The sequence below is a fragment of the Winogradskyella sp. A3E31 genome (genome assembly GCF_046720935.1).
Lineage (GTDB): Bacteria > Bacteroidota > Bacteroidia > Flavobacteriales > Flavobacteriaceae > Winogradskyella.
Genome location: NZ_JBHNWH010000007.1, coordinates 115,344 through 173,014 on the forward strand (window position 1 = coordinate 115,344; position 57,671 = coordinate 173,014).

The window sequence follows — 57,671 nt, forward strand, 5'->3', positions numbered from 1 at the left end:
CTAATGAAAATTATCAATAGACCATGGTATTGGACGCTTTTGATTTTTCTTCCCATTGTCAATCTCATAATGCTACCAGCGGTATGGGTAGAAACCGCAAGAAGTTTTGGTAAAAACTCAAACAAAGATACTGCCTTGGCCATTGTTACTTTAGGGTTTTATAATTATTACCTTAATTATTTCGCTGATGTCAATTACATTGAAAACAGAGAGTTAAAGCCTAAAACAGCATCTGGAGATTGGATTAGCTCTATACTTTTTGCTATTGTCGCTGCCACCATTGTGCACACCTATTTTTTTCAACCTTTTGTGATTCCTTCATCATCTTTGGAAAAATCCTTATTAGTCGGTGACTTTTTAATTGTCAGTAAAATCCATTATGGAGCACGAGTACCAATGACAACAGTTGCGGCACCGATGGTCCACGACACCATACCTGTGTTAAAAAAGAAGTCCTACCTATACAATGATAATTTTGAAAAACGAAACACCTCATGGGTCAACAAACTTCAACTCCCCTACTTAAGGTTACCTGGTTTTGAGGATATAGAACGTAATGATTATGTCGTTTTTGGTCAGCCGGCTGATACACTTCGGGACATGAATGACTTCAATCCTGATCGTAATTACTATAAACCCATTGATAAAAAGACAAATCTTGTTAAGCGTTGTGTTGGTATTCCTGGAGATACTTTAGAGATTAGAGATGGCCGAGTGTATATCGATGGAGAGATCAATGAATTACCAGATCGGGCTGAGCTGCAATTTGCTTATGAAGTAACTTTTAATCGTGAGATACAATCAGATGCTGATGTAAACCGTATTCTGAACGTGATGGAATTAGTCGATATAGATGATGCAATTAGCAGAGGCTTAACACCAGGTTCTTTCCGTGTAAATGCAGCCTCAGATAAAGCTATTGAAAAATTACGAGTTCATCCTGAAGTAGCTTCAATAAAAAGAGTACCTCAACAAAAAGATACGTACGGAAATATTTTTCCTAGAGATCCTAATTACTCTTGGAACACAGATCAATTTGGTCCAATTTATATACCAAAGGCAGGGACTTCCATTACTCTAACTGCTGAAAATCTTCCTATCTATAAGCGTCTTATTCAAGAGTACGAAGGCCATAAAGCCTATGCAAAAGGCAATCAAGTCTTTGTTGATGGTGAAGCGGTTGACTCTTATACCTTTAAAAAAGACTATTATTGGATGATGGGTGACAACCGAAATAATTCCATTGACTCTAGATACTGGGGCTTTGTTCCCTTTGACCATGTTATTGGTAAGCCTGTCTTTATTTGGATGAGTATTGATGGTATCAATGATGGCATTTCTAATTGGAGTTTCAGATGGGATAGGATTTTCACTACAGCAAGTGGTGAGGGCGAGCGTACCTCGTATTTTATTCCTTTTGTGTTGGTCATTCTGGGAATTTCGATATTTAATCGTTGGAGAAGACGAAGAAAAGCTAAATCTCAATAGTAAAGTCATGAAGGCATTGGTACACCCAACGTACATGCCAAACATTGGTCACTTTTCGGCCATGCTACAAGCAGAGAACCTTGTGTTTGAGGTTTGTGATAATTACCAAAAGCAAACCTATAGAAATCGATGTGCAATATATGGCCCGAATGGAAAGCTTGCCTTGACCGTTCCAGTTTCATATACTCAAAAAGACAGACAACTCTATAAAGATGTAAAAATCTACAATGCTGAAGATTGGCAAGGTCAGCATTTAAAATCTTTACAAACGGCTTACAACATGTCCCCGTTTTTTGAATTCTATGAAGATGAATTAATGCCTTTGTTCACTCAAAAGTATGACTTTATCTTAGATTACAATCTAAAGTGCCTAGAAGTCCTTTGCGAATGCCTTCAGGTTAATTTAGAATTCTCATTTTCAAAAAAATTTGAATTAAGACCTGAAAACACTATTGATTTTAGAGGTCTTGCAAATCCTAAAATCAAGACGGAGCTACAATTTGAAACTTACACTCAAGTATTTACTGAAAAGCATGGCTTTATTGAAAATCTAAGCATCTTAGACTTATTATTTAATGAAGGACCTAATTCAGTATCTTATTTAGAGCGCCAAAACCTGAATCTTTGATGGAGCGCACTCTAATTCATTATGGTATTCATTTTATATTACCTTTACTAGTCGCTTTGTTCTTTTTTAAAGACCAATGGCTAAAAGCGTATTTAATTATGCTCGCTGGATTATTTATAGACTTAGACCATCTTCTAGCTAATCCTATATTTGACCCCAATCGATGTAGCATTAATTTTCATCCGTTACACAGCTATTATGCAATGCCGCTATATGGTATTCTAACTCTATTCAGAAAAACAAGATGGATTGGTATTGGCTTGGTCATTCATATCATCGCTGACTTTGCAGATTGTGGGTTGATGTGAGTTTCAATTATATTAACGTCAGTTCGAGTAATTCGCATAAGCGAATTGTATCGAGATACTAGTGGTAGTTAAAATTCTACTTCTCGATATAAATTTTATTCATTCCCAATCATAAAATTCACTCGAAGTGACGAATTTAGCTAAAGCAGAAAACAAGTAGTGAAATTAATCAAGCTTCAACGTCGCTTTTATAGGGTAATGATCGGATAGTTTTACATCATAGGTTTTAAACCCATTCACCTTAAATTCAGGGTCTGCTAAAATAAAATCAATTCGCACAGGGAAGAATTTAAAATCGTATGTACGTCCAAATCCATTGCCAGCCTTTGCAAAAGCATCCTTAGCTTCACCTTTTATTTTTTTATGAATATAAGAATACACCGTGTTGTTAAAATCACCACTAATTATGGTTTTATACTTGCATTTTGCACGGTGGGCTAAGAATAATTCAGCCTGTTCTTGTTGCATTTTAAAGGTATTCCCAACTCGTTTTATTAGATTCTCGGAAGACTCCTTTGCCAGCTCACTAACTTCTGGATTGATTTTATTAGATTGTAAATGCAGGTTGTACACCCTAATGGTATCCACTCCTTTTAAAATATCGATATAAATAGCATTATTGGAGGTGTTTGGAAAAGTCACAGAACCAGAATTCACAATAGGAAATTTTGAAAAAATGGCTTGCCCACTTTTCACCTTACTTTTAGATAAATTTTCAAATACCTGATAGCCTTCAAGGTTAAAATCATCGCTTTTATGATACTCTTGTAGACATAAAACATCTGGGTTTTCTTGCTTTACGAATTCTAAAATATCGGATTTCACTGTTTTGCTTGGCAACCACTCAAATAAATTAAAGAGCCGTACATTGTAGTTCATAACTGTAAAGTTGGCATCGTCCGCTACAGATTTAGACCCTGTAAACTTATAGAGTGATAACACATGATTAAAACCAATTAGTAACACGACCAAGGATAACAATAATTGTTTTTTAGCCTTAAGCAACCAAAACAATAAAAACAAAAGGTTAAGGATTATGAACAGTGGCACAGCAAGACTCAAAACGGATAATAATGCAAAATTCTTAGGTGATGCATAGGGCAACAAGTAAGAACATAATAAAAGCAAAGCTGCCAAAGTATTGACAGCAAAGATGATTTTTTCAAAAAATCGTAAGCCTTTCATTAATCTTTACCTGCTTTAAACAAAAATTCTTTTTCTTTTGCCGTTAAACTATCGTAGCCACTCTTGCTTATTTTATCGAGTATGGCGTCAATTTGTTTTTGCTTATCTAACGTTTTAGAATCTGATTTAGTTTGCGATGCTGAACTTCTAGATTGTGACCTTGGCTTTTTATGTACCGTTTTTAGTTTCGATTTGGGTTTAAAAAGATTGGCGAAACTATCCGCTAATCTTTCAAATCCTTTACCTATATCAGTTCCTTTTTGCAATTGAACAGCATAAACGTAACCCAACAGATATCCTCCAAAGTGAGAGACATAACCTCCTTGATTAAAGCCCATCAACATCTTAAATAAATCATACCCTATAAATACCATGGCAATATGTTTCCATTTTACGGTAAACATGTTAAAAAGCCTAATTTCAGAATTTGGCATATAGGCCGCTACAAAAAGCAAAAGTGCACTTACGCCAGCAGATGCGCCAATAAGTATTCCTCGAGTACCGAAAAAATCAGTAGGCCACAAATTAGCAACCAGCAAATACGCTAAACCACCACAAATAATCCCCAAAAAATAAATATTGAGCACCATCTTTTGTCGAAATAGATTTATTGCCAATCGAGACAAATAATATAACAGTAACATATTGAAAATGATGTGCAAAAATCCACTATGTAAAAATCCATAAGTAATGATAGACCATGGCTGTACAATAAACTCAGATAGATCCGAAGGCAATTTAAAATAGCCCATGACATTACCTAACTTAAAAAGGCTAGTGAGCAAAAGGTCTATAATAAATACAATGGCATTGATGGCAATGATTTTACCAAAAGCATCGAGATTATTGAACTTAAATTTTAAATCGTCTAATAGTGCCATTTAATTCCAACGGTATTTGTTCATGTCATTTTTCTTCCAGTACCACATAATTAAAAAGCCAATAACCGCACCACCAACGTGAGCCATGTAAGCCGTATTGCTTGGACTAAAGAAAGATTGACCTGTTAGTGCAGAAATGATATCCAATAAAATGATTCCAGGGATAAAGTACTTAGCTTTAATCGGAATTGGTAAAAATATCAACATTAATTTGGCGTCTGGGTTCATCATCCCGAATGCCGCCAAAATCCCCATAATACAACCTGAGGCTCCAACCATAGCACTTCGTGTTATGGCATTCATATTAAATAATGCCCTAAACTGTTCTTGGTTGATATTTGTAGAATACCCATATTCATTTAGGATAGGCTGTAACCCTTGTCCCAATTTCTCTCCAACCAGATAATCACCTTGCCTAGTATCTATATTTAAAATTTTATCTAACATTTCGCCACTTAAATTCAGGTCAGCTATGACTTGCATTTCAGAATAAAAATCAACATAGTAATAACCCAATTGAAAGGCTAATGCCCCAAGACCAGCAGAAAAATAAATGAATAAGAATTTTTTGGTTCCTAGTCTTTGCTCTACTGGTGTTCCGAACATCCATAACGCAAACATATTAAAGAGTATATGTGCAGGACCGCCATGCATAAACATGTGTGTGATGATTTGCCAAGGCTGAAATAAATCATTCTTTGGAAAATACAGAGTGAACAGCTTGTTGAAGAGTTGTCCATCGCCTATAGCCATAGTTCCGATGAACATAATGACATTTATAATAATTAAATGCTTTACCGCATCTGTAATTCCTAATCTCATAATTGCTTACATAAATTTTTTCTCAATAGCACCAACTTCCAAAGTTATAAAAGTGCTTTTGTTTGAAGGTGTTACCGAAGGTTCTTTACAAGCAAATAAACTATTTAGTAAATGCTCTTGTTCTTCAGCGTTTAAACTCTGCCCCGTTTTAATGGCCAAACTTTTAGCCATGGATTTTGCCATTAAATCTGAAGCTGAAAAATTTTGATCGGGTACACCGTGCTCTACATCACTTATCAGCTGCTCTAAAACGATACTAACCTCACTTTCTGGCACACCAACAGGGACGCCAGTAATCACAACAGATTCATCTTTTATTTCAGAAAACAAAAATCCTGTGCTCTCTAAATCATCTTTAATCTGATTGATAATCTTTATATCAGATTTAGAAAAATGCAGGTGTAATGGAAATAACAACTGTTGGGTTGTAGCTTCCTTGATAGTCAGGTGCTTTAATAAATCTTCATATAAAATACGCTGGTGTGCTCTATTCTGGTCGATAACCAACATTCCAGATTTTATGGTAGTGACTATATATTTTTGGCGCAACTGAAAGGTTGTCTTTTCTGAAGCCACATCATTAGAAGTAAATATCTGCTTATCTACAGCATGACTTTCGAACGTCATTTCATCAAAATCTGACTGATCGATGGTTTCTTTTGATTCTAACCCCACATATAAACTTTCCCAATGCGCTGTTGGTGCTTTAGAAAACGCTGGTTGAGATTTCTGTGGTGTATGTTGCCCCTCCACATCATCTTTAAACGGATTAAAAGAACGGTCGACTTCTATCGTTGGCATTTTACCAGACTTGTCCTTGTAATTGTATGGTGTGTTTAAGCTAGAATGACTTTCGAAATCTAACACGGGTGCAATATTAAACTGACCCAGACTGTGTTTTACCGATGCCCGTAAAATAGCATATAATGTATGCTCATCATCAAACTTTATTTCAGTCTTTGTAGGATGAATATTGATATCAATGGTTTTAGGATCTACTTCCAAGTTCAGAAAATACGAAGGGTGATACCCATCTTTTAACAGCCCGTCAAAAGCTGCATTTATGGCATGATTCAAATAAGGACTTTTAATAAATCTATGGTTTACAAAAAAGAATTGCTCAGATTTGGTCTTTTTAGAATACTCTGGTTTGCCAACAAATCCTGTAACTTTTAAAACTTCCGTTTCTTCATTTACCGGTACCAACTTTTCATTGGTTTTAGAGCCAAAAATATTAACGACACGTTGTCTATAATTGCTTTCAGGCAAATTAAAAAGCTCGCTACCATTATGGTACATGGCAAAAGCAATATTAGGATGCGCTAAAGCTACGCGATGAAATTCGTCAGTGATATGCCGTAGCTCAACAGTATCGGACTTTAAAAAGTTACGACGTGCCGGAATATTAAAAAACAAATTCTTAACCGCAACAGAGGTTCCTTTCGGTGTTACAGCTACCTCTTGGGATTTAACGGCACTCCCTTCAATAATTATAGCCGTTCCTAGTTCGCTATCTGCTTCTTTAGTTTTTAATTCTACATGCGCAATTGCGGCAATACTTGCTAATGCTTCTCCTCTAAATCCTTTGGTATTTAATTGAAATAAGTCTTCTGCAGATTTTATTTTTGAAGTGGCATGTCGTTCAAAACTCAATCGTGCATCGGTAGTGCTCATACCCTTGCCATCATCAATAACCTGAACCAAAGTTTTACCGGCATCTTTGATGATGAGTTTTACCTCATTGGCATCAGCATCGATAGCATTTTCTAATAATTCTTTAACCACTGAGGCTGGACGTTGAACAACTTCACCTGCAGCTATTTGGTTGGCTACATGGTCGGGTAGTAATTGAATGATGTCTGACATTAGCTATTGGCGAAGAATATGGAGAGATCAAAATCTATGATGAACAGAAAAATGAGAACAAAAACAGCAATTAGAATTAAAATAGTTGAATTAAAACCGCTGTTGTTTCTGTTACGGGTATCTACTCTTCGCTGATACCATTGGCCTGAGAAATCGTTGTTATTGTACGATTCTGCATAAGCATCAAATTTTGAAGCATGTCCAGACTCATCAACTTCGGTTTTGCCCTTGTAATAACGTGGTGTATAATTAAACCTTTTATTTCTCGGTAATTTCTTTATTAATGTGAATTTTATTGGTCCCATAATATCAGCGTTTACATATATCCTTCGAGGATATAAATTAAAACAAAAATTGCAATCAGCATAATTAGCAATACTGGAAGCGAGGTAAAAATGCTTTTGCGTCTTTTAGACGAACTTCGTATAGCATACCACTTTTCTTCAAAGTCAGTTTTCGACGCTTTATCATTGCTATTATTAGCATCAGAATCCTGAAAACGAGGCTTATAATTGAAAGTTCTTTTTTTTCTCTTATTAAACAAAAGGCTTCTTTTTTAAAACTGACATATTTCAAAAGTACAGAAAATACAAGGAAATAGCCATTAAGGATTCCTTAAAATTATGAACAAAAAGCGAGCCAAAATAGTATGCTTTATTAAATGAGAAGTTCTATTTCTTGCGAATAGAAATCATTTTTATAGCCGCAATAGCGGCTTCAGTACCTTTATTACCATGTTTACCGCCAGAGCGATCAAGAGATTGCTGCATGTTATCGTCAGTAAGAACACAGAAAATTACAGGAGTGTCATGTAATACGTTAAGGTCTTTAATTCCTTGGGTAACACCGTCACATACAAAATCGAAATGTTTAGTCTCCCCTTTAATGACGGATCCTATGGCGATTATGGCATCAAAATTCTGCTGTTGCATTTTTTTGCAACCATAAATCAATTCAAAACTACCAGGAACATTCCAGCGTATAATATTTTCAGTTGTTGCTCCACAATCTAGTAATGCTGCTTCTGCTCCTTGGTACAATCCTTCCGTGATTTTAGGATTCCATTCTGAAACAACAATCCCAAATCGAAAGTCTTTCGCATTTGGGATTGTTGTTTTATCGTAGTCCGATAAATTATGGTTTGTGGTTGCCATATCTATAGGCTTGCTTCTGCTTTTCCGATGAGCACATCTACTTGTGCTGCTTCAGTTGATGTAGAAAATTCTTCTTTTATACGAACCAAATACTTTAAAGCTTTTTCATTATCACCTAAATCCATTGCTGTACGAGCAGCTTTCATTAAGTACATAGGAGTTGTGAATTCATTAGCATTAGCTTTTATAGCTTTCTCGTAATATTCTAACCCTTCTTCTTTTTGGTCTAATTGCACAAAAGCATCACCAATAGCTCCCTTTGAGATTGCTGAAAGCATAATATCATCACTAGAGAAGTCACTTAGGTACGTGATTGCCTCTTGGTATTTGTTCATGTTTAAATAGGCTGTCCCTGCATAATAATTGGCAAGGTTTCCTGCTGGTGTACTACCATACTCTTCAATAATATCTAACATACCGTACTTTCCGTTAGCACCTGTTAGAGATAGATTTAAAAGCGAATCTTTTTGCGTTGTGTTTGTCATCGCTTCATCGAAAAATTCCTGAGCAGTGGTCATTTCATTCATGGCCTCTTTTGCATTAGGCTCAGCAATAAATCTATTGTAACCCATAATCCCCAATACAATCACAGCTGCAAGACCTACGATTCCGAAAATTAAATTTTGGTTCTTTACAACCCACTCTTCTGTCTTACTGGCAGATTCATCTAAGGTATTAAAAACCTCAGCTGTTGTTGAACCTTCTTCAATATTTTCCTCCTTCTCCTTTTGAGATTTTGGTTTGTAGCCTCTTTTCTTGTACGTTGCCATTTGTTGTCATTTAATGCGTCCGCAAAAATAAAATTTTTATTGGGATTTAAAAGGGTATTTTTTTCTTATTTTTCAATATTTTCTGGCTTAAATTTGCCAAATACAATGGTTGAAGATTCATCTATGTACCGCAAATAATTTATGGTATTAAACACCTTATCCTTACTGAATTACAAGAATTTTGAAAGTGAAACGTTTGAGTTCGACACTAAAATCAATTGCTTTGTTGGCGCCAACGGCATCGGAAAAACCAATGTTTTAGATGCTATTTACCATTTAGCTTTTGGGAAAAGTTACTTCAACCCAATAGCTTTACAGAACATAAAACACGGCGAGGACTTTTTTGTTGTTGATGGTCTTTTTACAAAATTAGAAAAGGACGAAAAGATTGTAGTCTCCTTAAAACGTGGACAAAAAAAAATCATAAAACGTAATGGGAAGGCCTACGAAAAATTCAGTGAGCATATCGGATTTATTCCATTAGTTATCATCTCACCTGCTGATAGAGATTTAATTAGTGAAGGAAGCGATGTACGGAGAAAGTTTATGGACAGTGTCATTTCTCAAAGTGACAAAACCTACCTAACTCAACTCATAAGTTATAACAAAGTGTTATCGCAACGCAACGCTTTGCTAAAGTATTTTGCAGCCAATAACACATTTAATGCAGATACTATTGCTGTTTATAACGAACAGCTTCAGCAGTTCGGAACTGAAATTTTTAAAAAACGTTCAGCCTTCTTAGACACTTTCATCCCTATTTTTAAGGAGCGATATAAGGCCATTAGCAAGAGTAACGAGGCTATAAATTTGACCTACAAAAGTGACTTGTTTGAATCTGATTTGTTGTCACTTTTAAATCAGAATATCAATAAAGACAGGGCCTTACAATACACAAGTGTTGGCGTTCATAAAGACGATCTTAACTTTAGTATTGAAGATTATCCCATTAAAAAATTCGGAAGTCAGGGTCAGCAAAAGTCCTTTTTAATTGCATTAAAATTTGCGCAGTTCGACTTTGTAAAACAACAAAGCGGTGTGCATCCCATTTTATTATTAGATGATATTTTCGACAAATTGGATGAAAACCGTGTGGCTCAAATTATCAGTTTAGTAGATGATGAAAATTTTGGACAGCTTTTTATCAGTGATACTCATGCCGAGCGTACCGAAAACATTATCAAACAAGTCCATCAATCCTATAAAATGTTTAAATTATGAAAAGTATAAAATACTTACTCTTAGTATTCATTTTAACAGGGTGTTCCCCAAACCCTAAAGAGTTACTTCCGCATATTGAAGGCTATTGGGAAATTGAAGAAGTCACCTTGGCAGATGGCAGTAAAAAAGTTTACGAATACAATGATACTATAGATTACATCGCTATTAATGACAGTTTAAAAGGCTTCAGAAAAAAATTAAAACCAAGCTTCAATAATAAATATACCACTTCTGAAGATGCTGAAGCATTGACAGTAAAAATTGAAAACGACAGCCTCAACCTCTACTACAAGACCCCTTTTTCTAGTTGGAAAGAAACTGTATTAGAAGCTAATGATACGCAATTAAAAATCGTGAATCAGGATAATTCCATATATCTTTACAAACGTTACGAAGGCTTAGAGCTAGATTTAGAAGATTAAATTTTTGAATCATCCCAAAATTATGGCAAAACGCAACAATGAGCATTTACCAATTGAAGACATTCTCAAGGAATTTGTAGAATCTAACAATCTACAGTCTGGCTTGGATAAAGTCAATGTTAGGGAAGCTTGGGCAAATCTTATGGGTAATGGGGTCAATAATTATACTACAGCCATAGAATTAAAGAGAGGGACACTTTATGTTCAGCTTAGTTCTAGCGTGCTTCGGGAAGAATTAAGTTACGGTAATGAGAAAATTATCAAAATGCTTAATGAAGCTATTGGTAAGGAAGTGATTTCAAAATTAGTTTTACGATAAGCTATCTCAAACTTCAAAATAAGCTTATAGTTCATAGAATTGAATAAGATTATTGTGATCTTGTCGGGTGTATCTTATTAATAACTAAATTGTTGCATTAATTAACCAACACCAACCAAACTATGATTACTCCTGAATCAGGCATACTTCAGCCTGTCCAAAAAAAAGATCGTATCAACTCTTTAGATGTTATTAGAGGTATCGCTCTTCTAGGCATTTTGCTAATGAATATCCACGGCATGGGTTTACCTTTTGCCTATGGAAATCCTACAGTAGCTGGAGGATCCGAAGGTCTTAATTTATATGTTTGGATAATGAATGAAATGCTTTTTGAAGGCACAATGCGTGGCCTTTTTACGCTTTTATTTGGTGCTGGAGTCATCCTACTAACCGAACGTTTAGAAACCCGAGGAGCCGGCATAAAAACTGCAGATATCTATTACAGACGGTTATTATGGTTGTTATTATTTGGGATTATACACGCCTATGTTTTGCTTTGGGATGGGGAAATATTATACCCTTATGCCTTATTTGGTTTGATGTTGTTTCCGTTTAGAAATACCAAACCAAAACAACTTATAATATTCGGTTTATGCTTATTAAGTATTGGTATACTATGGAGTATTGGTGATCGTGTGGAAGACCTTAAAGTCCAAAAAGAAGGGATTGAAGCCATTGCTATTGAAAAGCAAGGTGATTCGTTGACAGATGTTCAACAAACGGCATTCGATAAATGGGAAGATTTACAAAAAACCAAAACTCCTGAAGAAATTCAAGAAAGAATTGAGGACATGAATCAAGGCTACTTTGGAGTCATGAAAGCAAAGATTAGAGAAAATCAATTTATGCAAACTTGGGTGACTTATCGCTATTGGCCCTGGGATCTCATGAGTTTTATGCTTATTGGTATGGCTTTTTTTAAACTTAGAATCTTCCATGGCGAAAAGAGTTTTAAGTTTTATGCAATTTTAATGGCCATTGGATACCTCGTTGGTTTAACCCTTAATTATTTCGAAACAAAGACTATTCTAGATGGAGGTTTCAATGTCATGAGTTTTTCTGAAGCTGGGATCACTTATGAAATTGGCCGCATATTTACCACACTTGGTCATGTGGGCTTATTTATGCTTTTTATAAAATCAGGAATTTTAGGCTTTCTGCAATCTGCTCTGGCAGCTGTTGGTAAAATGGCGCTAACCAATTATTTAATGCATAGCATTATTGCTGCTTTTGTATTTTTCGGATTTGGATTTGGACTTTATGGTCAATTAGAGCGATACGAATTGTATTATGTGGTCTTTAGTATATGGATTTTCCAACTCATAGTAAGCCCAATTTGGTTGCACTATTTTAGATTTGGACCGGCAGAATGGCTCTGGAGATCATTGACCTATAAAAAGAAACAACCTTTTAAATTATAGACAGGTCGAAATATTTATGTATTCATTAATTTTGATTATTTTCAAAACCTCTAATTGTTATACATGAAATATTTCAAATTTGGACTATCCCTTGTCCTTACTGCGACCATCTTTTACGTTTTAAATACTCAAATGGGAAGTATTCCTCCATTAGGAAAATTTCTAAATCCCTATTCAGGAATTTGGCAAAATGAAACTGATGAAAATATCAAAGAAACTATTGAAATTCCTGGATTATCTGATAACGTTTCAGTGCATTATGATGATCAATTGGTACCTCATATTTTTGCTCAAAACGACTTAGACCTATACAAAGCCCAAGGCTATATTACTGCAAAACATCGACTGTGGCAGATGGAATTTCAAACCTATGCAGCTGCAGGTCGACTTTCTGAAATTATTGGCGAAGGGGCTTTAAATTATGATAGAGAGCAACGCAGAAAAGGGATGGTTTATGGTGCAGAAAATAGCTTAAAAGTCATCAGGGAAGATGAAAAATCGCTATCTCACATTCAGTCCTATGCTGATGGTGTTAATGCTTATATCAGTCAATTAAAACCAGAGGACTATCCTGTAGAATATAAATTGTTAGACTACAAACCAGAGCCGTGGACCATAGACAAAACCATGCATTTACTGATGTATATGACGGATATGCTGTGTGGAAGGGATTCAGATTTTGAATATACAAACGCCCTTAGAGAGTTTGGTGAAGACACCTTCGATTTCTTGTATCCAGATTTTTATAACTTTGATGAACCCGTCATTCCTACAGATACAGATTGGAGTTTTATTGACACTGAACAAACACCAATGCCGCAAAGTGAACTGCCTATGGACTCGTTGTCTTCGGTAATGGAGAAGCCAAATCCGCATAATGGCAGTAATAATTGGGCTGTTGGTCCTAGTAAGTCTTACTCTGGCAATGCAATTTTGGCAAATGACCCTCATTTAGGCTTAAACTTACCATCTATATGGTATGTAATGCAAATTGCCACTCCAGAACATAACTCAATGGGCGCAACCTTACCAGGCACATTAGGCATTATTTCTGGCTTTAATGAGCACATTGCATGGGGAGAGACCAATGCAACCAGAGATGTTAAAGACTGGTATAAAATTGAATTTCAAGATGAAACGCGGACCAAGTACAAACACGGTAACCAATGGAAAAACACAACAGTAAGAGTTGAAGACATAAGAATTAAAGGCAAAGAAACCTTTAAGGATTCTGTTATTTACACCCATCACGGTCCTGTTAGCTACGATCATACATTTAAAGGAGATAGTGAAATGACGGGCTACGCCATGAAATGGGCAGGACATATTGGTCATGATTTTGTAAGTCTATTCTTAAAAATGAATAGCGGAAAAAATTATGAAGACTATAAAGATGCACTTTCCAACCATGTGGCACCGGCACAAAATTTTGTGTTCGCCTCTACAGAAGGTGATATTGCGATATGGATTCAAGGTCTATTTCCAAATAAATGGGAAGGACAAGGTAAATTTTTAATGGATGGTAGCAATCCAGATCACGATTGGCAGAGTTTTATACCTCGAGAATTTAATGCGCATACAAAAAACCCAGAACGTGGCTTTGTAAGTTCTTCAAACCAGCACCCTACGGATTCTTTGTATCCTTTTTATGTATTTAATGATGGTTACGATTCGTACCGCAATAGAGTCATCAATGACTTTTTTAGGTCTAAAGAGACGTTTAATATTCAGGATTTTAAAGACTTACAGAATACTAATTTTAACAAAAAAGCATCCGAGTTATTACCCTATATGTTCGAAAATATGGATACTTCAGGTTTAACTTCTGAAGAAAATGACATCCTCAACATCATCAAAAACTGGGACTATGTGAGTAATATTGAAGAGCTAGCACCAAGCATTTGGGACTCATGGTGGACAAATCTCTATCCGTTGATATGGGATGAATATGACCAAAAAGAAGATATGGTTTTAAAAAAGCCATTCACTTATAACGCTATTTCTATGCTAAAGAATAACCCAGAGGATGAGTTTATGGATATTCTTGATACACCAGAAATAGAAACCTCTCACGATTTGTTTTTAATAGCTTTTAAAGAAACAACTAAAGAACTTATAGCTTGGAAAGCTGAAAACGGAGACTATAATTGGCAGCACTACAAAGGCACCTATGTTGCTCATTTGCTACAAGGCTTACCAGCGTTTTCAAGATTTGATTTACCTATTGGGGGAGACCGAAATACGGTTAATGCCGCTGGAAAAAATTGGGGGCCATCTTGGAGATTGATTGTAGAAATGACCTCACCGCCTACAGCACTCGGCATATATCCTGGTGGACAGTCAGGAAATCCAGGAAGCAAATATTACGACAACTATATTGACGAATGGGCTGCAGGTCAGTATAACACCTTAAATTTTTTACCATCTAATACAGCCACTGAAGCCATTATTTCTACCCAACTTTTAACTCCTAAACAATGAACAAGAATCTATTAAACTTTTTATTGACCTTGATTTTAGTTGGTGTAACAGCATTTGTTTTACCATGGTGGTCCGTGATGTTATGTGCTTTTATTACCACTATGTGTATTCCACTAAAGAAAGCTGCTGTGTTCTTTGTTCCTTTTTTAGCTGTTTTTCTATTTTGGTTCAGTTACATGTTCTTTTTAAGCTCTAGTAATGACTATATTTTGGCAAAAAAAATCGCTGTGCTTTTACCTCTTGGCGGTAATGCATTTTTACTGATCCTGGTGAGTTCAATCATTGGTAGCATTGCAGCCGGAATTGCTGCAGTGTTTGGAAAACAAACCGTATTGCTTTTCAAACAGTGATTTTATGACCACAATGACTTTAATATCTTATAGCGGACTAAAAACAATTGTATATTAAAATTGCTATGCTTACATTAGTTCTATGACTGAGGTAGATATAGAACAAGAAAATGCGGCCATCGCAAAAGCTTACAAAGAACTCCTTAAAGTAAGCTACCAAACTTTGACGGCTAAGGATAAAAAAATGATCCGTCAGGCCTTTGATGTTGCCGTAGATGCCCATAAAGAGCAACGCCGAAAGTCAGGCGAAGCTTATATCTTCCACCCTATTGCAGTCGCAAAAATTGTTGCTCAGGAAATTGGCCTTGATGCTACCAGTATTGCTGCAGCTCTACTTCATGATGTTGTTGAAGATAATCCAGATTATACCCTTGCAGATATAGAACAGCTTTTTGGTGAAACCGTAGCACGTATTGTTGATGGTCTTACTAAAATTTCGAGCTTAAAGAAGGACATGGACGTGTCTCTTCAGGCTGAGAACTTTAGAAAAATGCTCCTTACGCTTAATGATGACGTTAGGGTTATCATTATAAAAATTGCAGATCGGCTTCACAATATGCAGACCATGGACAGCATGCGTCCAGACAAGCAGGTGAAAATAGCATCAGAAACACTTTATATTTATGCTCCATTAGCGCATCGAATTGGGCTTTATAATATAAAAACTGAACTTGAAGATTTAGGTTTAAAATACACCCAGCCTAATATATATAAAGACATCTTCAATAAAATAAAAGCCAGTAAGGAAGAGCAAGACGCCTATATAAAATCATTTTCTGAAGTTATTAAGTCTTCATTGGATAAAGAGGGACTGGACTACGAAATTAAGGGACGCCCTAAATCTATTTTCAGTATTCACCGTAAAATGGTAAAACAAGGAGTGTCATTTGATGAAGTCTATGACAAGTTTGCCGTTCGGATTATCTATAAGTCCGATATTGAGAATGAAAAGTTTTTGGCCTGGAAGATATATTCTATAGTTACAGATCACTTCACCCCTAACCCAATTCGATTAAGGGATTGGATTTCATCTCCGAAATCAACAGGGTATGAGGCACTCCATATCACTGTTGTTGGCCCTAAAAGTAATTGGGTAGAAGTACAAATCCGTAGTGAACGTATGAATGAGGTTGCCGAAAAAGGCTATGCGGCACACTACAAATACAAAAATGCAGATGATAAAGACGACAGTCTAGATCTATGGATAAATCGTCTACAGGAAGCCTTAGAAAGTAATGAAGCTGATGCTGTTGATTTTGTAGAACAGTTTAAACTGAATCTGTATTCGAAAGAAATCTTTGTCTTTTCCCCTAAAGGAGATTTAAAATCCTTACCAAAAGGAGCAACTCCTTTGGACTTTGCTTTTAGTATTCATACTGAAGTCGGAATGAAAACTAGAGGAGCGAAAGTAAACGGTAAGCTAGTGCCATTAAGTAAAGAATTACAGAGTGGAGACCGCATTGAAATCCTTACCTCAGAAAATGCAAAACCCAATAGTAACTGGTTAGACTATGCTACAACAGCACGAGCTAGGAGTAAAATTAAATCCTATCTCAATGCCGATAAAAAAGAAGTTGCAGAAGAAGGTAAGGAAATATTACGCCGCAAATTAAAACAACTCAAAATTACACTTAACGAAAATTCTGTAAATGAGCTCGTTAATTATTTTAAGCTAAGCACTTCTTTGGATTTGTTTTATCGTGTAGGAATTGGGACTATAGACAACACAATGCTCAAGGCATTTGCGTCTTCGCGTAGCAACGCTTTTATGAGCTACATAAAAAGTAAAATTAGAAAACCAGAAACGCCAAAAGAAATAGATAGAGATGAGATAACTTCCAAATACGATATGTTGGTATTTGGTAAAGAAGAAGATCACTTAGCTTATACACTAGCAAACTGTTGTAATCCAATTCCAGGCGATAAAGTCTTCGGGTTTTTAACCATTAATGACGGCATTAAAGTCCATAAGAAAAACTGCCCAAATGCTCTTAGCCTTCAATCTAATTATGCATATCGCATTATGCAAGCCAAATGGATTGATTCTTCCCAACAGGAATATACGTCTCAAATCATTCTCTCAGGATTAGATAATCTTGGATTGGTTAATGATGTTACAAAGGTGATATCTGAAAACATGCATGTTAACATGAAAAGTTTAAACTTTTCTAGTGATGACGGCATCTTTTCTGGTAAAATCACAGTTGTAGTGAAGAATAAGAATATGCTCAAAAAACTGATGGATAGGCTCAAAAAAATTAATGGTATAGAGAAGGTCTCAAGAGTATAAATTTTGTGTAAATTTGCACCTTACTATGAATGCAACCACAGAGGAAAGTAATCAGGAAATTGTAAAACGTGTTTTTACACAATTCTTGGAACAAAATGGTCACCGTAAAACGCCAGAGCGTTACGCAATTCTTCAAGAAATCTATGATAGTGAAGAGCATTTTGATATAGAATCACTCTACATTAAAATGAAAAACAAAAACTATCGTGTCAGCAGAGCAACACTTTACAATACCATTGAATTACTGTTAGAATGCGCTCTAGTTCGTAAACATCAATTTGGTCAAAATCAGGCACACTACGAGAAGTCGTATTTTGACAAACAGCACGACCACGTCATTTTAACCGATACAGGAGAGGTCATCGAATTCTGTGACCCTCGCATTCAATCTATCAAAAAAACCATAGAAGAAGTCTTTGATATCGAAATTTCAAATCACTCTTTGTATTTCTATGGCAATCGTAAAAAAAACACTTCAAACTAACTTATACTAATGGCAGTAGATTTACTACTAGGTTTACAATGGGGAGATGAAGGCAAAGGAAAAATTGTCGATGTATTGACCTCAAAATATGATATTATTGCACGTTTTCAAGGTGGTCCAAACGCAGGGCACACACTTGTCTTTAATGGCAAAAAACATGTGCTACATACTATTCCTTCAGGGATTTTTCATGATAACACTATAAATTTAGTTGGTAACGGAGTGGTTATCGATCCAGTTATTTTTAAGAAAGAATTGGAAAAGCTAGACGAGCAAAATGTAGATTATAAAAAGAGTCTTTATATCTCTAGAAAAGCTCATATCATTTTACCAACCCACCGTCTGTTAGATGCTGCAAGTGAAGCCTCAAAAGGAAAGGCCAAAATTGGTTCCACCTTAAAAGGTATTGGGCCAACTTATATGGACAAAACAGGTAGAAACGGTATACGAGTAGGTGATATTGAATTGGCAGGTTGGAAAGACAAGTACAGAGCGCTTGCCGACAAGCATGAAGCTATGATATCGTTCTATAACGTTGATATTCAATACGATTTAAAAGAACTAGAAAACGAGTTTTTTAGTGCTATTGAAACTTTGAAAGACCTAAAGTTTATTGATTCTGAAGAATACATCCATCAGGCACAGGCTTCTGGAAAATCTATACTTGCAGAAGGAGCCCAAGGTTCTTTGTTAGATATTGATTTTGGAACCTATCCTTTTGTTACCTCATCTAATACAACAGCCGCAGGTGCATGTACAGGTTTAGGTGTTGCGCCAAACAGTATAGGAGATGTTTTCGGAATTTTTAAAGCCTATACAACCCGTGTTGGCTCAGGGCCCTTTCCAACGGAATTATTTGATGAAGTTGGTGAAACAATGGGACGTGTTGGACATGAGTTTGGTGCTACAACAGGGCGGTCAAGACGATGTGGGTGGCTAGACTTAGTCGCTTTACGTTACGCCTGCCAAGTTAATGGCGTTACCCAACTCATAATGATGAAAGGTGATGTACTTTCAGGTTTTAAAACTTTAAAAGTATGTACAGCTTACAACTATAAAGGCGAAGAGATTACACATCTCCCTTATAATATTGAATCAGAAAACGTGACTCCAATTTATACAGAAGTAAAAGGTTGGGCTGCTGACTTAACAGGCATGACGGAAGCTTCGCAATTACCTGATGAATTTAATGCTTATGTTGAATTCCTAGAAAAAGAATTGAATATTCCTATAACTGTAGTTTCAGTCGGGCCAGACCGTAAACAGACGATACATAGAAAATAATCTGATTGCTCCTTCTGTTAAATAAATTGTTAATTGATACTAAAGCCTATTTCAAAAGGTTATTTGGATATAAAAACTAAGACACTGAAGGATATAAAATACATACTGCTTTTATTTTCAATACTTATTGTATGTCCTACTATTGCCCAAAATTCTGAAAGGATTACCATTAAATATGCTGGTAAGGGGTCTAAAGATCCAGAAAACGAGGATGTGACTACCTTTTTAAGAGACAACACCCAACAAGTGCATTTTATACATGAAGGTGTCGAAATGTGGTGTGATAAGGCTGTGTATTACGGAAAACAAGATTTTATTGAAGCCTTTAGTAACGTCCGTGTTAAACAAGGTGATTCTGTAAACATGTCCGCAAAGTATGTAGAATACAGTGGTAAGACACAACTGGCTTTTGCTCGGGGTAATGTAGTATTAACAGAACCACAATCTACATTGACTACTGAAAAGCTGTATTTCGATCGTACCAAGCAACAAGCATACTACGATGTTACCGGAAAGGTTGTAAGAGATTCATCAGGAACGATAACAAGTCAGATCGGTCGTTACTATATGAATACTCAAAAGTATCAGTTTGTGCAAGACGTTGTTCTTGTAAATCCCGAGTATACTCTTAACACGGAACGACTCGATTTCTTTACAGAATCTGGCCATGCGTATATTTTCGGACCCTCAACTATTGTTGGTGAAACCAATAAAATTTATTGTGAACGCGGCTTCTATGATACCAATGAAGATTTTGGTTACTTTGAGCGTAACGCCAAAATAGATTACGACAACCGCAAAATTGAAGGTGACAGTATGTATTTTGATCGCAATAGAAACTTTGCCTCTGCCACAAATAATATTACAGTAACGGATACCATTAATAATTCCATTTTTAAAGGCCATTATGCTGAAGTCCATAAAGATCAAGATTCTGTTTTTATTACCAAACGTGCTTTGGCGATAACAGTACAAGAAAGAGATTCCATCTACATGCACAGTGATACTATAATGGTTACTGGGCCAGCTGAAAGTAGAATTACTAGAGCCTATTACAATGCCAGATTATTTAAAAGTGATTTAGCGGGTAAAGCAGATTCCATCCATGCAGATCATAAAACTGGGGTTACCCAAATGATAAATTTGGCAAGGTTCGATACCGGTGATGCCTTTACTGCTAAACGAAGACCTGTACTGTGGAATCTAACCAATCAGATGACTGGTGACACTATTCATTTAATTTCTAATGTGGAAACTGAGAAATTAGACTCCCTTAAAGTATTTGAAAATGCATTTCTCATTAGTCGAGATACACTTAGCCAAGATGGATACAGCCAGATAAAAGGGAAACGTCTTTTAGGAAAGTTTTTGGATAATAAGCTGAAAACGGTTGATATCATAAAAAATGCTGAAGTCATTTATTATGCACGTAACGAAAACAATGAGCTTATAGCTATCAATAAATCCAAATCAGGTAGTATCAATATCGAATTCATTGAAGATTATCGTATTCTAACCCTTATCAATCAGGTAGATGGAGAACTCATTCCTGATGATGAATTTCCTGATAACGCCCGTAAATTAAGAGGTTTTGATTGGCGAGGCAATGAGCGACCGCTATCGGTTGATGATTTATTTAAGGATGACCCTCCATTGGATTTGCCAAAAATTAAAGGCCTTGAGGATTATGTACCACAAGAAGATTTTTTTGATGAAGACTTAAACGACCGGGTTAAAAATGCTGCCCCTAAAGATCCTACCAGTAAAAATAGGGCTGCCCAGCAAATCCCTGAGAAAAAACCGGATTCAACGGCATTAAAAAAACCGAAACCCTTACCTAAAAAGCCTAAGCTTAAGGAAGAGCAAAAATCTGAGAATTAGTGTTAGAGGATTTTTTTAAATACCAAGCACAAACAACACCACATCCCTTGGCTATGAAAGTAAGTCATGCTGAAGGTTCTTACATTTATGACACTAACAACAAGGCATATCTCGATTTTGTTGCTGGTGTTTCAGCCTGTAGTTTGGGTCACCGCCATCCAAAAGTGGTATCTGCGATAAAAGAACAGCTCGATGCTTATTTACATGTCATGGTGTATGGAGAATATGCGCAATCACCAGCTGTAAAACTCACTAAACTATTAGCGAAGCATTTACCAGAGTCGCTTCAATCAACATATCTCACAAATTCGGGAACGGAAGCTATTGATGGATCATTGAAATTAGCAAGAAGAGCCACTGGACGTAGTGAAATAGTTGCTGCCCACAATGCCTATCATGGTAATACTATGGGAGCACTGAGTGTTATGGGCTTTGAAGAACGCAAAAAACCATTTCGCCCCTTAGTGCCAGACGTTCGGTTTATTCACTTTAATTCTGAAAAAGACTTAAAACAAATCACAGAAAAAACTGCTGCTGTTATTTTAGAAACCATTCAAGGAGGTGCAGGGTTTATTGAGCCTAAAAATGACTATTTAAAAAAAGTCAATGAACGATGTAAAAAAGTCGGAGCATTATTAATATTGGATGAGATTCAACCGGGTATTGGTCGCACAGGGAAATTATTTGGCTTTCAGCATTATAATTGCACGCCAGACATATTAGTAACCGGAAAAGGTTTGGGAGGCGGTATGCCGATTGGAGCGTTTACAGCAAGTAAAACCTTGATGGACAAATTATCAGACAATCCAAAATTAGGACACATCACCACTTTTGGAGGACACCCTGTTATTGCTGCTGCAGCTTATGCGACACTTAAAGAAATTACCGAATCAAATCTTATTCCTGAAACGCTTCAAAAAGAAAAGCTCATTAGAGAGCATCTTCAACATAAGCATATTTCTGAAATAAGAGGTCGTGGGTTAATGCTAGCTGCTATGACTGAAAACGCAACTATTACTAACGAAGTTATACTCCAAGCTAAAGAAGAAGGGTTGGTCTTATTTTGGCTGTTATTTGAACCTAAAGCCATAAGAATTACACCGCCACTCACCATTTCAAATGAGGATATCATAAAAGGCTGCGCAATCATAAAAGCCATTTTAGACCGTATTTAACCACCGTAAATAACTAATAACCATATTGTTAAAACACAGTAACACTAAGCTTGTTAATTACTTTGTTGAAAACAATGACATTAAAAACATCAGAATAAAAAGGATAACACTAAATTTATTTCAGTGAACACTTTAACCGCCTATGGAGTATAACCAGAACGAAGAACATAACGAGTTCTCCCTAACCCGCTTCGAATCAATGCTCAAAACCAACGATGTTTTGTTTTTTGATTCCAATGAATTCGAAAATATCATTCACCATTATCTCGAAAATGGTAAAATTGCCCTCGCTAAAAAAGCCATTAAACTAGGTCTTCAACAACACCCAAGCTCAATCAACCTTCGTTTATTTAAGATTGAAATTTTTGTGCTTGAAAATAAATTTGATCAAGCCAATGCCTTATTGGATGAACTTTACACTTTAGAGCCCGGTAATGAAGAGATTTTTATTCAGAAAGCCAACGTCTTATCAAAACAAGACTTACACCAAGAAGCCATTAATACACTCTTAGCTGCCTTAAACTTATCTAAGGATTCTAATGAGGACGGCGATATCTATGGCCTTATAGGTATGGAATATTTATTCTTGGATCAGTTTGATAATGCCTTGGATTATTTTAAAAAATGCTTGGCTTGTGACCATTCTGATTATGCGTCGTTGCATAACATTGTCTATTGCTTCGATTTTTTAGACAAAAATGAAGAAGCTATAGAGTTTTTAAATGCTTATCTAGATTCAAACCCATATTGCGAAGTGGCTTGGCATCAATTGGGAAGGCAATATTTTGCCATTAAGGATTACAAACGTGCCAGTGCCGCTTTTGATTTTGCTATTATTTCTGATGACACTTTTATTGGAGCCTATCTCGAAAAAGGTAAGGTTTTAGAAAAACAAAAGGAATACAAGGAGGCTATTGAGAATTATAAGATTACGCTAGCTTTAGATGATCCAACATCATTTGCATTGCTACGTATAGGCCACTGTTATGAAAAATTAGGACAAAGTGATTTGGCTGTTCAGTTTTTTGACCGTACTGTTGAAGAAGATCCGCTTTTAGATAAAGGTTGGATTGCCATCACAAAATATTACACTAAAAAACAAGACTACCAAAAAGCGCTATATTTTATCAATAAGGCTATAAATATTGATGGAGATAATGTATTGTATTGGAAATTGTATGCCCAAATTAACCAACGTCTTAACTTTTTAGAAGAAGCCGAACGCGGTTACAAACGCACTTTAGAGTTAGGCAATTATGAATTGGATACATGGTTGAATCGATCAGACATTCTCATTAATCTTGGAGAATATGAGGCTGCTGTTTACAATCTGCTTCAGGCTGTAGAATTTTATCCAGAAAATGCTGAAATAGAATTTAGACTTGGCGGGCTGTATTTTAAATTGTTAGAAAGTGATAAAGGGCGCTACCATCTCAAGAATGCAATGCGTTTAAACGCTGAATATGATTTTATTTTATCAGAGCTATTTCCGTCCGTGACTCAAAAGCCAATGGTGAGAGCTATTATTTCGGCAACTAAAAAATCTTCCAACTAAAAATCCATACCTTAGCATTTCTTTTTGAAACAAGTTATGCAAAACCGTTTTTTTAGTTATTTATTGATCACCTTAAAGGGTATGGCCATGGGTGCTGCAGATGTAGTTCCTGGAGTTTCTGGAGGTACTATTGCTTTTATTTCCGGCATTTATGAAGAACTGATCGAGAGCATCGATAAATTTAACCTTAATGTTCTTAAGCTATGGAGGACACAAGGCTTTTATGCGGCTTGGACATCTTTCAACGGTTCTTTTCTATTAGCACTTTTCTTAGGAATTGCCATGAGTATTCTCTCACTTGCAAAACTTATAAAATGGTTATTATATAATGAGCCGATATTGTTGTGGGCATTCTTCTTTGGGCTTGTTTTGGCAAGTATTGTTTATATCGCAAAACAAATCCCGAAATGGAATTTAAAACTACTACTTGCTGTTATAGCCTTTGCAACACTCTCATATTTTATCACATTAGCTGAGCCATTTGCTTCACCCGAAAGCCCTTATTACCTATTGTTTTGTGGTTTTATTGCGATTATAGCCATGATTTTACCTGGGGTTTCTGGTGCATTTATTTTATTGATTCTCGGAGCTTATGAAACAGCAATAAATATTGTTAATCAACTTGTTGAGGGCTTTGGTACAGGAAATTTTGAAATGCTAAAAGGGGCACTATTCAAATTTCTAATGTTAGCCATCGGAGCCATAATTGGGCTCAAAGTCTTTAGCAAGGTGTTAAATTGGATGTTTAAGAATCATAAAAATTTGACCTTGGCTATCTTAACAGGGTTTATGATTGGTTCGTTAAATAAAATATGGCCGTGGAAGCAGACCTTGACAACACGACTCAATTCTGAAGGTATGGAAGTTGCTGTGCTTGAAAAAAGTATTTTACCATCAGATTATATTGGTGACAACCAACTATTAATGGCATTAGCTTTAATGGCTTTTGGCTTCGTTTTAATCCTTGTCTTAGAGCGTCTGGGTTCTAACAAATCTAACGTCTAATGGAGAGTACCAGAACACTAAAAGATCGTGTGTTTTTGGTTATTAAAGGCTTAGCCATGGGAGCTGCCAATAAAGTGCCCGGCGTATCTGGCGGTGTTGTCGCTTTTGTTGCCGGATTCTATGAAGAGTTTATATATTCCTTGCAACGTGTTAATAAAACAGCTTTTCGGTTGCTTTTTAATGGTCGATTTAAAAGCTTTTACCGCTATGTAAATGGAAAATTTTTAGGGCTTCTGTTTTTTGGAATGGTCGTCAGTTACTTCAGTGTCTCTAAAATCCTAGATTATTTTATACAGCATTATCAGCTCTATGTCTGGAGTTTGTTCTTCGGAATGATATTAGGTTCCATTTATTATATCAATAAAGATTTTCAGTCTTGGAATCGCTCTACGCTCATTGCACTTATTTGTGGTATTATCGTTGGAGTGGGTATCAGTTTTTTAGACCCCGCCAAGGAAAATGACAACCTGTTCTTTGTTTTTTTCTGTGGTATTATTAGTGTTTCGGGCATGACATTGCCTGGTTTTTCAGGCTCATTCATTCTTATCTTAATGGGCAATTATGTATTGCTTTTGGTCGATTCCGTCAATGCCTTATTCGATACCATTTACAATATTCTAAATTGGGATTTTAGTTTTATCGATGATGCCAGAAGACTAAGAATGCTAAAAGTCTTGGCTACTTTTACCTTAGGCTCTGTGTTTGGATTAGTGACCTTTTCGCATATTCTTAATTATATTCTTAAGCATTACAAATACATTACCCTTGCAACTATTATTGGCTTTATAATTGGGTCATTGGGTGTTGTATGGCCATGGAAAGAGACCATATACAAAACGCTGGGGGATGGTACTTTTGTTTTAGATTCAAGTGGAGGAAAAATCATCAAAAACTATGAGCGATTTATTCCAGAATTAAACACCGAAACGTATATTGCGGTAGCCTATATTATATTAGGCATCTTAATTGTTTTAGCTTTAGAGTGGTATGGACAACGAACACGACGTGTTAAAATATAATTTTGGTTTAGTAGGAAAGGACATCTCCTACTCTTTTTCTCGGGCTTATTTTTCGGAAAAATTTAAAAATGAAAATTTGCCCCATACCTATCAGAATTTTGATCTGCAAGATATTTCAGAGATTGAATCCGAAATAGCATCTACCCAAAACCTCAAAGGGCTAAATGTCACTATTCCTTATAAAGAAGCCATTATTCCATATTTAGACAAACTCAATAAAAAGGCAACCAAGATTGGGGCGGTAAATACTATAAAAATTTCAAAAAAAGGCAAACTGATTGGTTATAATACGGATTACTATGGGTTTAAACACTCAATAAAACCTCACCTAGAACAGCATCATAAAAGTGCTTTGATTTTAGGTACTGGAGGTGCATCAAAAGCCATAGCCTATGCCCTAAAAAAAATGGGAATCACATACCACTATTTGTCTCGAACCAATAAAAAAGGGGTTGATTTCACCTATAATGAATTGACTGAAGATCTTATAGAAAAGCACAAAATTATTATTAATTGCACCCCCTTAGGAACGTTCCCAGATGTTAATATATGCCCTAATATTCCGTACGACGGTATTTCAAAAGGTCATATCCTTTACGACTTAATTTACAATCCGGAAGTCACTAAATTTTTAGAGATAGGAGGCCTTCAAGGAGCCACAACCATCAATGGTCTGGATATGCTAAAATTGCAAGCAGAAAAATCTTGGGATATCTGGAACCAATAACATGAACCTTTCATAAAAGTGCTATATCATTAGCATTTCTTATCTTTAACCTCCACATAAAATATTTGACTCATGTCACAGACTGATAACCTGCAAAAAGCAGATGGAAAAAAAGAAACGCATACCGAAGATTCTGAAGCTATAAAACCAGAAGCTTCAACCGAAGCTGCTTCCAAAGAACATACTGAAAAAGAGATTACAACGGCAGAAGAAAAAAAGGAAGAGGTTAAGGATGAAAAAAAGGACGATGTCGTCGAAGATACCGAAGAACCAAGTGAGACCTTAAAAGAAGAACCTCAATCGCAAACTGAAGACACAGCAACCGACAAACCAACTAAGGCCTCAAAAGAAGCGCCTAAGTCAGAAAAGGAAAACACAGCAACAGCTAAAAAAGAGGATCATGTTGATGAGATCGACTCCGAAAATGCTGAAGATGCCGAAGACGAATCCAACGCAGAACGTCATAATTTAAAGGATGAAGATTACCATGCAATGTCCATGGAAAAGCTAGCGGAATCCTTTGAAAAGCTTTTGAAGACACAGAAAATTCAGAATATCTCTAAGCATGTCAACGAAATAAAATCTGAATTCAACTCTAAGTTTAGTGCCTTATTGGATGAAAAGAAAGAAGCATTTATCAGCGATGGCGGTAACCCCATAGATTTCTATTACACTAATGACACCAAAAAGAAATTCAATTCGGTTTACAAAGAGTATAAAAAAACAATAACCCAATACTATAGGGATAGAGAAGCACAACTAAAACAAAATCTAGAAAACAGATTACAAATCATTGAAGAAATTAAAGGTCTTCTTAACGTAGAGGAAAACATAAGTACTACCTACAAAACCTTTAAAGACCTTCAGGAGCAATGGCGTAATGCCGGGCCAATTCCAAGAGACAAGTATAACAATGCTTGGAACAGTTACCACCATCATGTAGAGCATTTTTATGACTTTCTACATCTTAATCGCGATTTACGCGATATGGATTTTAAGCATAATCTCGACCAAAAATTAAAAATCATTGAACGTGCTGAAGAGCTTGCTAAGGATGAAAACATCAATAGAGCCTTTAGGGAGTTGCAAGTACTTCATAAAATGTGGAAGGAAGAACTGGGACCTGTTGCCAAGGAACACCGTGAGGAAATCTGGAATCGCTTTAGCACAGCGACCAAGGCCATACACGATAAACGCCAAGCCTATTATGCAGATTTGGATAAGGCTTACGAAAAGAATTTAGTTCGTAAGGAAGAAATCATCAGCAAGATTGAAGCTATAGCCAAAGAGGATACAAATTCCCATGGTGGCTGGCAGAAAAAAATTAAGCTTGTTGAAGCCCTTAGAGATGACTTTTTTAATGCAGGCAAAGTTCCTATAAAAGTTAACGAAGCCACATGGTCTAAGTTTAAAACTGCAGTGCGCGACTTTAACCGTAAGAAAAATAAGTTCTACAAGAATCTTAAGAAGGGCCAGTATGAAAATCTTCAAAAAAAGAAAGAGCTCATAAAAATTGCAGAGGACAACAAGGATAGCGACGATTTTGACTCAGTAACTCCTTTGATGAAGAAAATACAAAGTGACTGGAAAAAAATTGGCCATGTACCACGAAAGGATTCCGATAAAATCTGGAAGAAATTTAAAAAAGCATGCAATCATTACTTCGACCGTATGCACGCTGAGCGTAGGGCTGAAAACCAAGAACTATACGACAATTTTGATACCAAAACCAAGTTGCTAGAAGACCTAAAATCTTTTAAGACTACAGATGACCCAAAAGCTGATGTAGAAACACTAAAAGCAAAAATCAATGAATTTAGGGCTGTTGGTTATGTACCACAAAACAAACGGTTTATTGACGGAAAGTTTAATAAAGCATTAGATGCTGCCTTTAGCAAACTAGATATGGATAAGGCAAAATTAGACATGATCCGCTTTGAAAACAAGCTCGAAAACCTATCTAAACCAGACGACACTCGTTTATTGGACAATGAGCAAAATTTTATCCGTAAACGTATTAGTGAAATAAAAGGTGATATCAACCAATTAGAAAACAATCTTCAATTCTTTTCTAATGTTGAGGACGATAACCCATTGGTAAAGGAAGTCCATAAAAATATTGCCAATCATAAAAAAGAGTTGGAAACCTGGAAAAAGAAATTAAAAAAAGTAAAGGGTATGTATTCTGAGGAAGGTTAATTACGTTTAATGTTTTGATTAAGATAAAATCGTGCAAGCTCACATTATCCCTAAATATTAAAAGGATAGTGTGATTCTTTAATGCATTGTAAAGAGTTGTGGTACATTTCCTAAAACCGCTATTAAAAATGATTCAATCCAGACATTGTGATTTATGCGAACATCCAAAAAGGGATTTGAAAAATGGCTTGACTTGTGGCTTGACCAATAAAAAACCTGACTTCAAAAATACTTGCCCTGACATTTTGTTGGACAAAATATTTCAAGAAAAATTAGAAGATGTCAATCTGGAATTGAAGAGAACAAACGAATTGAAAAGCAAAAAATATGGAGCTTTTTATCTACTTATAACAATAGGCTTTTTATTTATAATCGGAAATAAATTTTATGCTGACATAACTCTGACGGAAACTTTTAACTGGAAATTCAGAGCGAGCGCAATCGGTGCTGGAATTACAATCTTGATATATGCCTATTTTAACTTCAACCGATTTAGAGGAAAACTAAACGCATTGGAATCAGAAAAAAGCAAAATAGACTCGGTATTGGAAAAGTATGGAATTGAATATGAAATGAATATTGAGTATAAAGAAAAAGTTCACGGAAATCAGAATATTGAAATAACAACCGAATATAAAAACTGGACAAAAAAACGTACCACAACAACAGCTATATCTCATTACGGCTGAATTCCTAATCGGAATTACATATATACGAGATAGTTACTACACATTTAAAAAAACAGAATGGATTTAAACGACATCAGAGAAAACTACAAAAATTTTGAAGATTGGAAGATTGAAAAAATCGCATCAGAAGAAGCAGGTTCTCTACGACCAGAAGTTCTTGATATTTTAAAAGCAGAAATAGAAAAGAGAAATCTGAATCTGAACTTAATAAATATTGTCGATTCGCAAACAAAGGAATTAACTGAATCAGAATTTAATGAATACTGTGGGATTTTAAGAAATCATCCTTGTCCAAAATGCAAATCTAAAACTCAAAAAATAAATGCAACCATGGTTGGAAGAGTTGTTAGTATGTTAATAATGACAAACTATGACAAATCTTTAAAAGTTGCTTGCTCGAATTGCCTTGATGAAATGCATAGTAAAGCAAATATGAAATCTGCACTATTGGGTTGGTGGGGAATTCCTTGGGGACCAATTCAAACAATTAGGTCTTTTATTTTTAACTCAAGTATGAAAAAAAATAATCGGACTGAAAAACCGAATGAAGTTTTTGCGAGTTTTATTATTAGCAATATCGGAATTATGGAAAAAGCGAAAACCGAACCTGAAAAACTAACTGAATTTATTAATCGGACTAATAACACAATATAAAAACGTTTGGCAACAACCTTTTTAGTTCATTGCTAGTACTCGTCTACTTACGAAAATTGATAACGCCAATTCGCCACACTCGAGTCTTGCGGATTTTCATTTCGGTTTGTATTTGCTAAATTAGTGCTTTAAACACACCACTAATCACACACAAACACGTTCTATGCAATATGAAAAAACGCCGAAATATAAATTGGATAGAACAATCGAGTTTTTAAATGCGTTTTTAGAAGTTAAATTCGAAAACTATATTGTTCTACAAGATTTTATAGAAAATCATATCTCAACAGTTCAGAAAGAAATCGACCAAAAGTATGATGAAGTTGACAAAATCGAAGATACCGATGAATGGAATGTTGCAATGGAAAATTTAGAGGACGAATTAGCATCTGATGGATTTAAATTTGACCACGAATTTCCAAATAGAATTAGATATTCTTCTATTATTCAGACATATTCAATGCTCGAAGTTTATCTTAAATGGCTGTGTGAAAGCCTGAAAAAAATCAACAATTTCCCAATTGGACTAACAGATTTGAAAGGAAATAGTGATTTAGAAAAAGGCAAACTATACCTTAAGAGAATTTACAAAGTTGACTTTAATAAACTGAATCCTGAATGGAAGTTTTTAAATGATATGAGAAAAATCAGAAATCAGATTATTCACAAAAATGGAGACTTTACTACCAAAGATACCGAAATCATAAAAATAATTAATCAAAACGAAAACTTGGGTGTAATGTGGGACGACATATATCCAACATTAGAACCGGATAAAGACTATGAAATAAAAATTAAATCAAAAGAACTGAATAAAACGTTTATTGAAAACGTAAGAAAATTTTTTGACAAAGTAGTTATAGAAATAAAAGAAAGTGGAATAAATACTGCATAGAACACCGTATATAATTTATTGCTAGTACTCGCCTATTTACTATAATTGCTTGCGCCAGTTCGCTACGCTCGAGTCTCGCGGATTTTCAATTCGGTTTGTATTTGCAAAATTAGGTGTTTAAACCACGCAACTAATCTCATACAAACACGTTCTGTGCAATTTGCCTACGTTACCAAGATTTGGTATATTTGAGTAAATTTTATTCAAAATGGGAAAAAACACATCAATATCACTCGGAAATCATTTTGAGGACTTCATAAGAGAAGAAGTAAAATCTGGAAGATATGGTTCCGTAAGTGAAGTCATTCGTTCTGCTTTACGACTATTAGAAAGTGAAGAAAAAAAAGAGCGAGAATTGATTAAAGCTCTTGAAATTGGAGAAAAAAGCGGATTTGTTGAAAATTTTGACCCCAAACAACATCTGAAAGAATTGCATCGCAAACACTTATGAGTAAAAACAAATATCGCATAAGCCAACAAGCGATTGAGGATTTAGACAAAATTTGGGTTTATACGCTTAGCAAATGGTCTAAAGTGCAAGCTGACAGATATTACGATTTAATAATAGCGGAAATTGAATTTATTGCTGTCAACTTTATGACAGGAAAGTCAGCAGAACAAACTCGTAAAAACTATAGAGTAACGAAAATTAAATCGCATCTGATTTTTTATAGAAAAGTTGATAATGGAATTGTGGAAATCGTAAGAATTCTGCATCAGAGAATGGATATTAAAAAACGACTGACATAAAAACTTCAACCTAAGAAGAACTGAGTTATTAACAATTCTCAATTATTAATAAGTAGTTATAATATCAAAACCCACTTGCCTAAACAAGTGGGTTTCGCCCTAACTAAACTAAATTAACCTTAATTACAACCGCTTAATTCATAATTAAGATCCTACTAAGATTATGAAACTTGTAAGTTATAAGTTCCATATATATTAAATACGGATGAAAATTACTTTTGGATTATAAAGGTCTAAAAAAATTACAACTTTTTTGCCTCGTTCCAATACACGTCCATTTCAGAAAGCGTCATATCCTTTAATGGCTTTTGAATGTCCTTAGATTTTTGCTCTAAATATTGAAAGCGTTTTATGAATTTTTTATTGGTGCGCTCTAATGCATTTTCAGGATTAACCCCTAAAAAGCGTGCGTAATTAACCATGGAAAATAGTACGTCACCAAATTCACTTTCAATCTTATCATGGTCATTGGTAGCTATCTCGGATTGTAATTCGTTGAGCTCCTCCTCCACTTTTTCAAAGACTTGTTGTGGCTCTTCCCAATCGAAGCCAACCCCAGCAACCTTATCTTGTATGCGATTGGCCTTTACCATAGCTGGTAAACTTTTTGGCACACCTTCTAACACACTTTTTTTGCCTTCTTTTAATTTTAGCTGTTCCCAATTTCGCTTTACGTCTTCCTCGTCCTTAACCTCAACGTCTCCATAGATGTGCGGATGCCTTTCCACCAATTTATCACAAATGCTATGGCAAACATCGGCGATATCAAAACTATTGGTTTCGCTTCCTATTTTGGCATAAAAAACAATATGCAACAGAACATCGCCTAATTCTTTCTTAATTTCATCCAAATCATGATCCAAAATAGCATCACCAAGCTCGTAGACTTCCTCAATCGTTAGATGGCGCAAAGACTCCATGGTTTGTTTTTTGTCCCATGGGCATTGATCCCTCAGCTCATCCATAATGGTCAATAAGCGATCGAAGGCTTGTAATTGGGATTGTCTATTGGACATGTTTTTTTGTAAATCTATTCTTCTTCGGACGTGTCTTTTTCCTCGTCCTCAGACTCTAAGGTAGACAATAAATTGTTTTTTTGAAGTATGTTATACCACTGCACTACCTTTTTAATATCCGATGGATATACACGGTCTTCATCATATTCTGGCAATACCTCAAAGAAGAATTCTTCTAAGGCTAATTTTCCATCCTTAGGACCTACTTTTGTAGGTTCCCCATTTTCCTTTTCCTTTATCGTTTTAAGAACTTCGCGTAATGGAATCTCTTCCGTTAACGTATAAATAGCGATTTCGCTTAGAATACTGATGTTACTGTGCGCACCTACAGTAATACGCTTACCGTCTAGCAAAGATTCTACAACGGCACCGGTACGGGTTTGTGTCACTATTTTATATAATCCTGGTTTTCCTGAAATGGAAAGTATCTTATCTAATGTCATATAATACTATTTAGCGTTTTCTGCTCATTGCAGGAAAACGCATTCTATAATCAATTTTTATTTTTCCCTTTGAAATATTGGTTAATTTCCCTTTGATTAAACGCTTTTTAAAGGAAGATAGTTTATCCGTAAACAATATCCCTTCAATGTGGTCGTATTCATGCTGAATAACTCTAGCAATTAACCCATCATAGTCTTCAACATGAGTTTCAAAATTTTCATCCTGATATTGAATTTTTATTTTGGGCTTTCTAAAAACATCTTCTCGTACATCAGGGATACTTAAACATCCTTCATTAAAAGGCCATTCATCTCCCTCTTCCTCTAAAATAATTGGATTTATAAATGTCTTTTTAAAGTTCTTAAGTTCTTCTTGCTCTTTAGGCGTTAAATCTTCATCTTCTGCAAACGGCGACGTATCTACCAAAAACAAACGGATGGATAATCCTATTTGTGGAGCAGCCAATCCAACACCAAATGCACCATACATGGTCTCGTACATGTTTTCGATTAGCTCATCTAGCTTTGGATAGTCCGCATCTATTTCCTTAGCCTTTCGCTTTAAAACCGGGTCGCCATAGGCTACAATTGGTAAAATCATAATCGTTTCATTTCGGACGCAAAAATACAATTCTTATTACATTATTAAAGAAGATGTAATGAATTGTTTGTGTGCTATAATTGCGCCATGTAATTCTGAAGAATCAATGTGGCACTGATCTCATCTACTAAGGCTTTATTTTGACGTTTCTTCTTTCCTAAGCCACTATCTATCATCGATTGAAATGCCATTTTTGAAGTAAAGCGCTCATCGATACGTACAATAGGAACATTTGGGAACTTAGCCTGAAGCTTTGGCATAAACTTTTGAATATCCGCTTCACTTTCTGATGCCGTGTTATTCATTTGTTTTGGCAACCCAATAACGATAGTTTCCACTTTTTCTTTTTCTAAATACTCCGCTAGAAAACCAAGCAATGATGGAGTGTCCATGGTGGTTAACCCTGATGCTATAATTTTTAGCTCATCGGTAACAGCGATCCCTGTTCGCCTTTTTCCGTAATCTAATGCTAAGAGTCTTCCCATAATTGTTGCAAAGATACGCAGAGTCTCTACAATTTTTAGCATAAAATTTTTAAGCCTCTAATTTGAGCAGTATCTTTGAATCCAAATTTGGATTTATGCAACAACTACAAACCGTTATAGAAAACGCATGGGAAGACCGATCCCTTTTAAAAAATGAAGTTACAATTGATGCTATACGCAGTGTCATAAAACTTATTGACGAAGGGACACTCCGTGTCGCTGAACCGACTAATGATGGTTGGCAAGTCAATGAATGGGTTAAAAAAGCAGTGGTGCTTTATTTCCCTATTCAGAAAATGGAAACTTACGAAGTCGGAATTTTTGAATACCATGATAAAATTCCACTAAAACGTGACTATGCGTCGAAAGGCATTAGAGTTGTACCACATGCGGTAGCAAGACATGGCGCCTATATTTCTAGCGGCACAATACTTATGCCAAGCTACGTTAATATTGGTGCTTATGTAGATGAAGGCACAATGGTAGATACATGGGCAACTGTTGGTAGTTGTGCACAAATCGGTAAAAATGTACATCTCTCTGGTGGTGTTGGCATTGGTGGTGTTTTAGAACCTTTACAGGCGTCACCCGTTATCATAGAAGATGGTGCTTTTATAGGCAGTCGTTGTATTGTTGTGGAAGGTGTGCGTGTTGAAAAGGAAGCTGTTTTAGGAGCTAATGTCGTATTGACCATGAGTACTAAAATCATCGATGTTACAGGAGATGAACCTAAAGAAATGAAGGGTGTCGTACCAGCAAGGTCCGTGGTGATTCCAGGAAGTTATACTAAGACATTTTCGGCTGGTGAATATCAAGTTCCCTGTGCTCTTATTATAGGAAAACGCAAAGAGAGTACAGATAAAAAGACATCGCTTAATGATGCACTCCGTGAGTACGATGTTGCCGTTTAGGAAACAACGGAAAACGAAAGACTTCTAAAAAACCAGCGATGTTTATGGAAAAAGACGAAGATATTACTTTAGATGCTGTTATTACATGGGTTGATGCCGGTGACAAAGAATGGCAAAAGCGTATAAACACCTATTCTGAAAAGAAAATTGATTTTTCCAAAAAGGAACAGAGCATAAGATTTAATTCTATTGGCGAAATTAATATTGCTATAAAATCCATTATTAAATATGCGCCTTTTGTAAAAAACATTTATTTAGTAACGGACCAGCAACAACCTGATCATTTTGAATCCCTTAAGCAAAGAGCTGAGTCAAAAAATATAAGATTAAAACTAATTGATCATAAAGTACTGTTTAGAGGGTACGAAAACTATTTACCAACCTTTAATTCGTGTACAATAGGGAGTATGCTTTTCAGAGTTCCTGATCTTTCTGAGCATTTCATTGTCTTCAACGATGATACTTTTTTAATGCGTGAAACATCTGTAAGCGATTTTTTTATTGACGGAAAACCAATTATAAGGGGAAAGTGGAAAAAATACAACGAAGACAGGCATTTACGTAAACTGTATCGTAATTTTAGGAAGTTAATTGGAATACCAATAAAGAGAAAAACTGTTGGTTTTAAACAATTTCAACAGACCAGTGCAAAACTGGCAGGCACTAAAAACTATATCAGAAGATTCCATACCCCTGTTTGTGTTCGCAAATCTACGTTGGAAAAATTCTTCGATACAAACCCAGTTCTTGAGGACAATATTAAATATCGCTTCAGAAATGAAAATCAATTTATCATTTCATCGCTTTCTGAACATTTAGAAGTAAAAAACAACACCTATCACTATAGTAATGTTGATCAATTAACCTATTTCAGATCATACAAAAGCTTATCATCAGTAAAAAGAAAACTCAATCGTTTTTTAAAACAAGATCACAAACTTTTTATGACCTTTCAAAGTCTCGAGTTAGCTGAAGATTCTATTTTAGAATACATCTTAAATTGGATAGATAACAGATTGTCATAATCTTTAAAAGGCTATTCGCTTAGTGAAAAAATCAAAAAGTAATTAACCCTCTTTTTTAACAATACCATAGTCTGTCCACTGACGACGTTCGGATCTTGTTGTTTGTCTTATTCGGCGATTTTTGTCAATAGACTCTTGGTTTTTATACCCCCTTTTATGGTCTAGGTGTAAACAGACTGCACTGTATCTAATTTGTTTCGATTTTAAACCTAAATTAAATAAACGCTCGCCCAATTCTCGGTCTTGTCCACCGTATTGCATACGCTCATCAAAACCATTGACTTTTAAAATATCAGACTTCCACCCAGAGGAATTGTGGCCATTCCAGCTCGCATTTGTAGGGGTTATAAGGTTTAATAGTTTAGCTTTTAACCCTCTAGCTGTGAGCTTATTGTTTTTAAAAGATCCTTGTAGTCCTTTCGACTTTAACCACGGTAATTGAAAACACTTTTGAGAAACTATATCCTCTTTGGTTATTGCTTTAGAGATTGACATTGGTAGTTTATAATACCCGCCAGATAAAAAATAGCCTTCTTCTCGGTGATCATTATGAATCTTCAAAAAATCTTCTCTGGCTAAACAATCGCCATCACTCATTAAGATATAATGACTATTACAAGCTGTAATGGCTTTGTTTAAAATCATTGATTTTTGAAAACCATCATCCTTATGCCACACATGTGTTATTGGGAAATGTACCTGAGCTTTGAGTTTATCAATAAGCTCAAAGGTTGGATGTTTAGAGCCATCATCGGCAATAATCATTTCAAAATTTTTGAAAGATTGGGCATGATAACTCCAAATGACTTTTTCTAACCATTCTTCAGCGTTATACGTACTGATAATAACCGAAATGCCTGTATTACTATTAAAGTTTTTCAATTCCAAATCGTGTCACTTTACTTTTATTTCTTTTAGTTTCCTTCCTAATCTCCTTATTCTTCTCTAAATCTGAGCTGTTTTTATAAGGTCTATCATGGTACAAATGTAAACAAATAGCACTGTAGCGAATCTGTACAAACTTACACCCCTTATTCTTAAGGCGCTCTCCAATCTCCCGATCCTCTCCCCCATATTGCATGCGTTCGTCAAATCCGTTTACCTTTAGAATATCTTTTTTCCACGCAGACACATTCATACCATCAAAGGTCGCTTTGGTTGTTGTAAACGTGTTTAAAAACCATGATTTCGTCTTTCTTGTCGTTAATTTGTTTGTTTTAAATGTTTTCTTTAAACCATTACTCAATAACCAATCTAAATCAAAACATTTTTGTTTTTTTATATCGCCTTCACGTATTAGGTTTGAGATGAACAAAGGCAATTTAAAATAGCCTCCAGATAGCACATGGTTAGGTTGCCGCAGATTGAGATGTACATCAACGAAATCCTTTCTGGGAATACAATCCCCATCAGTAAAAATCACATAATCGGATGAAGTTCTTAAAACAGCCTTATTAAGAATTTTTGTTTTTTGAAACCCATCATCTTCCTGCCAAACATGACTGATCTTTAAATTACTGTTAGATTTAAATTCGTCTATTACCGCTTTTGTTTCTTCTGTAGAGCCATCGTCGGCAACCACGATTTCAAAATCTAAATTCGTTTGTACTTCATAGCCCCATAATACTTTCTTTAGCCAAAGCGGCTGATTATAAGTACTAATAATAACTGAGGCTTTTATGGATTCCATTAGGGTAAAAATAGCTATTTTTACCTAACATTTCTACCACGTATGATTAAACTTTCTGGTGTTATTATTACTTATAATGAAGAGCGAAACATTGAAAAATGTTTACAATCTCTAGAATCAGTTGTTGATGAAATTGTCGTTGTCGATTCTTTTTCCACTGATAGCACTAAACAGATATGTTCTCAATACAATGTGAAATTTATAGAACAGGAATTCTTAGGTTATATAGAACAAAAAAACTTTGCCTTACAACACGCCTCCTATGACTACATTGTGTCTTTAGATGGGGATGAAGCATTATCTGAAGAATTACAGAAATCGATTATTGAGCTAAAGTCTCATTGGACATACGATGGATATTACTGTAATAGATATAATAACTTTTGTGGGCAATGGATAAAACATTCTGACTGGTACCCTAATAAAAAATTACGTGTTTTCGACAGACGAAAAGCATATTGGAGGGGACATAAAATCCACGAAACTATTGGGTTTAAGGACAGTAACAGTAAAGCATCGAAACTAAAAGGAGATATTTTACATTGGACCTATCAGACCTATTCTGAATTTAATCTAAAAACAGAATATTTTTCTACGATTTCCGCTCAAGCTTATTATGAGAAAGGAAAAAAGGCTCCATTCTGGAAACTGTGGGTTAACCCAAGCTGGGCGTTCTTTAAATCCTATATTCTGAGATTTGGGTTTTTAGATGGATTTAATGGTTTTGTCATCTGCGTTCAGACAGCAAACATTGCGTTTTTAAAATATTCAAAATTAAGAGAGCTCCATAAAAACAACTAGCTCTTCTTTAGGTTTAATTTTTTCTTTAAAATCTTTTTTCGATGAAACTTATATTGAAACTTACTGGTCTCTTTCCACATTAGATTATATATAGTTTCAAAATCTTCGCCAGTACACTTGGCATATTCATCACTCATAATTTCTACCATAGATTTATGAGGTGTTAATCTGGAAAAGTTCTTAATTCGTGTTTTAAAGTCCATTTGCCCGAATTTCATTCGGTTTAAATCGACTAAATAAAATTTATAGGAATCATTATTTTTTTTAATCAATGTATTCCCAGGAGAATGGTCTAAAAACTGAATACCTTTTTTATGAAGACTATGTGTAAATCTCGTAAATGCCCGTAAAATAGCCTCGTAATCGGGGTAATTAAAGTCTGTTATTAACTCTCTATACGTTAAGTCATACTCTAACTGTTCACTGATGTAGTAGCTCTTCTTAAAAAACAATAGAGTTTTATATTCAAAATATGCCAGTGGCTGTGGAGTACCAACATTGAGGCGTTCTAAGGTGTTAGCAAATTCAAAAGAACGTTGAGCCTTACTTTTTCTAAAAAAATTATAAGCTAATTGATTAATAAAGTTAGGTACCTTAAATGCTTTAATGTTAACCTTTATACTTTCTAAATCAACTACTTTAATCGTATTTCTATCACCTACCCCACCATCAATTGATTCAAAATCAGCGATTAATTCTTCAAGCTTAATTCTAAGTCCACTATCTAAATTAGTATTAAAAACCTTTATTTCTTTCATTTAATGAAAAGTCCTTTAATTTTCTATTGTAATTTTGCGACACGACAAATATAAGGCTCAAACCCATGCAAAGTGAAATTAATGCCGCTCTAAAAACACTCTATTCCAAAGGCATAATCTTATACCCGACAGACACCGTATGGGGTGTTGGTTGCGATGCTACAAGCGTTGAAGCAGTAAATAAAGTCTATCATTTAAAAAAACGAGAGGAAAGCAAAGCGCTTATTTGTTTGGCAAGCTCACTCACTATGCTAAAAGGTTACATTGGGTCTATTCCAAATAGTGTACATTCTATCCTAAAAAACGCGTCAAAACCAACAACCATAATTTATAATAACCCTAAAGGCCTGGCACATAATTTAGTTTCTTCTGAAAACACAATTGCAATACGAATTGTTTCAAAAGGGTTTGCGTTCAGTTTAATTGAGCAGTTGGGCAAACCCATTGTCTCAACTTCTGCCAATGTCAGCGGAAACCCAACCCCTAAATCATTTCAAGAAATAGAAGGTGACATTTTAAAAGGTGTGGACTATGTTGTAAATTTGCAACAAGAAAAAAGTGATGCTACTCCTTCAAGAATTATAAAAATAAATTCTGACGGTTCTCTTTCAATTATTAGGGACTAAAAGAAGAAAAAAGCATCCCAAATTTGAACTTTGGGACTTAAATGAATTACAAAAACGCACTTCAACATTCAATCTTCAAAACGATATCTGAAGCTTCCGAAGCACTAAATCTGGAATCTTACGTCATCGGTGGTTTTGTGCGTGATTACTTTTTAGAACGTGGTGATGCAAAGGATATTGATGTTGTTGCTATTGGCAGCGGCATTGAATTAGCAGAAAAAGTAGCTCAAAAACTACCTAATAACCCTAAAGTACAAGTGTTTAAAACCTATGGCACAGCCATGCTTCGTCATGATGATGTCGAAATTGAATTTGTAGGTGCGCGTAAGGAAAGTTATACTGAAGAAAGTCGAAACCCTAATGTTCAACCAGGAACCTTAGAGGACGATCAAAATCGTCGAGATTTTACGATTAATGCACTAGCCTTAAGTTTAAACCCTTCAAATTACGGTGAGTTATTAGACCCATTTAATGGTATCAGGGATTTGGAACATAGAATCATAAGAACTCCACTTAATCCAGATGCAACCTATAGTGATGATCCATTGAGAATGCTTAGGGCCATTCGATTCGCAACACAATTAGACTTTAACATTGAAAAAGAATCTCTCAATGCGATTTCTATAAACAAGGATCGAATCAAAATAATTACCAAAGAGCGTATCGTTACTGAATTACATAAAATTTTAGAAAGTGACACACCTTCAAAAGGGTTTATTTTATTAGAAAAAACGGGGTTACTCGATTTTATTCTTCCAGAATTGACCGCTCTAAAAGGTATCGACGAAATTGAAGGCCAACGCCATAAAGACAACTTTTATCATACCTTAGAAGTGGTTGACAATATTGCGAAAAACACAAATAACCTTTGGTTACGATGGGCTGCTCTATTGCATGATATTGGTAAAGCACCGACTAAAAAATTTCATAAGAAAATTGGCTGGACGTTCCATGGTCACGAGTTTAAGGGATCAAAAATGGTGTATCATTTATTTAAGCGTTTAAAGATGCCACTGAATGACAAAATGAAATTTGTTCAGAAGATGGTGTTAATGAGCTCAAGACCAATTGTTCTGGCAACTGATGTTACAGATTCCGCAGTAAGACGACTCATTTTTGATGCAGGTGATCATATAGAAGATTTAATGACACTCTGTGAAGCTGACATCACTACCAAAAACCCTAAGCGTTTTAAGCGCTATCACAATAACTTTAAGATTGTTAGGGATAAAATTAAGGAAGTCGAAGAACGAGATCATGTTCGTAATTTTCAACCTCCAGTTTCAGGAGAAGAAATCATGAAAGCCTTTAATTTAAAACCTTCACGGGAAATAGGAATAATTAAAGAAGCCATAAAAGAAGCTATTTTAGAAGGAGAGATTCCCAATGAACACCATGCTGCCTATCAATTGATGCTCAAAGAAGGTGAAAAGTTAGGTTTAAGTACAACCTCTTGATTATGTTAAAAATCATCAAAAGCAACTCTAAGAATGAAGATTTTATAGCGCTAGTAAAGGAACTTGACAGCTATTTAAAAATTACAGATGGTGATGAACATGAGTTCTATAATCAATTTAATAGTATTGAATCCTTAAGAAATGTTGTTGTAGCGTATCTCAATGACAAACCTGTTGGCTGTGGAGCATTTAAAATCTTTGATAAAAACAGCGTGGAAATAAAACGCATGTTTACCAAAACCGAAGCTAGAAATAAAGGAATAGCTAGTAAAATTTTAAATTCCTTAGAGGAATGGGCAAAAGAATTAGGGTTTACTCATGCTATTTTAGAAACCGGTATTAGACAAAAAGAGGCCGTTGAATTCTACAAAAAGAACAACTATGAATCCATACCAAAATACGGTCAATACAAGGGAATGGACAATAGTTTATGTTTTAAAAAACACTTATAATTAATGAGAAAAGCGTTTAGAAAAACAACAAAAGTAGCGCTGGTAATGATTTATTTGGTCATTATCGCTGGTGCTGTGGTACGCATGACGGGATCTGGTATGGGTTGCCCAGATTGGCCAAAGTGTTTTGGGTATTATATCCCGCCAACAGAACTATCGGAGCTTCAATTTAAACCCAATCATTTTTATAAAAAGGGAGTTGTTATTATATATAACGAATCCTTAAAAGTAGCACCACAAGATTTTTCCTCTTCAGATACTTTAAACCTTAATAATTGGGATGATTACACAACACACGATTATGCCATTTTTAACCCTTTACATACTTGGGTAGAATATATCAATAGGCTAATGGGAGCATTATCAGGCATCCCAATATTGATTTTTACGATTATATCCATTTGGCTTTGGAAGGATAGAAAACGATTCCTAATACTTTCTATCTTTACCATTTTTGCGATGGCGTTTCAGGCGTGGTTAGGAAAAACAGTAGTTGATTCTAATCTGGCACCATTTAAAATTACCATTCATATGGTGATGGCATTGGTTATTGTTGCCATTATACTTTATCTCATTTTTGCCTCTAAAACAAGTTCTAAAAATCAAAAATTTGATGCTCTGTTTAGAAACGTAATTGGGTTAAGTATTTTACTTACATTGATTCAAATTATTTTGGGCACCCAAGTGAGACAATATGTCGATGAGCAGATTAAAGATGTTGGATATGTAAAAACTTTATGGTTAAAGGACCCAACAGTACAATTCTATATACACCGTACGCTTTCCGTAGCTGTCCTATTAATTAATGGATGGTTGTATTACAGACATAAAACATACAATTTAGGATACAACAAACTAAACTTGGTGATGCTATGCATTCTGGCTGAAATTGTAACTGGTATGGCCATGTATTATTTTGATTTTCCATTTACCACACAACCGTTGCACCTAGTTATTGCAACACTATTAATCGGAATTCAATTTTATATATTCCTCGAAAGTCGAAAGCGAATATTAGCATCAAAATTATCATAAGTTGTATCTTTGCAAGGAAAATTAATGACAATGATTTACAGATTTAGAGTTGTTCTCGATAATGATACTAAGGACGAAGATGTATTCAGGGATTTAGAAATCCGTGAAACAGATACAATGGAAGATCTTCACAATATCATTACGCAATCTTTCGGTTTTGATGGATTAGAGATGGCATCCTTCTATATTAGTGATGAGGAATGGAATCAAGGTGAAGAAATTTCGATGTTCGACATGAGTGAAGCTGAAAACAAAGTTAGGGTGATGAACGCCACAAAAATTAATGATGTGGTACACGAGGCTTCTACAAAGTTAATTTACGTTTACGATTTCTTAAACATGTGGACGTTTTATGTGGAATTGGCTGAGATTGTTGAAGAAGCTCAAGGCTCTGATTATCCAAATCTAATGTATGTTCATGGCCAAGTCCCTGATGCAGCACCACAGAAAGAATTTACTTCAGATACAGATGAGGATGACTATGATGAATTTGAAGATGGTTTAGATCTCGATGACTACGAGAATCTCGATTTTGACGAGAACTGGAACTGATCTTCAAATATTATAATTATCAAGCATTTCTAATTGAAATGCTTTTTTTATTTTATCTTTTCCTGTAACAAAAAACTGAGTTACTCGTCTTACTCGTAACAATCAATCACGCTATACTATTTTCTTATTTTAGTATGGCACAAAATTTATATTCACTTTGGATACTATCCTTACAATCGATAACCTCACTAAAAAGTTTGGTTATCTCACTGCAGTTAAAGACTTAAGTTTTACAATTAATAAAGGTAATGTTTATGGCATTTTAGGCCCCAACGGAAGTGGTAAATCCACTACTCTTGGTGTGGTACTCAATGTTGTTAATAAAACCAGTGGAGACTTTAGATGGTTCGATGGCAACACAACAACACATGATGCTCTAAAGAAAGTAGGCGCCATTATAGAGCGTCCTAATTTCTATCCTTACATGACGGCAGAGCAAAATCTAAAATTAGTCTGTAAAATTAAAGGAGTAGATCATAGTAAAATTCATGAAAAACTAGAAATCGTCGGTCTTTTGGACCGAAAGGATAGTAAATTTAAGACCTACTCTCTAGGGATGAAACAGCGGTTGGCCATTGCCTCCGCCCTACTCAATGACCCGGAAATTTTAATCTTAGATGAACCTACCAATGGTTTAGATCCGCAAGGGATTCACCAAATACGTCAAATTATTAAAGACATTGCTGCTAATGGTACAACGATACTTTTAGCATCGCATTTATTGGATGAAGTTGAAAAGGTATGCTCGCATGTTGTAGTGCTTCGTAAGGGCGAAAAATTATATTCAGGTCGTGTGGATGAAATGATAAGTAGTCATGGCTTTTTTGAATTGAAAGCAGATAAGCATGATGAACTGTTAGCGATTCTTGACTCTGACGCTAACTTCGGAAAGATAAAAGTTGAAGGCCAACTCATCACAGCGTTTTTAAATGAACCAATGTCCGCATCGGAGTTTAATCAACTGATGTTTTCTAAAGGCATTTTACTATCTCATTTAGTAAAACGAAAAGAAAGTTTGGAAGAACAATTCTTGCAGCTAACAGACAAACTCAACTAATCAATCAACACTATAAAGTTTGGCCGCTGAGGCTCTCGAAGCGGACTGAACATAGAAAATAAAAAACCAATCATGTTACGACTTATACAATTAGAATTACAAAAACTTTGGCTTAATAGAACAAGCAAGGTTCTTATTTTTATATCCTTTATACTACCCTTCACAGTTTTAATTTTATCATCCATTAAAATTAATTTCTTTGGTTTTTTTACTTTGGAATTGGGTGAGTTAGGTATTTTCAATTTTCCAATTATTTGGCATATTACGACCTTCTTTGCTTCATACTTTAAATTCTTCTTTGCAATCGTCGTGGTTAGTATGATTGGTAATGAATATAGTAACAAAACCTTAAAACAAAACCTAATTGATGGGTTAAGTAAAAAGGAATTTATTCTTTCAAAATTCTATACCATAGTATTCTTTTCCTTTGCTGCAACGGTACTCATCGGATTAGCAACCTTTTTAATAGGTCTTTATTACTCCAGTTATACAGAAGCTTCTATCATCTTTAGAGAAGTTGATTTTCTATTAGGTTACTTTGTAAAATTAGTTGGCTTTTTTAGTTTGTGTTTATTCTTTGGGATGTTGGTTAAACGCTCAGCCTTTGCACTTGCCTTCTTGGTTATTCTATACATTTTAGAGTGGATAATTTTTGGCGTAGTCACTTGGCAAAAGGATTCGGCAGCAACAGGGTTTCAAGTAAAAAACTTTTTACCATTAGAATCGATGTATAAGCTGATTGACCAACCTTTTCAAAGAATTATTATGACCAAGTTCCCTGACAAGGCGGATTTAGCTTACGATTATGCAGTTCATTTTCATGAAATCGCTATTGTTTTAGGTTGGACGGCACTTTTTATCTTTTTATCCTACCGATTACTAAAAAAACGAGATTTATAATATCTTTGGTAGCTATCGCTATCTGGGATGAAAAAATTTGGGCTTTTAATACTTTTATTGTGTTTCGCAGTTGCCTCTTTTGGTCAGAATGAAGCTTCATTTTGGTATTTTGGGCAACGTGCTGGCTTGCAATTTAACTCTGCAGATGGGTCGGTAACTGCAATTACTAATGGCCAACTAAATACGCTCGAAGGTTGTACATCCATCTCTGACACAAGTGGTAATCTGTTATTTTATTCTGATGGGAGAACGGTTTGGAACCGAAATCATCAGGTGATGCAAAATGGTACTGGTCTAAAAGGGGATGAATCCAGTACCTCTTCTGGTCTTTTTGTTCCGAAACCCCAAGACCCTAATTTCTATTATATTTTCACGGTTGATGAACCTCATCATTTTAATTCTGCCTCTTTCCCAAATCAAACAGATGCAGATGGGATTAATGATGGATTGATGTATTCCCTAATCAATTTAAATGGTGATGGTGGTTTGGGATCTATTGAACCTACTGAAAAAAATGTACCTCTTGTTACATACGACAGTACTAATCCAACGGAAGTAGATTATAAATGTTCAGAAAAGATAACTGCTGTAAAAGCAGATGATTGCTTTTCTTTTTGGGTCATTACCCATTTTGTAGATCGCTTTTATGCATTTAAGGTAGATACAAATGGCGTGACGACAACACCTGTAGTTTCTATAGTGGGACCGACAGTTCCAGCAGAAGGCTATCGCAGAAATGCACTTGGGTATTTAAAAGCGTCACCTGACGGCACTAAATTGGCAGTTGCTCACTTTGGATTTTCAAACATTGTTGCACAAGATGCTCCTGGTGGAGTGTACTTGTTCGATTTTAATAATGATACTGGCGTTGTTTCAAACAGTATAGAATTACTAGGTCCCGATTATAACAGTAGCCCATATGGTATAGAGTTTTCTGCTGAAAATAAAAAAGTATATGCTACAACTGGCCTAGGAATTGGTGGTGGTGGACAAAGTCAAGTCCTGCAATGGGATTTGGAAAGTGCTGATATACCTGCTTCGCTTCAAATAGTACATTCTTCTAACAACATTAGTGCAGGTGCTTTACAATTAGGTTTAGACAAACGTATTTATAGAGCACAAGTGAATTTTCAAGATTTCAATACGACAGGCAAACATCTTGGTATAATAAATAACCCTGAACTGACAGGTAATGCTTCAAATTATGATGAGTTCGGTATTAGAGTAGATGTTAATAATAACAATGCACATTTAAGTAGAATCGGTTTGCCTCCGTTTATTCAATCCTTATTCAACACTCAAATAGATATCATTCAAAATGGCGAAAGCACAACAGAGTTAAAACTTTGTGCTGGTGATAGTTATGTTTTAACTGCTGAAGAAATTGCTGGAGCTGATTATACCTGGACCAAGGACGGCACTCCATTAGTTGAAACTACTTTCGAATTATTTGTTGATACACCAGGCTTCTACGAAGTGTTTATTGAACCCAATAACGGGGATTGCCCCATTGAAGGAAATGCAGTGGTTGGAGTTTTTGAAGTTCCTGTTGCTAATACAACTGACAACCTTAGGGTTTGTGACACAGACAATGATGGTGTCGTTTCTTTTAATTTTACAAACAAGGATTCTGATATCATTGGTAACCAAGACCAAAATCAGTTCTCAGTTACCTATTTTGAAAATCAAATCGATGCTGACAATAATGAAAACCCGATAACCTTTCCTTTTACCAATACAGAGAATCCACAGCAAATTGTTGCTAGGATAAGTAATATTGAAAATGCGAATTGCTTTGACACAACATCGTTTACAGTCGACGTATTTGATACTCCAATCGCTAATCCTATACCAAGTCAAGAATTTTGTGATAATGAAGGTGATACCAGAGATGGCATCTCAACGGTGAATTTAACACAATTTGAAGACGTTATTTACGGTAACCAAGATCAGAATGCATATAGTATCACATTCCATAGTTCGGTTGCAGATGCTAACAACAACCAAAACCCTTTACCTGCGGATTACACAAATTCCAACCCATTTTCAGAAGTCATCTTTTTCAGAATTGAAAACAATTTGAATACGGATTGTTATGACATAGGCAATTTTAATGTATCAATAAACCCTGCACCTATGGTTAACGATGCCTCTATCCTTCAATGTGATGAGGATGACGTTCAAGATGAACGTACAATATTTAATATACGCCAAATAGAAAGTGATATTACTGGTGGAGCTACTGAACGAGAGGTGACCTATTTTTTAAGTCAGACGGATGCCGAAAGTGAAGTGAGTACCATCGACCCTTCAAGTTTTGAAAACACTTCTAACCCGCAACTTATTGTTGCTAAAGTTACAAACACTCTAACAGGTTGTATCGATTATGCTGAAGTCGAGTTACGTGTAAGCGTTACAAATTCTAACGATGCACTATTAGAGGCTTGTGATGATGATGGTACAGAAGATGGCCTTTACGTTTTTACATTAAGTGATGCAAATGCCCAGGTTTTAGATGGATTACCAACAGGATTAAATGTTGTTTATTATGAAACTTATGAAGATGCACTTTTAGAAAATAATTCATTGGCAAATAACTATACCAACACTGTTGATTATAACCATACCGTGTTTGCTCGCGTAGAAAATGAAAATGCGTGTTATGGTATAAGTGAATTGACTTTGGTTGTGAAACGACTCCCAAATATTGAAACTGAATTTGAAACCATTTACTGTTTAAACTTCTTCCCTGAAACATTGACTTTAACTGGCGGAGTCATCGATGATAATCCAAGTAATTACTACTACGATTGGTCCACTGGTGAAAGCACCTCACAAATCGAAGTGGATGCTCCTGGAACCTATACTGTGCGTGTAACTAATGTAGAAGGTTGTTTTAAGGACAGAACCATTACTGTTCTGCCTTCAAACATTGCAACAATTACCAATATCAATGTAGTCGATGCCACAGAAAATAATGTGGTAACCGTAATCGTTACTGGTGAAGGCGATTACGAATTTGCTTTGGATAATCCTGATGGCCCATATCAAGATAGCAACACGTTTGAAAATGTAGCTCCTGGACTGCATACCGTTTATGTACGCGATAAAAATGACTGTGGTATTATAGAAGATTTGGTATCCGTCATTGGTTTTCCTAAGTTCTTTACACCGAATAATGACGGCAGAAATGATTTTTGGCAGGTAAAAGGCATATCCTCACAGTTTCAAGCCAATACCATCATCTATATTTTTGATCGCTACGGAAAGTTATTGAAGGAGCTAAATCCTTTAGGCTCTGGTTGGGACGGGAGATACAATGGCAATATAATGCCCACAAGTGACTATTGGTTCTCTGTAACTTTAGAAGATGGCAGACAGTTCTCTAGTCATTTCACGTTAAAGCGTTAATTCAAAATCACTTAATTTAGGGGAGTAAATTTATTTTTTTGAAACTAAAATTTCTCTTTTATTTTTTCATATTCGGTATATCCTTCGGATTTGCACAAGACATTGCTTTATACAGCCAGTTCAATGGAAGATATGACTATATCGCTATTGGAAATACCATGAACCTACAAGAAAATGGCAACTTTGCCCCTTGTGATATTTTAACCAGCTCTTCTGCTAACTTAAATTTAGACACCGACCAAACTATCGTCGCAGCCTATTTATATTGGGCGGGTTCAGGGTCTGGAGATTTTGACATTGAACTTAATGGCAATCCCGTTACTGCAGAACGCACCTTTAGTGATGCTTTGGACACTGAACGTATTTTCTTTGCTGCTTTCACAGATGTCACTACCCTTGTACTGTCCGAAGGAACTACAAATTATACACTTTCAGAATTAGATATATCGGATATTATTGGTCCCTATTGTCCTACCGGAACTAATTTTGCAGGTTGGGCAATTACCGTTATTTATGAAGATCCTAACTTGCCTTTAAACCAACTTAATGTTTACGATGGCTTACAAAGTGTCCCTGAAAACCTGACCATCAACCTAGACAATCTTAATGTGCTAGATAACGAAGATGCCAAAATTGGATTTGTTGCTTGGGAAGGAGATGTTGCTCTAGCCGTTAATGAACAATTGACTATTAATGGAAATGTAATAAGTAATCCACCTCTTAATCCAGCTAATAACGCATTTAACGGCACCAATAGTTTTACGGAGCAATCGAATCTTTTTAATATGGATATTGATGTGTATAACATTCAGAATAACATCAGTATTGGGGACACTTCAGCTACTATTAATTTAACCTCTGGACAGGATTTTGTAATGATTAATAACGTTATTACCGTATTAAACAGTCAACTTCCTGATGCTACCGTAAATCTAGATAATCTAGAATTGACTTGTGATTCTCGTACTATCACTATTGGTTATACGGTTAGCAATACAAACAGTACGGACGTACTCCCTGCAAATACACCAATTGCTTTTTATGCAGATGGACAATTGGTTGCGCAAGCAGAAACGTTAAATGATATTCCTATTGGTAGTAGTGAAACAGTTTTTATATCAATTACAATTCCTGAAACTGTTGCAGATAACTTTCAATTAACCATTGTTGTGGATGATGACGGTACATCAAACGGAATCGTCACCGAAATTTCAGAAACAAACAATCATACAACCGAGCAAATTGAACTTTTAATTGTTCCTGAGAATATCATACTTCCAACACTTATAGAGTGTAATGAAGGTTTTGAGAAAGCTACTTTTAATTTGTTCGAAAATCTTGATACTATTGAAACTATTGAATTGGATTCATTATCGTTCTATGAAACTATTGATGACCTGGAAGCAGAATCTAACTCGATATTAAATCCTGGTTCATATACCAATCTCAGTAATCCTCAAACCATTTTCATAAGGCGTAATACTGAATTTTGCTATGAGATTTTTGAATTTCAACTCGAAATAGAAAACTGCCCTCCTGAAATTCCTGAAGGCTTTTCCCCAAATAATGACAATAAAAACGATTGGTTCAATATTCGTGGCCTTTATGATATTTTTATTGATCATAAACTACTCATCTATAACCGCTATGGGACTTTGATTTATGAAGGCGATAACGAATCCCCTTGGTTGGGTTTAATAAACAGAGGATTAGATAATAAGGGAAATCGTGTTCCGGTTGGTACGTATTACTATGTATTAAATCTTAATGATCCTGAATTTAAACCAAGCTCTGGTTGGGTTTACGTTAACTATTAAGGTTTTGAATCTTTAAATTGATAGCATAAAATATGTTACTTCATATATCGATAAATTTGACTTAAAATTACATTTTATCGTATTTTTTTGCATTTAATCTAATTTTTATCTATGTTTGACGGTAATCTCAAATTAATGCCCGTTTTTGATAAGATAATTTAGGGATTATACGTGACTTAACCGCAGTAACATGAAATGGTCTAACCATATTCTAAGTGTAATCTTTTGTGCAACAATCTCCTTAAGTTTTGCACAACAAATCTCAGTTGATAATTCTTTAAGCGCTACTGATCTTGTACAAAACACCTTGGTTCAAGGCTGTGTTGAAGTGTCTAATATTTCTTCTCCCGTAAATGGTAATGTTAGTGGCTTAGGAAGTTTTGGTTATTTTCAACGTGGATCTTCTAATTTTCCTTTTGAAAATGGTTTAGTACTTACTACTGGTGATGCACTAGCTGCGGGAAATACACAAAACACTAATGTTTTAAACGATGGTACTTCGGCCTGGGGAACAGATGCAGATCTCGAAACCACTTTAGGCATCAACAATACACTGAATGCTACAACCATTGAGTTCGATTTTATTTCAGCTTCAAATCAAGTACAATTCAATTATATATTAGCTTCTGAAGAGTACTTTGCTAATTTCCCTTGTCAATATTCCGATGGTTTTGCTTTTTTGATTCGTGAAGCTGGGACTTCAAACCCCTTTGTAAATATTGCGTTAGTGCCCGGAACTTCTATTCCTGTAAATACAAATACAGTACATCCAGAAATTACAGATTTCTGTGCGGCTGAAAACGAACAATACTTCGACGGTTACAACCTCGGGGACACCAATTATAATGGTAGAACTACGGTTCTTAGTGCAACAGCGGCCATTACCCCTAATGTTACGTATAGAATAAAACTGGTTATTGCGGATCAAACAGATCAAAATTACGATTCAGCGGTTTTTATAGAAGGTAATAGTTTTAATTCTATTGTTGAGCTTGGCGAAGATGTGGCTACCTGCTTATCTCAAGTGCAATTGGACGCTAATATTAATAACGCACAGGCAGTTTACCGTTGGTATTTAGATGGTGGATTACTTGGGTCTGAAACTCAGCCTACATTAACAGCAACACAATCTGGTTTATATACCGTTGAAATCGATGTACCTTTAAATGGTTCAACATGTACCATAACAGATGATATTAATATTTTGGTCGATGATAACCAAACACCAGACCCGATGGCAGATTACAATCTTTGTAACTTTAGCGGCACAGGTACAGAAACCTTTGACTTATCGACTTTAGATGATGATGTTATTAACTCATTGGCAACAGGAAACTACAATTTCAGTTACCACACTTCATTATCTGACGCACAGAATAATACCAATGCTATTTCTGGTAATTATCAAAATACATCAAACCCACAAACGCTCACTATTAGAATTGAGGATTTAGATTCTGCATGTATCATTTATAACGAGGTCGATCTTGTAGTTAATGACTTTCCTGCGATAAACGATCCTGCAACCTTAGTTGTTTGTGATGATCAAACAGCGGATGGCTTTACAGAAATTAACCTTAACGACGTCAATCATGAAATTACAGGCGGGCAACCAAATCTCGATGTAACTTACCATTACACTCAGGCGGATGCAGATACGGGCTCAAATATTATCCCAATGCCGTATGTGAACAACAATCCAAACGATATAGTATTTGTCAGTGTAGTAAATACCCAAACAGGTTGTATTTCTACAACGACCCTAGATATCGAAGTGTTGAGCAATCCACCTATAAACCAAGCAGATAATCAATATATTGATGCCTGTGATAGCGACCATGATGGCTTTGCAAATTTCGACCTCACCTCTTTAGAAGCAGATATTTTACAGGGAACCACTAATGTTACTATCAGTTATCATTTAACTCCAGAAGATGCATTATCTGGCGCAAACCCAATTGCTGACCCAACTAATTTTGCAAATACCCAAAACGAAGAACAAACGGTTTATATTAGGGTTGAAGACAACACAACTGGCTGTGTATCCTATACACCAATTGAAGTTCATCCAAATCTGTTATTAACAGGTACCAATATCATTGATTTTGCAGAATGTGATGAAGGCAATGACGGAGTTGAAGGCTTTGACTTAGAAGCCATTGCAGAAACGATAATGTTCGACATCCCTGATTTAACGATTGAATTCTATGAAACCGAGGATGATAGAGATAATGGTGTTAACGAGTTAGATCAATCAGTTGAGTACTTTCCACCTAATAATCCTCAGACCATTTATATTGTGATTAGCAGTCCGACCTGCTCTGAGATATCAGATTTTGAATTATCATTAGATGCCATTGAAACATTCCCTGCTATTGGTCCACAAACTGTGTGTGATGAAGACCAGGATAATTTCACAACCATTGACCTTACGCAATTCGACGATACAGTTCTAAATAGTCAAAGTGGTTTTGATGTGTCTTACTTTTTGTCTGAAGCTGATGCAGATGCCAACTTAAACCAGTTGCCAGATTTTTATACCAACACCACAAACCCTTTAACGGTATATACCAGAGTCCGATCGAGTGCAACATTCTGTGCTGATATAAAAAGCTTTGAAATTACTGTGCAACCAGCACCAATAAGCAATTCCCCAAATCCAATTGTTATTTGCGATGATGACGAGGATGGCTTTTTTATTGTAAACCTTGAGGATTCTGAATCCGAAATTTTACCAATCGGTTCCACAGACCAAGTTACATATTACAATTCTGTAGCAGACGCCGAAGCAGCTTCTAATGCCATTACAAATCCATCAGTTTATAATGCACAATCAGAATTGGTAACAGCGCGAGTTACAAACACCTCAACCGGATGTTACGTATTAGAAACCATAGATATTACGATCAACTCCTTACCTGATTTTCCAGACATCACAGATTATCGAATTTGTGAAAATGATTCTGATAATATTGGTGATTTTATTTTAAGCACCAAGGATGATGAAATTTTGAATGGACAAACAGGGAAGGAAGTCCTTTATTTTGAAACACAAGTTGAAGCTGATTTAGGCAATAATCCTATAGATAAATTCAACGCTTATCAAAATACTTCAAATCCACAAACGATTTTTGTTCGAGTTCAGAATGTTTCTGACCCCTTATGCTATGGGACTTCAACGATGGAATTGGTTTTGGGTACAAATCCTCAGTATAATGAGCCTGTAGATATTTTTAGATGCGATGATGCTTCCAACGATACCTTCGAAACCATAGATTTGAATTTGGTTGCAGATGATATCACCCAAGGTATTACTGACGACCTTACCGTAACATTTTATACCACTTTGGAAAATGCAGAAAACGGAACGAATCCTCTTGGCAGCCAATTTACAAACACCGTAAATCCTCAAGAGATTTATGTTCAAATTAGTAATGGGACCATTTGTAATTCTGTGACGTCTTTTGCCCTTACTGTGATTCCTGTTCCTGTGGTAAGTACTATTGAGCCTTTTGAAACCTGTGATGTGGACTATGACGGCATTGTTAACTGGGATTTAACTGAAGCCGAGATCAATATTTCAGATGTAAGACAAGATAATATTGTGGTGGCGTATTACGAAACAGTTGAAGACGCCGAAGCTGAAGTTAACCCAATCACAACTCCAGAAAACTTTGATAATACCACTAATCCACAAACGGTTTACATCAAAGTAACAAATACGCTTTCAAATTGCTTTTTGACATTACCGATTGATTTAAATGTAAATCTTCCACCTGCCTTTAACGATTTTCAGTATTATGTAATTTGTGATAACGACACCAATTATTTCAATCTTGATGAAATCAATTCGGTTATTGTTAATGATGCTAACGATGTAAATATTGTTTACTATCCGTCAAACCAAGATGCTATAGATGAAACTAATGCATTGAGTATGGATTATACATACCAAACGAATAACGATCTTATTCACGCACGTCTCACTCAAGTGTCGACAGGCTGCTTTTACATTTATCCTTTTAATCTCAGGGTAAATCCACTACCTATTGCGAACACTCCTCCGAATATGGAATTGTGTGATGATGATTTTGATAGTGTAGCACTATTCAATTTAGAAGATCAAAATCCAGCGATATTGGGCACGCAAAATGCTTCTGATTATACAATAACTTATCACAATTCATTTGACGATGCTGACTTAGGCACAAGTGCTTTAACGAGTCCTCATGCTTCAAGTGATGGCGCGATTATTTATGCACGACTTGAAAACAATACAACTAATTGTCATTCAGTAACACAGTTTGAAACTATTGTGCACCCGCTACCATTGACCGATATACCACAGCAAACGATTTGCCCAGAGAATTTCCCATTAGTCGTTTCTGCTGAAACTGGCTTTAGTGGAGATACGTATTTATGGTCTACAAATGAAACAAGTCCTGAAATAGAAATTACTGCCATCGGCACCTATAGTGTTACTGTGACTACAGAATTTGGCTGTTCGGTAACCAGTACTTTTGATGTCATTGAATCCGAACCTGCAGATATTGATGTGGTCGAAGTGATTGATTTTTCAGACCCAAACAATATTACAATTACTGTTACTGGTATTGGAGATTACCTTTACCAATTGGATGATTTTGAACCTCAGGATTCACCACTTTTTGAAAATGTAGGCTTAGGCTACCATACCATAACCATCATAGATGTTAATGGTTGTGCTTCTGTCACTAGAGAGGTTTTAGTTGTAGATGCACCAAAATTCTTTACACCGAACAATGACGGTGCCTTTGATACTTGGCATATTACTGGTGTAGAAACGCTTCCAGGAACTATTGTCTATATTTTTGACAGGTACGGAAAATTGATAAAACAACTCCCTCATTTTTCCCAAGGTTGGGATGGCACATATAATGGTAACAAAATGCCAGCTACGGACTATTGGTTTACTGCTGATGTTCAGCGTGGTGGAATTGCATTTACCGTCAAAGGTCATTTTGCGTTGAAAAGATAAATAGAGGTTTAACGCCTTAAAGGTTTTATTAATCCAACTTTCTAACCACACAAAATCCTTATCTTTGCAGTCGATTTTGACTACATGAAGTATTACCTCATATCCATAGCCTTTTTCTCGTTCCTATTAGGTTCTGCTCAGAATATTACTGTGGACAGTCAGTCCTTTACTCCCCAACAACTCATCGAAGATATTTTAATTGATAGTGACTGTATTGAAAACGTAGTCGTCACCAATGTGGTAGGTGGTGATTTTGGCGGTTCTGATCAGAGTTATGGCTATTTTGATGCTACTGGAACACCTTTTCCTTTTCAGAATGGCATTGTTTTAAGTACTGGGAGACTTGCAAACGTCCCTGGCCCGAATTCAACCTTGAGTGATGATGATGCCACGGGCTGGTCTGGGGACAATGATCTAGAAACCATATTAAATGAAACCAACACGACAAACGCTACTATACTTGAGTTTGACTTTACAGCTGTAGCATCTGAAGTGAGTTTTAGATATATTTTTGCTTCTGAAGAATACCAACAAGGTAATCCGAATAGCTGCCAATTTTCTGATCTATTTGGGTTTTTAATTCGTCCTGTTGGTCAAAATCAATATGAGAATATTGCTTTAGTGCCAGATACAAATACTCCTGTAAAAGCAACGACTGTTACACCTGGAGTGCCAGGTTCTTGCCCACCTCAAAATGAAACTTATTTTGGAATGTATAACGGCACTGTTTCCCCGATTAATTTTAATGGACAAACGGCCATATTAACAGCAACCGCACAAGTAGTGCCAAATGACACTTATCATGTAAAATTAGTTATTGCGGATGAACAAAACTTTAGATTTGATTCTGCTGTCTTTTTAGAAGCTGGTAGTTTTCAACTCTCAACTGATATAGGTCCAAATAGACTATTAGCTACTGGTAATGCTGTTTGCGATGGAAATACTGTAATTCTCGATGCGACATTACCTGGACAAAATTCTTATGATTGGTTTAGGGATGGTGTTTTAGTACAATTCGATCCTTCAAATTGCTTAAACTGTGGTACTTATACCGTAGATCAGCCAGGAACGTACAATGTTGAAGTAGGCTTAGCTAATAATTGCATTGCCTATGGCGAAGTGGTTATCGAATATTCTCCAAATCCCATAGCTAATGACGCTACATTGACTGAATGTGATTTCAATCAAGATGGATTAACAGTCTATAATCTCTTTGACGCTACTGAGGATTTAACCAATGGTGACACAAATTTGGTTGTTGCTAATTTTTACTTGAATGAAGCCGATGCTATTGCCAACACCAATGAAATTACAAGTTTTTCAAATTTCGAAAATACCAGTCCCAATCAAATTGTGTATGCTCGTGTTTTAAACCAAGCTAATTGTTTTGATATTGCTGAGCTTCAATTGCAAATTTCAAATAATCAAGTGACCATTCCAGATTTGGAAGCCTGTGACGAAGGTGATATTGATGGGTTTACAACTTTTAATTTGGGTAATATAAGACCAACTATTGAAAATCAAATTCCGCCAGATGCCATACTTTCATTTTATGAGACCGAAGATGATGCTATTAATAACAGTAATTTATTACCGTTAAATTTTGAAAATACCACTCCTGATTTTCAAACCCTATTCGTAAAAATCGAAAGCAACAATCAATGCTACGCTATCAGTCAGGTTAATCTTGTTGT

Annotated in this window: 52 protein-coding genes (2 of these 52 cut by a window edge); 38 read left to right on the forward strand and 14 right to left on the reverse strand. The window is 35.6% G+C overall.

Annotation, left to right across the window (positions count from 1 at the left end; all coding sequences use genetic code 11):
- The 3 genes in view from lepB to ACFEMA_RS10175 are tightly spaced (at most 7 nt apart) and all read left to right on the forward strand, a layout consistent with a single transcriptional unit that may run on beyond the window.
- Positions 1 to 1,488: the 3' portion of a signal peptidase I gene (gene lepB / locus ACFEMA_RS10165; RefSeq protein ID WP_411768086.1), read on the forward strand. It extends 132 nt beyond the left edge of the window; only the last 1,488 of its 1,620 coding nucleotides appear in the window; its start codon lies off the left edge, out of view; the stop codon is at positions 1,486 to 1,488.
- A gap of 7 nt (positions 1,489 to 1,495) precedes the next feature.
- On the forward strand, positions 1,496 to 2,116 hold the full coding sequence (locus ACFEMA_RS10170; protein WP_411768087.1) for a WbqC family protein: 621 nt from the start codon (positions 1,496 to 1,498) through the stop codon (positions 2,114 to 2,116).
- Complete coding sequence (locus tag ACFEMA_RS10175) at positions 2,116 to 2,424, forward strand: DUF6122 family protein (protein ID WP_411768088.1); 309 nt, start codon at positions 2,116 to 2,118, stop codon at positions 2,422 to 2,424. Before ACFEMA_RS10170 ends, ACFEMA_RS10175 begins: the two co-directional genes overlap by 1 nt.
- Positions 2,425 to 2,589: 165 nt before the next feature.
- On the opposite strand, the gene ACFEMA_RS10180 is transcribed toward ACFEMA_RS10175, so the two are convergent.
- The 7 genes from ACFEMA_RS10180 to ACFEMA_RS10210 form a co-directional block, all read right to left on the reverse strand.
- Positions 2,590 to 3,609 (reverse strand): endonuclease/exonuclease/phosphatase family protein, encoded by a 1,020-nt coding sequence (locus ACFEMA_RS10180; RefSeq protein WP_411768089.1) that lies wholly within the window; start codon positions 3,607 to 3,609, stop codon positions 2,590 to 2,592.
- Positions 3,609 to 4,490 (reverse strand): rhomboid family intramembrane serine protease, encoded by an 882-nt coding sequence (locus tag ACFEMA_RS10185; RefSeq protein ID WP_411768090.1) that lies wholly within the window; start codon positions 4,488 to 4,490, stop codon positions 3,609 to 3,611. The genes ACFEMA_RS10180 and ACFEMA_RS10185 overlap by 1 nt, the downstream gene beginning before the upstream one ends.
- Entirely contained in the window at positions 4,491 to 5,312 is an 822-nt protein-coding gene (locus tag ACFEMA_RS10190) for a rhomboid family intramembrane serine protease (RefSeq protein ID WP_411768091.1), read from the reverse strand.
- 6 nt (positions 5,313 to 5,318) lie between these two features.
- Positions 5,319 to 7,178 (reverse strand): DNA mismatch repair endonuclease MutL, encoded by a 1,860-nt coding sequence (gene mutL / locus ACFEMA_RS10195; protein ID WP_411768092.1) that lies wholly within the window; start codon positions 7,176 to 7,178, stop codon positions 5,319 to 5,321.
- Positions 7,178 to 7,483, reverse strand: coding sequence for a hypothetical protein (locus tag ACFEMA_RS10200; protein ID WP_411768093.1), 306 nt, complete (start codon positions 7,481 to 7,483; stop codon positions 7,178 to 7,180). Before ACFEMA_RS10200 ends, mutL begins: the two co-directional genes overlap by 1 nt.
- Positions 7,484 to 7,849: 366 nt before the next feature.
- Positions 7,850 to 8,332: a 6,7-dimethyl-8-ribityllumazine synthase gene (gene ribH / locus ACFEMA_RS10205; RefSeq protein ID WP_411768094.1), complete on the reverse strand. Its 483-nt coding sequence runs from the start codon at positions 8,330 to 8,332 to the stop codon at positions 7,850 to 7,852.
- A gap of 2 nt (positions 8,333 to 8,334) precedes the next feature.
- Positions 8,335 to 9,102 (reverse strand): tetratricopeptide repeat protein, encoded by a 768-nt coding sequence (locus ACFEMA_RS10210; protein ID WP_411768095.1) that lies wholly within the window; start codon positions 9,100 to 9,102, stop codon positions 8,335 to 8,337.
- Positions 9,103 to 9,243: 141 nt separating this feature from the next.
- Here ACFEMA_RS10210 and recF point away from each other — a divergent pair, with 141 nt between their 5' ends.
- The 21 genes from recF (at position 9,244) to ACFEMA_RS10315 (ending at position 31,923) form a co-directional block, all read left to right on the forward strand.
- Complete coding sequence (gene recF, locus ACFEMA_RS10215; RefSeq protein WP_411768096.1) at positions 9,244 to 10,323, forward strand: DNA replication/repair protein RecF; 1,080 nt, start codon at positions 9,244 to 9,246, stop codon at positions 10,321 to 10,323.
- Positions 10,320 to 10,745: a lipocalin family protein gene (locus ACFEMA_RS10220; RefSeq protein WP_411768097.1), complete on the forward strand. Its 426-nt coding sequence runs from the start codon at positions 10,320 to 10,322 to the stop codon at positions 10,743 to 10,745. Before recF ends, ACFEMA_RS10220 begins: the two co-directional genes overlap by 4 nt.
- 22 nt (positions 10,746 to 10,767) lie before the next feature.
- Positions 10,768 to 11,064, forward strand: a complete 297-nt coding sequence (locus ACFEMA_RS10225; protein ID WP_411768098.1) for a DUF721 domain-containing protein — start codon at positions 10,768 to 10,770, stop codon at positions 11,062 to 11,064.
- Positions 11,065 to 11,186: 122 nt separating this feature from the next.
- Positions 11,187 to 12,485 (forward strand): DUF418 domain-containing protein, encoded by a 1,299-nt coding sequence (locus ACFEMA_RS10230; RefSeq protein ID WP_411768099.1) that lies wholly within the window; start codon positions 11,187 to 11,189, stop codon positions 12,483 to 12,485.
- A gap of 63 nt (positions 12,486 to 12,548) precedes the next feature.
- A complete protein-coding gene (locus tag ACFEMA_RS10235; RefSeq protein ID WP_411768100.1) occupies positions 12,549 to 14,966 on the forward strand; it encodes a penicillin acylase family protein in 2,418 nt (805 codons plus the stop codon).
- The gene (locus ACFEMA_RS10240) at positions 14,963 to 15,316 is read left to right on the forward strand and encodes a hypothetical protein (protein ID WP_411768101.1); all 354 of its coding nucleotides are present in this window, start codon (positions 14,963 to 14,965) and stop codon (positions 15,314 to 15,316) included. The genes ACFEMA_RS10235 and ACFEMA_RS10240 overlap by 4 nt, the downstream gene beginning before the upstream one ends.
- Positions 15,317 to 15,398: 82 nt before the next feature.
- Positions 15,399 to 17,606, forward strand: coding sequence for a RelA/SpoT family protein (locus ACFEMA_RS10245; RefSeq protein WP_411768102.1), 2,208 nt, complete (start codon positions 15,399 to 15,401; stop codon positions 17,604 to 17,606).
- A 25-nt stretch (positions 17,607 to 17,631) separates the two neighbouring features.
- Complete coding sequence (locus ACFEMA_RS10250) at positions 17,632 to 18,090, forward strand: Fur family transcriptional regulator (RefSeq protein ID WP_411768103.1); 459 nt, start codon at positions 17,632 to 17,634, stop codon at positions 18,088 to 18,090.
- Positions 18,091 to 18,099: 9 nt separating this feature from the next.
- The gene (locus ACFEMA_RS10255; protein ID WP_411768104.1) at positions 18,100 to 19,374 is read left to right on the forward strand and encodes an adenylosuccinate synthase; all 1,275 of its coding nucleotides are present in this window, start codon (positions 18,100 to 18,102) and stop codon (positions 19,372 to 19,374) included.
- A 33-nt stretch (positions 19,375 to 19,407) separates the two neighbouring features.
- Positions 19,408 to 21,255 carry an OstA-like protein gene (locus tag ACFEMA_RS10260; RefSeq protein WP_411768105.1) on the forward strand — a complete coding sequence of 616 codons (1,848 nt, stop codon included), beginning with the start codon at positions 19,408 to 19,410 and terminating at the stop codon, positions 21,253 to 21,255.
- Positions 21,255 to 22,430 carry an aspartate aminotransferase family protein gene (locus ACFEMA_RS10265; protein ID WP_411768106.1) on the forward strand — a complete coding sequence of 392 codons (1,176 nt, stop codon included), beginning with the start codon at positions 21,255 to 21,257 and terminating at the stop codon, positions 22,428 to 22,430. The genes ACFEMA_RS10260 and ACFEMA_RS10265 overlap by 1 nt, the downstream gene beginning before the upstream one ends.
- Before the next feature lie 142 nt (positions 22,431 to 22,572).
- A complete protein-coding gene (locus ACFEMA_RS10270) occupies positions 22,573 to 23,985 on the forward strand; it encodes a tetratricopeptide repeat protein (protein WP_411768107.1) in 1,413 nt (470 codons plus the stop codon).
- Between the two features lie 36 nt (positions 23,986 to 24,021).
- Complete coding sequence (locus ACFEMA_RS10275; protein WP_411768108.1) at positions 24,022 to 24,990, forward strand: DUF368 domain-containing protein; 969 nt, start codon at positions 24,022 to 24,024, stop codon at positions 24,988 to 24,990.
- Positions 24,990 to 26,009 carry a DUF368 domain-containing protein gene (locus ACFEMA_RS10280; protein ID WP_411768109.1) on the forward strand — a complete coding sequence of 340 codons (1,020 nt, stop codon included), beginning with the start codon at positions 24,990 to 24,992 and terminating at the stop codon, positions 26,007 to 26,009. Before ACFEMA_RS10275 ends, ACFEMA_RS10280 begins: the two co-directional genes overlap by 1 nt.
- Positions 25,978 to 26,736, forward strand: coding sequence for a shikimate dehydrogenase family protein (locus tag ACFEMA_RS10285; protein ID WP_411768110.1), 759 nt, complete (start codon positions 25,978 to 25,980; stop codon positions 26,734 to 26,736). The genes ACFEMA_RS10280 and ACFEMA_RS10285 overlap by 32 nt, the downstream gene beginning before the upstream one ends.
- A 72-nt stretch (positions 26,737 to 26,808) precedes the next feature.
- Complete coding sequence (locus ACFEMA_RS10290; protein ID WP_411768111.1) at positions 26,809 to 28,935, forward strand: DUF349 domain-containing protein; 2,127 nt, start codon at positions 26,809 to 26,811, stop codon at positions 28,933 to 28,935.
- 128 nt (positions 28,936 to 29,063) lie between these two features.
- Positions 29,064 to 29,624, forward strand: a complete 561-nt coding sequence (locus tag ACFEMA_RS10295; RefSeq protein ID WP_411768112.1) for a hypothetical protein — start codon at positions 29,064 to 29,066, stop codon at positions 29,622 to 29,624.
- A gap of 57 nt (positions 29,625 to 29,681) precedes the next feature.
- Positions 29,682 to 30,278: a hypothetical protein gene (locus ACFEMA_RS10300; RefSeq protein WP_411768113.1), complete on the forward strand. Its 597-nt coding sequence runs from the start codon at positions 29,682 to 29,684 to the stop codon at positions 30,276 to 30,278.
- A gap of 163 nt (positions 30,279 to 30,441) precedes the next feature.
- Complete coding sequence (locus tag ACFEMA_RS10305; protein WP_411768114.1) at positions 30,442 to 31,173, forward strand: hypothetical protein; 732 nt, start codon at positions 30,442 to 30,444, stop codon at positions 31,171 to 31,173.
- Between the two features lie 208 nt (positions 31,174 to 31,381).
- Positions 31,382 to 31,624 (forward strand): type II toxin-antitoxin system ParD family antitoxin, encoded by a 243-nt coding sequence (locus ACFEMA_RS10310; protein ID WP_411768115.1) that lies wholly within the window; start codon positions 31,382 to 31,384, stop codon positions 31,622 to 31,624.
- Positions 31,621 to 31,923, forward strand: a complete 303-nt coding sequence (locus tag ACFEMA_RS10315) for a type II toxin-antitoxin system RelE/ParE family toxin (RefSeq protein WP_411768116.1) — start codon at positions 31,621 to 31,623, stop codon at positions 31,921 to 31,923. The genes ACFEMA_RS10310 and ACFEMA_RS10315 overlap by 4 nt, the downstream gene beginning before the upstream one ends.
- Before the next feature lie 242 nt (positions 31,924 to 32,165).
- Here the strand turns inward: ACFEMA_RS10315 and mazG are convergent, their stop codons facing one another.
- The 4 genes from mazG to ruvX form a co-directional block, all read right to left on the reverse strand.
- On the reverse strand, positions 32,166 to 32,939 hold the full coding sequence (gene mazG, locus ACFEMA_RS10320; RefSeq protein ID WP_411768117.1) for a nucleoside triphosphate pyrophosphohydrolase: 774 nt from the start codon (positions 32,937 to 32,939) through the stop codon (positions 32,166 to 32,168).
- A 14-nt stretch (positions 32,940 to 32,953) separates the two neighbouring features.
- Positions 32,954 to 33,382 (reverse strand): DUF5606 domain-containing protein, encoded by a 429-nt coding sequence (locus ACFEMA_RS10325; RefSeq protein WP_411768118.1) that lies wholly within the window; start codon positions 33,380 to 33,382, stop codon positions 32,954 to 32,956.
- Positions 33,383 to 33,392: 10 nt separating this feature from the next.
- Positions 33,393 to 33,983, reverse strand: a complete 591-nt coding sequence (def, locus tag ACFEMA_RS10330) for a peptide deformylase (RefSeq protein WP_411768119.1) — start codon at positions 33,981 to 33,983, stop codon at positions 33,393 to 33,395.
- A gap of 74 nt (positions 33,984 to 34,057) precedes the next feature.
- Positions 34,058 to 34,468: a Holliday junction resolvase RuvX gene (gene ruvX, locus ACFEMA_RS10335; protein WP_411768120.1), complete on the reverse strand. Its 411-nt coding sequence runs from the start codon at positions 34,466 to 34,468 to the stop codon at positions 34,058 to 34,060.
- A gap of 95 nt (positions 34,469 to 34,563) precedes the next feature.
- Here ruvX and ACFEMA_RS10340 point away from each other — a divergent pair, with 95 nt between their 5' ends.
- Both ACFEMA_RS10340 and ACFEMA_RS10345 read left to right on the forward strand, forming a co-directional pair.
- Complete coding sequence (locus ACFEMA_RS10340) at positions 34,564 to 35,379, forward strand: 2,3,4,5-tetrahydropyridine-2,6-dicarboxylate N-succinyltransferase (RefSeq protein ID WP_411768121.1); 816 nt, start codon at positions 34,564 to 34,566, stop codon at positions 35,377 to 35,379.
- Positions 35,380 to 35,423: 44 nt separating this feature from the next.
- Positions 35,424 to 36,404: a Stealth CR1 domain-containing protein gene (locus tag ACFEMA_RS10345; protein WP_411768122.1), complete on the forward strand. Its 981-nt coding sequence runs from the start codon at positions 35,424 to 35,426 to the stop codon at positions 36,402 to 36,404.
- Positions 36,405 to 36,446: 42 nt separating this feature from the next.
- On the opposite strand, the gene ACFEMA_RS10350 is transcribed toward ACFEMA_RS10345, so the two are convergent.
- Together ACFEMA_RS10350 and ACFEMA_RS10355 are read right to left on the reverse strand one after the other, a co-directional pair.
- Positions 36,447 to 37,292, reverse strand: a complete 846-nt coding sequence (locus tag ACFEMA_RS10350; protein ID WP_411768123.1) for a glycosyltransferase family 2 protein — start codon at positions 37,290 to 37,292, stop codon at positions 36,447 to 36,449.
- On the reverse strand, positions 37,273 to 38,094 hold the full coding sequence (locus tag ACFEMA_RS10355) for a glycosyltransferase family 2 protein (RefSeq protein WP_411768124.1): 822 nt from the start codon (positions 38,092 to 38,094) through the stop codon (positions 37,273 to 37,275). Before ACFEMA_RS10355 ends, ACFEMA_RS10350 begins: the two co-directional genes overlap by 20 nt.
- 42 nt (positions 38,095 to 38,136) lie before the next feature.
- Here ACFEMA_RS10355 and ACFEMA_RS10360 point away from each other — a divergent pair, with 42 nt between their 5' ends.
- On the forward strand, positions 38,137 to 38,895 hold the full coding sequence (locus ACFEMA_RS10360) for a glycosyltransferase family 2 protein (protein ID WP_411768125.1): 759 nt from the start codon (positions 38,137 to 38,139) through the stop codon (positions 38,893 to 38,895).
- Here ACFEMA_RS10360 and ACFEMA_RS10365 read toward each other — a convergent pair.
- Positions 38,892 to 39,653, reverse strand: coding sequence for a lipopolysaccharide kinase InaA family protein (locus ACFEMA_RS10365; protein WP_411768126.1), 762 nt, complete (start codon positions 39,651 to 39,653; stop codon positions 38,892 to 38,894). The genes ACFEMA_RS10360 and ACFEMA_RS10365 overlap by 4 nt on opposite strands.
- 65 nt (positions 39,654 to 39,718) lie before the next feature.
- Here ACFEMA_RS10365 and ACFEMA_RS10370 point away from each other — a divergent pair, with 65 nt between their 5' ends.
- The 11 genes from ACFEMA_RS10370 to ACFEMA_RS10420 all read left to right on the forward strand — a co-directional run.
- Positions 39,719 to 40,279, forward strand: coding sequence for an L-threonylcarbamoyladenylate synthase (locus ACFEMA_RS10370; protein WP_411768127.1), 561 nt, complete (start codon positions 39,719 to 39,721; stop codon positions 40,277 to 40,279).
- A 41-nt stretch (positions 40,280 to 40,320) separates the two neighbouring features.
- Complete coding sequence (locus tag ACFEMA_RS10375) at positions 40,321 to 41,736, forward strand: CCA tRNA nucleotidyltransferase (RefSeq protein ID WP_411768128.1); 1,416 nt, start codon at positions 40,321 to 40,323, stop codon at positions 41,734 to 41,736.
- 2 nt (positions 41,737 to 41,738) lie between these two features.
- Complete coding sequence (locus tag ACFEMA_RS10380; protein WP_411768129.1) at positions 41,739 to 42,188, forward strand: GNAT family N-acetyltransferase; 450 nt, start codon at positions 41,739 to 41,741, stop codon at positions 42,186 to 42,188.
- 3 nt (positions 42,189 to 42,191) lie between these two features.
- Positions 42,192 to 43,223 (forward strand): COX15/CtaA family protein, encoded by a 1,032-nt coding sequence (locus ACFEMA_RS10385; protein ID WP_411768130.1) that lies wholly within the window; start codon positions 42,192 to 42,194, stop codon positions 43,221 to 43,223.
- A 30-nt stretch (positions 43,224 to 43,253) separates the two neighbouring features.
- Positions 43,254 to 43,775, forward strand: a complete 522-nt coding sequence (locus tag ACFEMA_RS10390) for an IS1096 element passenger TnpR family protein (RefSeq protein WP_411768131.1) — start codon at positions 43,254 to 43,256, stop codon at positions 43,773 to 43,775.
- A 157-nt stretch (positions 43,776 to 43,932) separates the two neighbouring features.
- Positions 43,933 to 44,832: an ABC transporter ATP-binding protein gene (locus ACFEMA_RS10395; protein WP_411768132.1), complete on the forward strand. Its 900-nt coding sequence runs from the start codon at positions 43,933 to 43,935 to the stop codon at positions 44,830 to 44,832.
- 72 nt (positions 44,833 to 44,904) lie between these two features.
- The gene (locus ACFEMA_RS10400; RefSeq protein WP_411768133.1) at positions 44,905 to 45,732 is read left to right on the forward strand and encodes an ABC transporter permease; all 828 of its coding nucleotides are present in this window, start codon (positions 44,905 to 44,907) and stop codon (positions 45,730 to 45,732) included.
- 27 nt (positions 45,733 to 45,759) lie between these two features.
- A complete protein-coding gene (locus tag ACFEMA_RS10405; protein ID WP_411768134.1) occupies positions 45,760 to 49,143 on the forward strand; it encodes a T9SS type B sorting domain-containing protein in 3,384 nt (1,127 codons plus the stop codon).
- A gap of 38 nt (positions 49,144 to 49,181) precedes the next feature.
- Positions 49,182 to 50,960 (forward strand): gliding motility-associated C-terminal domain-containing protein, encoded by a 1,779-nt coding sequence (locus ACFEMA_RS10410; protein WP_411768135.1) that lies wholly within the window; start codon positions 49,182 to 49,184, stop codon positions 50,958 to 50,960.
- A gap of 190 nt (positions 50,961 to 51,150) precedes the next feature.
- Positions 51,151 to 55,977 carry a choice-of-anchor L domain-containing protein gene (locus ACFEMA_RS10415; RefSeq protein WP_411768136.1) on the forward strand — a complete coding sequence of 1,609 codons (4,827 nt, stop codon included), beginning with the start codon at positions 51,151 to 51,153 and terminating at the stop codon, positions 55,975 to 55,977.
- Positions 55,978 to 56,061: 84 nt separating this feature from the next.
- On the forward strand, positions 56,062 to 57,671 hold the 5' portion of the coding sequence (locus ACFEMA_RS10420; protein WP_411768137.1) for a choice-of-anchor L domain-containing protein. It continues 736 nt past the right edge of the window; 1,610 of the gene's 2,346 nt are visible here — the first part of the coding sequence; it begins with the start codon at positions 56,062 to 56,064; the stop codon falls past the right edge of the window.

Coding starts and splice junctions, on each gene's coding strand:
- ACFEMA_RS10170 (WP_411768087.1), top strand. CDS start 1,496: ATGAAGGCATTGGTACACCCAACGTACATGCCAAACATTGGTCACTTT.
- ACFEMA_RS10175 (WP_411768088.1), top strand. CDS start 2,116: ATGGAGCGCACTCTAATTCATTATGGTATTCATTTTATATTACCTTTA.
- ACFEMA_RS10180 (WP_411768089.1), bottom strand. CDS start 3,609: ATGAAAGGCTTACGATTTTTTGAAAAAATCATCTTTGCTGTCAATACT.
- ACFEMA_RS10185 (WP_411768090.1), bottom strand. CDS start 4,490: ATGGCACTATTAGACGATTTAAAATTTAAGTTCAATAATCTCGATGCT.
- ACFEMA_RS10190 (WP_411768091.1), bottom strand. CDS start 5,312: ATGAGATTAGGAATTACAGATGCGGTAAAGCATTTAATTATTATAAAT.
- mutL (WP_411768092.1), bottom strand. CDS start 7,178: ATGTCAGACATCATTCAATTACTACCCGACCATGTAGCCAACCAAATA.
- ACFEMA_RS10200 (WP_411768093.1), bottom strand. CDS start 7,483: ATGGGACCAATAAAATTCACATTAATAAAGAAATTACCGAGAAATAAA.
- ribH (WP_411768094.1), bottom strand. CDS start 8,332: ATGGCAACCACAAACCATAATTTATCGGACTACGATAAAACAACAATC.
- ACFEMA_RS10210 (WP_411768095.1), bottom strand. CDS start 9,102: ATGGCAACGTACAAGAAAAGAGGCTACAAACCAAAATCTCAAAAGGAG.
- recF (WP_411768096.1), top strand. CDS start 9,244: ATGGTATTAAACACCTTATCCTTACTGAATTACAAGAATTTTGAAAGT.
- ACFEMA_RS10220 (WP_411768097.1), top strand. CDS start 10,320: ATGAAAAGTATAAAATACTTACTCTTAGTATTCATTTTAACAGGGTGT.
- ACFEMA_RS10225 (WP_411768098.1), top strand. CDS start 10,768: ATGGCAAAACGCAACAATGAGCATTTACCAATTGAAGACATTCTCAAG.
- ACFEMA_RS10230 (WP_411768099.1), top strand. CDS start 11,187: ATGATTACTCCTGAATCAGGCATACTTCAGCCTGTCCAAAAAAAAGAT.
- ACFEMA_RS10235 (WP_411768100.1), top strand. CDS start 12,549: ATGAAATATTTCAAATTTGGACTATCCCTTGTCCTTACTGCGACCATC.
- ACFEMA_RS10240 (WP_411768101.1), top strand. CDS start 14,963: ATGAACAAGAATCTATTAAACTTTTTATTGACCTTGATTTTAGTTGGT.
- ACFEMA_RS10245 (WP_411768102.1), top strand. CDS start 15,399: ATGACTGAGGTAGATATAGAACAAGAAAATGCGGCCATCGCAAAAGCT.
- ACFEMA_RS10250 (WP_411768103.1), top strand. CDS start 17,632: ATGAATGCAACCACAGAGGAAAGTAATCAGGAAATTGTAAAACGTGTT.
- ACFEMA_RS10255 (WP_411768104.1), top strand. CDS start 18,100: ATGGCAGTAGATTTACTACTAGGTTTACAATGGGGAGATGAAGGCAAA.
- ACFEMA_RS10270 (WP_411768107.1), top strand. CDS start 22,573: ATGGAGTATAACCAGAACGAAGAACATAACGAGTTCTCCCTAACCCGC.
- ACFEMA_RS10275 (WP_411768108.1), top strand. CDS start 24,022: ATGCAAAACCGTTTTTTTAGTTATTTATTGATCACCTTAAAGGGTATG.
- ACFEMA_RS10280 (WP_411768109.1), top strand. CDS start 24,990: ATGGAGAGTACCAGAACACTAAAAGATCGTGTGTTTTTGGTTATTAAA.
- ACFEMA_RS10285 (WP_411768110.1), top strand. CDS start 25,978: ATGGACAACGAACACGACGTGTTAAAATATAATTTTGGTTTAGTAGGA.
- ACFEMA_RS10290 (WP_411768111.1), top strand. CDS start 26,809: ATGTCACAGACTGATAACCTGCAAAAAGCAGATGGAAAAAAAGAAACG.
- ACFEMA_RS10295 (WP_411768112.1), top strand. CDS start 29,064: ATGATTCAATCCAGACATTGTGATTTATGCGAACATCCAAAAAGGGAT.
- ACFEMA_RS10300 (WP_411768113.1), top strand. CDS start 29,682: ATGGATTTAAACGACATCAGAGAAAACTACAAAAATTTTGAAGATTGG.
- ACFEMA_RS10305 (WP_411768114.1), top strand. CDS start 30,442: ATGCAATATGAAAAAACGCCGAAATATAAATTGGATAGAACAATCGAG.
- ACFEMA_RS10310 (WP_411768115.1), top strand. CDS start 31,382: ATGGGAAAAAACACATCAATATCACTCGGAAATCATTTTGAGGACTTC.
- ACFEMA_RS10315 (WP_411768116.1), top strand. CDS start 31,621: ATGAGTAAAAACAAATATCGCATAAGCCAACAAGCGATTGAGGATTTA.
- mazG (WP_411768117.1), bottom strand. CDS start 32,939: ATGTCCAATAGACAATCCCAATTACAAGCCTTCGATCGCTTATTGACC.
- ACFEMA_RS10325 (WP_411768118.1), bottom strand. CDS start 33,382: ATGACATTAGATAAGATACTTTCCATTTCAGGAAAACCAGGATTATAT.
- def (WP_411768119.1), bottom strand. CDS start 33,983: ATGATTTTACCAATTGTAGCCTATGGCGACCCGGTTTTAAAGCGAAAG.
- ruvX (WP_411768120.1), bottom strand. CDS start 34,468: ATGGGAAGACTCTTAGCATTAGATTACGGAAAAAGGCGAACAGGGATC.
- ACFEMA_RS10340 (WP_411768121.1), top strand. CDS start 34,564: ATGCAACAACTACAAACCGTTATAGAAAACGCATGGGAAGACCGATCC.
- ACFEMA_RS10345 (WP_411768122.1), top strand. CDS start 35,424: ATGGAAAAAGACGAAGATATTACTTTAGATGCTGTTATTACATGGGTT.
- ACFEMA_RS10355 (WP_411768124.1), bottom strand. CDS start 38,094: ATGGAATCCATAAAAGCCTCAGTTATTATTAGTACTTATAATCAGCCG.
- ACFEMA_RS10360 (WP_411768125.1), top strand. CDS start 38,137: ATGATTAAACTTTCTGGTGTTATTATTACTTATAATGAAGAGCGAAAC.
- ACFEMA_RS10365 (WP_411768126.1), bottom strand. CDS start 39,653: ATGAAAGAAATAAAGGTTTTTAATACTAATTTAGATAGTGGACTTAGA.
- ACFEMA_RS10370 (WP_411768127.1), top strand. CDS start 39,719: ATGCAAAGTGAAATTAATGCCGCTCTAAAAACACTCTATTCCAAAGGC.
- ACFEMA_RS10375 (WP_411768128.1), top strand. CDS start 40,321: ATGAATTACAAAAACGCACTTCAACATTCAATCTTCAAAACGATATCT.
- ACFEMA_RS10380 (WP_411768129.1), top strand. CDS start 41,739: ATGTTAAAAATCATCAAAAGCAACTCTAAGAATGAAGATTTTATAGCG.
- ACFEMA_RS10385 (WP_411768130.1), top strand. CDS start 42,192: ATGAGAAAAGCGTTTAGAAAAACAACAAAAGTAGCGCTGGTAATGATT.
- ACFEMA_RS10390 (WP_411768131.1), top strand. CDS start 43,254: ATGATTTACAGATTTAGAGTTGTTCTCGATAATGATACTAAGGACGAA.
- ACFEMA_RS10400 (WP_411768133.1), top strand. CDS start 44,905: ATGTTACGACTTATACAATTAGAATTACAAAAACTTTGGCTTAATAGA.
- ACFEMA_RS10405 (WP_411768134.1), top strand. CDS start 45,760: ATGAAAAAATTTGGGCTTTTAATACTTTTATTGTGTTTCGCAGTTGCC.
- ACFEMA_RS10415 (WP_411768136.1), top strand. CDS start 51,151: ATGAAATGGTCTAACCATATTCTAAGTGTAATCTTTTGTGCAACAATC.